This window comes from Salmonella sp. 32120201201600049SM, assembly GCF_017572835.1.
GTDB lineage: Bacteria > Pseudomonadota > Gammaproteobacteria > Enterobacterales > Enterobacteriaceae > Salmonella > Salmonella enterica.
In genome coordinates this window covers 1-56,467 of record NZ_JAGESA010000005.1, presented here as the reverse complement: position 1 = coordinate 56,467, position 56,467 = coordinate 1, and the positions used below count along the sequence as shown (strand labels likewise).

Here is a 56,467-nt window from a genome sequence, read left to right as displayed (position 1 = left end):
TCGTAGCGATACCCAACGCGAGCTGGAAGAGACTATCAAACCGTACAACATGGGGATTACCCTGCTGGACGTGAACTTCCAGGCTGCGCGTCCGCCGGAAGAGGTGAAAGCCGCCTTTGACGACGCGATTGCCGCACGTGAAAACGAGCAGCAGTACATTCGTGAAGCGGAAGCGTATACCAACGAAGTTCAGCCGCGCGCCAACGGTCAGGCGCAGCGTATTCTGGAAGAGGCACGCGCCTATAAAACCCAGACTATCCTGGAAGCGCAGGGTGAAGTCGCCCGGTTTGCGAAGATTTTGCCGGAATATAAAGCCGCGCCGCAGATTACACGCGAGCGTCTGTATATTGAAACGATGGAAAAAGTGCTGAGCCATACCCGTAAAGTACTGGTTAACGACAAGAGCGGTAATTTAATGGTGCTGCCGTTAGATCAGATGCTGAAAGGCGGGAATGCGCCGGCGGCAAAGAGCGACAATAGCGCCAGCAATCTGCTGCGCCTGCCGCCGTCCACAAAGTCTAACGCCAGCGGAGCAAGCAACACGTCGTCCTCAAATCAGGGCGATATTATGGACCAACGCCGCGCGAATGCGCAGCGTAACGACTACCAGCGTCAGGGGGAATAACGATGCGTAAGTCAGTTATTGCGATTATCATCATCGTGCTGGTAGTGCTCTACATGTCCGTCTTTGTGGTCAAAGAGGGCGAGCGCGGCATTACGCTGCGTTTTGGTAAAGTTCTGCGTGACGATGAGAACAAACCGCTGGTTTACGCGCCGGGTCTGCACTTTAAGATCCCGTTTATTGAATCAGTGAAAATGCTTGATGCGCGTATCCAGACGATGGATAACCAGGCCGATCGCTTTGTGACTAAAGAGAAGAAAGACCTGATTGTCGACTCCTACATCAAATGGCGTATCAGCGACTTTAGCCGTTACTATCTGGCGACCGGCGGCGGCGATATTTCGCAAGCCGAAGTGCTGTTAAAACGTAAATTCTCGGACCGTTTGCGTTCTGAGATTGGTCGCCTGGACGTAAAAGACATCGTGACCGATTCTCGTGGTCGTCTGACTCTGGAGGTGCGCGACGCGCTGAACTCCGGTTCAGCCGGTACCGATGATGAAGTGGCGACCCCGGCGGCGGATGACGCGATTGCCGAAGCGGCGGAACGCGTCACGGCGGAAACCAAAGGTAAAGTACCGGTCATCAACCCGAACAGTATGGCGGCGTTGGGTATCGAAGTGGTCGATGTGCGTATTAAGCAGATCAACCTGCCGACCGAGGTTTCTGAGGCGATTTACAACCGTATGCGCGCCGAGCGTGAAGCGGTCGCGCGTCGTCATCGCTCACAAGGTCAGGAAGAAGCGGAAAAACTGCGTGCGGCTGCTGACTATGAGGTGACGAAAACTCTGGCGGAAGCCGAGCGTCAGGGGCGTATCATGCGTGGTGAAGGTGATGCTGAAGCCGCGAAGCTGTTTGCCGACGCGTTCAGCCAGGACCCTGATTTCTACGCGTTCATTCGTAGTCTGCGCGCTTACGAGAAGAGCTTCGAAGGTAATCAGGACGTGATGGTACTGAGCCCGGACAGCGATTTCTTCCGCTACATGAAGACACCGAGTTCGACGACACGCTAAAATAGCGTCAGCGGTTTTAGACCAGCAAAACCACCGCATCCAAAGGATGCCGGTGGTTTTCTTTTATAAGGGCGATAAATGAATTCAACAATCTGGTTGGCGCTTGCTCTGGTATTAGTCCTCGAAGGGCTGGGACCGATGCTGTATCCCGGCGCATGGAAAAAAATGGTTTCGGCACTGGCGCAACTGCCGGAAAATGTTTTACGTCGTTTTGGCGGCGGACTTGTGGTCGCGGGAGTTGTGGTCTACTACATGTTGAGGAAAACGATTGGCTGAACAAAAAGTGGTCGGATTTGCCGCAGATTGAGTGCAAAAAGTGCTGTATATCTGAAAAAGCGATGGTAGAATCCATTTTTAAGCAAACGGTGATTTTGAAAAATGGGTAACAACGTCGTCGTACTGGGCACCCAATGGGGTGACGAAGGTAAAGGAAAGATCGTCGATCTTCTGACTGAACGGGCTAAATATGTTGTACGCTACCAGGGCGGTCACAACGCAGGCCATACTCTCGTAATCAACGGTGAAAAAACCGTTCTCCATCTTATTCCATCAGGTATTCTTCGCGAGAATGTAACCAGCATCATCGGTAACGGTGTTGTGCTGTCTCCGAGCGCGCTGATGAAAGAGATGAAAGAACTGGAAGACCGTGGCATCCCCGTTCGTGAGCGTCTGCTGCTGTCTGAAGCCTGTCCGCTGATCCTTGATTATCACGTTGCGCTGGATAACGCGCGTGAGAAAGCGCGTGGCGCGAAAGCGATCGGCACCACCGGTCGTGGAATCGGGCCTGCTTATGAAGATAAAGTGGCACGTCGCGGTCTGCGTGTTGGTGACCTTTTCGACAAAGAAACCTTCGCTGAAAAACTGAAAGAAGTGATGGAATATCACAACTTCCAGTTGGTTAACTACTACAAAGCTGAAGCGGTTGATTACCAGAAAGTTCTGGATGATACGATGGCTGTTGCCGACATCCTGACTTCTATGGTTGTTGACGTTTCGGACCTGCTCGACCAGGCGCGTCAGCGTGGCGATTTCGTCATGTTTGAAGGTGCGCAGGGTACCCTGCTGGATATCGACCACGGTACTTATCCGTACGTAACTTCTTCTAACACCACTGCAGGTGGCGTGGCGACCGGTTCCGGCCTGGGCCCGCGTTATGTTGATTACGTTCTGGGTATCCTCAAAGCTTACTCCACTCGCGTAGGTGCGGGTCCGTTCCCGACCGAACTGTTTGATGAAACCGGCGAGTTCCTCTGCAAGCAGGGTAACGAATACGGCGCTACTACCGGCCGTCGTCGTCGTACCGGCTGGCTGGACACCGTTGCCGTTCGTCGTGCGGTACAGCTGAACTCCCTGTCTGGCTTCTGCCTGACCAAACTGGACGTGCTGGATGGCCTGAAAGAGGTGAAACTCTGCGTGGCTTACCGTATGCCGGATGGTCGCGAAGTGACTACCACTCCGCTGGCAGCTGACGACTGGAAAGGTGTAGAGCCGATTTACGAAACCATGCCGGGCTGGTCTGAATCCACCTTCGGCGTGAAAGATCGTAGCGGCCTGCCGCAGGCGGCGCTGAACTACATCAAGCGTATTGAAGAACTGACCGGCGTGCCGATTGATATTATTTCTACCGGCCCCGATCGTACTGAGACGATGATTCTGCGCGATCCGTTCGACGCGTAATTGATGGATGATGCCCGGTAACGCTACGCTTACCGGGTCTATGATGAGTACGCATTTGTTGGCCGGATAAGATGTTTTGCATCACCCTTCGGCTCAAATGCGTCATTGTTCCCCGCTTTTTTCCTTCCTGAACCGAAATAAATTAGCAGCCTGACAGGTGGCTGGTTTATCATCAATACAGATAAGTTATATCCCGTTTTCCCTTTTCCTGAGGTTGATGTGCAGTTAACGAGTTTCACCGATTACGGCTTACGTGCGCTAATCTATATGGCGTCGTTACCAGATGGACGAATGACCAGCATTTCTGAGGTGACAGAAGTCTACGGCGTGTCCCGTAATCATATGGTCAAAATTATCAATCAGCTTAGCCGGGCGGGCTTTGTCACCGCCGTTCGGGGAAAAAATGGCGGTATCCGCCTGGGTAAACCGGCTAATACTATTTGTATTGGCGATGTGGTGCGTGAGCTGGAACCCTTATCACTGGTCAACTGTAGCAGCGAATTTTGCCACATCACCCCTGCCTGTCGTCTGAAACAGGCGCTTTCTAAGGCCGTGCAGAGTTTTCTCAAGGAGCTGGATAACTACACGCTTGCCGATTTGGTTGAAGAGAATCAACCGCTTTATAAATTATTACTGGTGGAGTGAAGTAAACTTCATTAGAGATGACAATGGAGGAACCTCAATGTCACAAGATCCTTTCCAGGAACGCGAAGCAGAAAAATACGCGAATCCTATCCCGAGCCGGGAATTTATCCTCGAACATTTAACGAAACGTGAAAAACCGGCCAGTCGCGAAGAACTGGCCGTAGAACTGAATATTGAAGGCGAAGAGCAGCTTGAAGCCTTGCGTCGCCGCCTGCGCGCGATGGAGCGCGACGGACAACTGGTCTTTACCCGCCGCCAGTGCTATGCGCTGCCGGAACGCCTCGACCTGCTGAAAGGCACCGTGATCGGTCATCGTGATGGTTACGGTTTCTTACGTGTCGAAGGCCGCAAAGACGATCTGTATCTTTCCAGCGAGCAGATGAAAACATGTATTCATGGCGATCAGGTGCTGGCGCAGCCGCTGGGCGCCGATCGTAAAGGTCGCCGCGAAGCGCGTATCGTCCGTGTACTGGTACCGAAAACCAGTCAGATAGTCGGGCGTTATTTCACCGATGCGGGCGTCGGCTTTGTGGTGCCGGACGACAGCCGTCTCAGCTTCGACATTCTTATCCCGCCAGAAGACGTCATGGGCGCGCGGATGGGGTTCGTGGTCGTGGTTGAACTGACCCAACGTCCAACTCGCCGTACTAAAGCGGTAGGGAAAATCGTCGAAGTGCTGGGCGACAATATGGGCACCGGTATGGCGGTTGATATGGCGCTGCGTACCCATGAAATACCCTACATCTGGCCGCAGGCGGTAGAGCAGCAGGTCGCCGGGCTGAAAGAAGAGGTGCCGGAAGAGGCGAAAGTCGGTCGTGTCGATCTGCGCGATTTGCCGCTGGTCACTATTGATGGCGAAGATGCCCGTGACTTTGACGACGCGGTTTACTGTGAGAAAAAACGCGGCGGCGGCTGGCGTTTGTGGGTCGCTATTGCTGACGTGAGCTATTATGTACGGCCGCCAACGCCGTTGGATCGCGAGGCGCGCAATCGCGGCACGTCGGTTTACTTCCCGTCACAGGTTGTCCCAATGTTGCCGGAGGTGCTCTCCAACGGTCTGTGTTCGCTAAACCCGCAGGTTGACAGGCTGTGTATGGTCTGTGAAATGACCATCTCGGCGAAAGGTCGGCTGACCGGCTACAAATTCTATGAAGCGGTGATGAGCTCCCATGCGCGTCTGACCTATACCAAAGTCTGGCATATGCTGCAGGGCGATCAGGATCTGCGTGAACAATATGCGCCGCTGGTGAAGCATATTGAAGAGCTGCACAACCTCTACAAAGTGCTGGATAAAGCGCGTGAAGAGCGCGGGGGGATCTCGTTTGAGAGCGAAGAGGCGAAGTTTATCTTTAACGCCGAACGTCGCATTGAGCGTATCGAACAGACCCAGCGTAATGACGCGCATAAGCTTATCGAAGAGTGCATGATCATGGCGAATATCTCGGCGGCGCGCTTTGTCGAAAAAGCTAAAGAGCCGGCGCTATTCCGTATTCATGATAAGCCCACCACCGAAGCGATCACCTCATTCCGTTCCGTACTGGCGGAGCTGGGATTGGAGCTGCCGGGCGGAAATAAACCGGAACCGCGCGATTATGCCGAACTGCTTGAATCGATTGCCGACCGGCCGGACGCCGAAATGCTGCAAACTATGCTGCTGCGTTCAATGAAGCAGGCGATTTACGATCCGGAAAACCGCGGGCACTTTGGCCTGGCGTTGCAGTCTTATGCACACTTTACCTCGCCGATTCGCCGCTATCCGGATCTTTCTTTGCACCGTGCCATTAAGTACCTGCTGGCTAAAGAGCAAGGGAACAAGGGCAACACCACAGAAACGGGCGGTTATCACTACTCGATGGAAGAGATGTTGCAGCTCGGTCAGCACTGTTCGATGGCGGAACGCCGCGCTGATGAAGCGACGCGTGATGTCTCCGACTGGCTGAAATGTGACTTTATGCTGGATCAGGTAGGCAACGTCTTTAAGGGCGTGATTGCCAGCGTCACCGGTTTCGGCTTCTTTGTCCGTCTTGATGAACTGTTTATCGATGGGCTGGTACACGTTTCCTCACTGGATAACGATTACTATCGCTTCGATCAGGTAGGGCAACGTCTGATTGGCGAGTCCGGTGGGCAGACATATCGCCTGGGCGACCGGGTCGAGGTACGCGTCGAAGCGGTGAATATGGACGAACGGAAAATTGACTTTAGCCTGATCTCCAGCGAGCGCGCACCGCGTAACGTCGGCAAAACGGCGCGTGAAAAAGCGAAAAAAGGTGAAAGTAAAAACGCCGGTAAACGTCGTCAGGTAGGTAAAAAAGTTAACTTCGAGCCTGATAGCGCCTTCCGCGGCGAGAAAAAAGCGAAGCCGAAAGCAGCGAAAAAAGACGCGAGAAAAGCAAAAAAGCCATCGGCTAAAACGCAGAAAATAGCCGCAGCGACCAAAGCGAAGCGTGCGGCTAAGAAAAAAGCGGCAGAGTGAGCAATACCCTCTTCAAACAGAAGAGGGTGAATTATCTGTAGGCCGGGCAAGCGTAGCGCCCCCGGCAAAACGTAAACAATGAGTACATTAATGAGCGAAATGATTTACGGCATCCACGCAGTGCAGGCCCTGCTGGAGCGCGCCCCTGAACGTTTTCAGGAAGTCTTTATTTTAAAAGGCCGTGAAGATAAACGTCTGTTGCCGCTGATTCACGCCCTTGAGTCCCAGGGCGTGGTTATCCAGCTGGCAAACCGCCAATATCTCGACGAGAAAAGCGACGGTGCCGTGCATCAGGGCATTATCGCTCGTGTGAAACCAGGCCGGCAGTATCAGGAAAACGATCTGCCGGATCTGATCGCATTACACGATCGCCCTTTTTTGTTGATCCTCGATGGCGTCACCGATCCGCATAATCTTGGCGCCTGTCTGCGCAGCGCCGATGCCGCTGGCGTACATGCGGTAATCGTGCCGAAAGACCGCTCCGCGCAACTTAACGCGACGGCGAAGAAAGTCGCCTGCGGCGCAGCAGAAAGCGTGCCGTTGATCCGCGTCACCAACCTGGCGCGCACGATGCGCATGTTGCAGGAAGAGAATATCTGGATTGTCGGAACGGCGGGCGAGGCTGACCATACGCTGTATCAGAGCAAAATGCCTGGCCGCATGGCGCTGGTCATGGGCGCAGAAGGTGAAGGTATGCGTCGTCTGACCCGTGAGCACTGCGATGAGCTGATCAGCATTCCTATGGCCGGTAGCGTGTCGTCGCTGAATGTCTCTGTTGCGACCGGGATTTGTCTGTTTGAAGCCGTTCGCCAGCGAACCTGACGCTAATAGTATTTTTTAAGAAAAAACCATCCATAATCGGATGGTTTTTTTTTATCTTTGGCTGGTAATATAAAAAGCAAAACCTACCCTGTAACTCCCTTTATTTATAAAAAAGAGATAGAGATAATAATATGGCATGGACTCCACGGACGCTGGCGGATGCGTTAAACAACATCGCCGAATTAGATATTGATATAGAAAATAATGAATCTTCATTAATAATAAAAATGAATGATTATGGCGATTTACCACTGGCGGTTTTATTTACCTCGCAACAAATAGTTATCGAGACTTATATCTGTCCGGTAAATACGATTAGAGATACCGCGGAATTTAATCTTTTCTTACTGAGAAATCAGAAGGTTTTACCTCTGTCTTCGGTCGGTATTACCCAGGTAAAACAGGAGGAATATTATGTCGCTTTTGGCGCGCTGTCGTTAAATTCGTCGCTTGCCGACGTGACGCTGGAAATCACCACGCTTGTAGAAAATGCGTTGGATATCGCTGAAATAACACAAGTCTATTCACAGGAATAATACAGGCGGCTTACATGGGAATTTTAAAAAGTTTGTTCACGTTAGGTAAATCATTCGTTGCTCAGGCAGAAGACGCCATTGATGAAGCACAGGGGGTACGTATGCTGGAGCAGCATATTCGCGACGCAAAAGCCGAGCTGGATAAAGCGGGTAAATCCAGAGTGGATTTATTGGCGCGGGTGAAGTTAAGCCATGACAAGCTGAATGATTTACGTGAGCGTAAAGCCAGCCTTGAAACACGGGCGTTGGCGGCAATGAGTAAGAATGTCGACGCCGCTTTACTCAACGAAGTGGCGGAAGAAATAGCCCGTCTGGAAAATGCCATTCTTGCCGAAGAACAGGTGCTGACTAATCTGGAAGCCTCTCGTGATGCGGTGGAGAAGGCCGTAACGGCGACAGGCCAGCGGATTGCGCAGTTTGAGCAGCAACTTGAAGTGGTTAAGGCGACAGAAGCCATGCAGCGCGCGCAGCAGGCGGTGACGACCTCGACCGTCGGAGCCGCGTCGAATGTGTCTACGGCGGCGGAGTCGCTTAAACGTTTACAAACGCGTCAGGCTGAACGCCAGGCCCGGCTGGATGCCGCCGCGCAGCTGGAAAAAGTCGCCGATGGACGCGACCTGGATGAAAAACTGGCGCAGGCCGGTATTGGCGCAACCAATAAAAGCAATGCTCAGGATGTGTTGGCGCGTTTACAGCGTCAACAAGGCGAATAATGCTCTTTACGTGGATTGTCAAAACCTGCCAGCGTCATTTGTCCAGACTGACCTGGCCCGCTTTGCTGGGCCTGTTTATCGGGCAGTATCTGCTTTGTTATCTGGTGCTGCGCCTGTTGCGCGAAAGCGCGTTGGTGAGCCAGTTAAGCGATTTTATCTATTACTGCTCGGTGGTGGGTTCCACATTAGGTTTTGGCGATCTTAGCCCGCAGACGGCGCCATGACGTCTGTTCACCGCGCTGTGGCAAATTCCGGTTAGCGTCGGGTTGTTCGGCGCGTTAATGGGAAAAGTGATTGCGCAGGTACAGGGAATGTTAGCGAAAGGAATAACGGGCATGGGCGATTATCGCCATTTACACCATCATATGCTGGTGATTGGCTGGCGGGGTCATCAAACCGAAAAGATGATCTCATTGCTGCTATATGACAAGCGGCGTGCCTTTGAACGGGTTCTGCTGTGCGAACTGGAAGATATTCAGCATCCGCTGCCGGGTAATAACTGGGTGGATTTTATCCGCATCAGCAACTTTAACGATCCGCAGGAACACCAGCGCATGGGGCTGGAGCAGTGCCAGAGCGTGATTATTTTCGCTCGTACCGATGAGCAGACCTTCACGGCGGCGCTCTCGCTGGCAGACTATGTACCCGCGCAGTGCCATATTGTGGTTTATCTGGAAGACGAGCGTTATGCCGGATTACTGGAAACCCACTGCCCGCGCATGGAGATAGTCCGTAACCTTTCCGCTGAACAACTTTCCCGTTCCATTCAGGACCCAGGATCATCGCAATCTGTCGCTTCCATTATGAATCCGATGCTGGGCGATACCGGATTCGCGCTGTCTGTCCCGGCTTCTGTCGCGCCTATGCGATACGGCGCGCTAATGCGTTATATGAAGCTTCATCATGACGCGACGGTGCTGGGGATCAGTCACTGCAAGAATGGTCGTGGTATGGAATTGAATCCGGTGATTTCAACTGAAGTCAGAGGCGGTATGTGGCTACATCTGGTCGGTAATAATCGCATTCTGGCTGAAGAGGTCGCATGGCAAGAGATAGAGGTTCCCCTATGATGCAATTTTTTCAGCGTTTGCTCGGTAAAACAAGCGCGCCAGCGCCGATTCGCGGACCATTAGGATTACATCTTAACGCCGGTTTCACGCTGGATACGCTGGCATTTCGGCTACTGGAGTCGTCGTTGCTGGTGGCGCTACCGGGTGAAAAATACACTGTCGCGGCAGCGAGTCGCATAGATTTAGGCGGCGGCAGTCAGATTTTTCGCTACTACACCTCTGGCGATGAGTTTCTACAAATTAACACCACTGGCGGCACGGATGTTGACGACATTGATGACATCAAACTTTTTGTATATGAGGAAAGTTTCGGTATTAACGAGGAACGTCACTGGCGTTCAGCCATTGCGCCAGCGGCAATAGGGCCGATGACGCTCAACTGGCAAGAACGGCGCTGGCAGCGCTTTTTTAACCATGAAGAGCCGGGCAATATTGAACCTGTCTACATGCTGGAAAAGGTTGAAAATCAGCAGGCAGAGAAATGGGACGTTCACAATTTTACGATGGGCTTCCAGCGCCAGGTGACGGATGACGCCTGGGAGTATCTTCTATTGAACGGGGAAGAATCATTTAATGAGCGCGGTGAGCCTGAATGGGTGTTTTCACGCGCCCTCGGCGTGGATATCCCGCTCACTTCACTGACGGTTATTGGTTAAGCACATACAGGGAAATTATGCATATACTGGACGCATTACTGGCTTTCTGCGCCTATTTTTTTATTGGCGCGGCAATGGTCATTGTATTTCTTTTTATTTACTCAAAGATAACGCCGCATAATGAATGGCAGCTGATAAAAAATAACAATACTGCGGCATCGCTGGCCTTTAGTGGTACGTTGCTGGGCTATGTCATCCCCTTATCCAGCGCGGCGATAAACTCGGTCAGTATCCCGGACTATTTTGCCTGGGGCGGCATTGCGCTGGTGATTCAACTGCTGATTTATGGTTGCGTAAGGTTATACATGCCTACGCTGAGCGAAAAAATTATTCATCACAACGTGGCGGCGGGGCTATTTATGGGAACCGCAGCGCTGGCTGGCGGTATTTTTAACGCTGCCTGTATGACATGGTAACGGAAGATCATGGCAAAAAAACGAAAATCCAGAAGCACATCCGGCGTAGGCCATTCGGCAATAAGACGAATAGCCGAACCGGTTAATCCCTTTGAGCGGCAACGAAATCGCTACACGCCAAAATGCCTGACGCTGGCGATTATGGGTGGAGCGGCCTTTTTTCTCCTGAAAGGGTGCGGTGATGGCGGCAATACTGACAACGACGGCGATGGGACGTTTTACGCCACGGTGAACGACTGTATTGACGATGGCAATAGCGCCAGCGTTTGCGCTGACGGCTGGAATAATGCGAAAACAGAATTTTACGCTAATGTGCCTAAGCAATTGACGCAGGAGCGCTGTCAGACGCAGTTTGGCGATTGCTACTTTGATATTACCGAGCGGAGCTGGGTTCCGGTATTAAGCGGCTTTTTACTCAGCCGCGCGATTCGTCAGAACCGTGATGAACAATACATCTATAGCAGCGGCGGTTCATCTTATGTCTCCCGTCCCGTCTGGCGCACCACATCCGGCGACTATGCGTGGCGCAGCGGCACAGGGAAAAGCGATACCGCGACCAGCCCTGGTTATATCACACGGAAAGCGTCCACCGTCTCCCGCGGCGGCTATGGCCGTTCTTCCAGCGCCCGCGGGCACTGGGGAGGCTAACCATGCTACGACACAACGTACCGATACGCCGGGATCTGGATAAGATCGCCTGCGATCACGGTTTTGACTTTCATGTTATCGATAACGAAATTTACTGGGATGAAAGCCGGGCCTACCGTTTTACATTACGGCAAATTGAAGAACAGATCGAAAAACCGACCGCAGAGCTTCATCAGATGTGTCTGGAGATTGTCGAGCGGGCCGTCCGGGATGAGCAGATCATGCAGCAGCTGGCGATCCCGCCATTGTACTGGGATGTCATCGCCGAAAGTTGGCGCAGCCGCGATCCTTCGCTTTACGGGCGGATGGATTTCGTCTGGTGCGGCAAAGATCCGGTTAAATTGCTGGAATACAACGCGGATACGCCGACGTCGCTCTATGAGTCCTCCTACTTTCAATGGCTATGGCTGGAGGATGCTCGTCGTAGCGGCGCCATCCCGCGTGATGCCGATCAATACAACGCGATACAGGAGCGGCTGATCGCCCGCTTCAGCGAGCTGTACAGTCGGGAACCGCTCTACTTTTGCTGTTGTGAAGATACCGACGAAGATCGCACGACGGTGCTGTACCTTCAGGATTGCGCGCAGCAGGCGGGCCAGGAAACGCGATTTATCTATATTGAAGAACTGGGGCTTGGCGTAGGCGGTGTGCTGACCGATCTGGACGATAACGTGATTCGCCGCGCCTTTAAGCTCTACCCGCTGGAATGGATGATGCGCGATGACAACGGCCCGCTGTTGCGAAAACGTCGTGAGCAATGGATTGAGCCATTGTGGAAAAGTATTCTGAGTAACAAAGGGCTGTTGCCGTTATTGTGGCGCTTTTTCCCTGGCCATCCGAATCTTCTGCCGGCCTGGTTTGAGGGCGAAAAATCGCTCGCAGCGCCAGGCGAAAGCAGCGTACGGAAGCCGATTTATTCACGTGAAGGCGGCAACGTCACGATTTTCGACGAGCGGCAAAATGTTATCGATCATGCCGACGGCGACTACGCTGACGAGCCGATGATTTACCAGGCGTTTCAGCCTTTGCCGCGCTTTGGCGATAGCTATACGCTGATTGGCAGTTGGATCATTGACGATGAAGCCTCCGGGATGGGGATTCGCGAGGACAATACGCTGATTACCAAAGACACTTCCCGTTTCGTCCCACATTATATTGCCGGTTAATCATACTTTTGTGATCTTGCTCCGGCGTCAATGGCGCAGTCATGACCATACTTGACTTCAGCGCCATTGAAGGAGGGAGACACCATGTCCTGGCAAACACATACCGTCTTTAATCAACCTGCTCCGCTCAATAACAGTAACTTATTCCTGTCTGATGGCGCGCTGTGTGAAGCGGTTTCCCGGGAAGGCGCGGGATGGGATAGCGATCTTCTCGCCAGCATTGGCCAACAACTGGGAACGGCGGAATCACTGGAGCTGGGTCGTCTGGCGAACGCGCATCCTCCTGAGTTGCTACGTTACGATCCCCAGGGACAGCGTCTGGATGACGTTCGCTTTCATCCCGCCTGGCACCTGTTGATGCAGGGGCTTTGCGCTAATCGGGTACATAACCTGGCCTGGGAGGAAGAGGCAAGGGCGGGAAGTTTTGTCGCCCGGGCGGCGCGTTTTGTATTACATGCTCAGGTAGAAGCGGGAACACTCTGTCCTGTCACGATGACCTTTGCCGCGACACCGTTGCTATTGCAGATGCTTCCCACCACTTTCCATGACTGGCTGGCGCCGCTGCGCAGCGATCGCTACGATTCGCATTTGCTGCCGGGCGGGCAAAAACGGGGCCTGCTCATCGGCATGGGAATGACGGAAAAGCAGGGCGGATCTGACGTACTCAGTAATACGACCCACGCGGAGCGGCTGGCGGATGATTCATATCGGCTGGTGGGACATAAATGGTTTTTCTCTGTGCCGCAAAGTGATGCGCACCTCGTGTTGGCGCAGGCAAAAGGAGGACTATCCTGTTTCTTTGTGCCGCGTTTCCTGCCAGACGGGCAACGGAACTCTGTTCGTCTTGAACGCCTGAAAGATAAACTCGGTAATCGATCTAATGCCAGCGCCGAAGTCGAGTTTCAGGATGCCGTCGGCTGGCGGCTGGGAGAAGAGGGCGAAGGGATTCGGCATATCTTAAAGATGGGCGGTATGACGCGTCTTGACTGCGCGCTCGGGAGTCATGGCTTAATGCGGCGCGCATTTTCAGTCGCCATTTACCATGCTCATCAGCGTCAGGCTTTTGGTAAGCCGCTGATCGAACAACCGTTGATGCGACAAACCTTAAGTCGTATGGCGCTATGCCTGGAAGGGCAGACAGCGCTTTTGTTTCGGCTGGCGCGCGCCTGGGAGCAACGTCGCGAGGCGAAAGAGGCATTATGGGCGCGATTATTCACGCCAGCGGCGAAATTCGCCATCTGTAAGCAGGGAATCCCTTTTGTGGCTGAGGCGATGGAGGTTCTCGGCGGGATGGGGTATTGCGAAGAGAGCGAACTCCCGCGCCTGTACCGTGAAATGCCGGTGAACAGTATCTGGGAAGGTTCCGGCAATATCATGTGTCTGGATGTACTGCGGGTGCTGACAAAACAACACGGCGTCTATGACGTATTGAGTGAAGCTTTTGCGGAAGTCAAAGGTCAGGATCGCCATTACGACCGCGCGGTACGTCAGCGACAGCAACGTTTACGCAAACCGGACGAAGCAATGGGCAGAGAGATTACGCAGCAGCTTTTCTTGCTGGGGTGCGGAGCGGAAATGCTGCGTCATGCCTCGCCGCCGCTGGCGCAAGCGTGGTGTCAGATGATGCTGGATACACGCGGCGAAATGCCGCTGCCTGCCCAGGTGCAAAATGATTTACTGTTAAGGGCGACCGGGGGACTGCGGTAACGTTTGGCCTGTAGTACATGCCATCCGGCGCGAGCCACGCGGCATCAGGCATAGAGTATCGCCTGTACGCGCCAGTTATCTGACTGTTGTTCTTCATACATTTGAATAATTCTGTACCAGGACGCACCCTGTTCATCGGCTTTCAGGGCGATAATCCGCTCTACATCCTGTGGGTTTCCTGCAACATTACTGACCGAGATCAGGCCGATTTCATTCAGACCCGTTACGCAGTCAGCACTGGCGAATTCGGCAGACTGTGCCGTCGTACTCACCAGTCCGGCAGAAAGCAGCAGTGAGGATAAGGCAAGTTCTTGTTTCATCGTCAGCTCCTTATTACATACCCCGCATTTAACAGGACGCTCCATCACGGTAAACCTGTTTGTTTATTGTGCACAGGTAAACGCATAGGGGCGCAAAGCAATGTAAAACTGACTAAAAATCAATCTACTGTTATTGACGATACAAAATGGCTTGTGAATACCACTGGCCGGTTACAACCGTTTCATCAACCATTAAGATAACGTAATAATCGGCTTTCGCAGCGACGGCTTTCGCTCTGATTTCATCTATTGCATCATCCGGGGAGCCCCGAACCAGCGCGCTTACGGTCCCCATCCGCTGTAGTCCTTGCGTTTGATCGCGACGGATTTCCTGCGGGTGATCGGCGACAGGCGGCGCAGGTTGCGGCGTACCCTGCAGCACGCTACACGCGCTTAATAACAGCACTGCTATCAATGAAGCAAACCGACGCATAACTCTATCTCGTTTCCTGATAATCATAGTGTAATGCCTTATTGATTTCCCTTTAGGGGGAATGTTCCCGAAGTGTTACCTGTCACGCGATTTTCGAATGAAAACGTTGCGAAAGCGTAACCCAGTTCTCAAACATTATGAATTATTGCGCTATCCATAAACTTGCGTTAAGTATTTCTCCGTGGCATACCGGATAAAAAGGAGAGAATAATGATAGCGATTGAAACACGACAATTAGCCGGAGGCGTCGTACTACATGCCTTCCCGGAAGGGAGACGCGCCGTGCCGCTTCCCTGTGTGGTGTTCTATCATGGCTTCACCTCCTCCAGCCTGGTTTATAGTTATTTTGCCGTTGCCCTGGCACAGGCAGGATTCCGGGTAGTCATGCCGGATGCGCCGGAGCATGGCGCTCGCTTCGGCGGCGACTCACAGGGACGAATACACCGATTCTGGCAGATTCTGCACCAAAACATGCAGGAATTTACGACGTTACGTGCGGCGATTCAGGCGGAAAACTGGCTACTTGACGGGCGGTTGGCGGTGGGCGGCGCATCCATGGGCGGTATGACGGCGCTGGGCATTATGACGCGTCACCGTGAGGTAAAATGCGGGGCCAGTTTAATGGGGTCGGGCTATTTTACCGGGCTCGCCCGGACGCTTTTCCCGCCGTTATCCCCGCAGAACCCAGTACAGCAGGCGGAATTCGACAATATCATCGCGCCGCTACGTGAATGGGAAGTCACACACCAGTTAGAGCGACTGGCCGACAGGCCGCTTCTGTTGTGGCATGGTCAGGAGGATGACGTGGTGCCTGCTATCGAAACCTTCCGGCTCCAGCAGGCACTCGCCGCGGCGAAGCTGGATAAGCATGTGACCTGTTTATGGGCCGCAGGCGTGCGGCATCGCATTACGCCAGAAGCGTTGTCGGCGACGGTAGCGTTTTTCCGACAGCATCTTTAAACGCGGAGTATGCTTACACCCTGGGCTTCAAGCTGTTGCAAAACCTGCGGATTGGCATTTTTGCCGGTAATCAGCATAGCGATCTGATCGGCGCGGCTGAACAGCATTCCCGCGCGCTCGCCAATTTTACTGCTATCGACCAGCGCGACCAGTTTCCCGACGACGCTGAGCATTTTTTGTTCCGCCATGGCGGTTAGCATATCGGTCTTGTACAGGCCATCCGCGGTTAAGCCCTTTCCGCTGGTAAACATCCAGTGGCCAGCATAGAGACTGTTTTCACTTCCCTGCGGGCTCAGGGTAATCGACTGGCTTTTATTATACTGACCACCCATGATAATCACGCTGTCATGCTCTTGATCGATCAGATAATTCGCCAGCGGCAGATAGTTGGTAATGATCTGTACCGGCTTCCCGCACATTTCGCGCCCCAGCAGGAAAGCGGTGGAGCCGCAGTTAATCACTACGCTTTCACCCGGGTTTACCAGCTGCGACGCCGCTTTCGCGATGCGTACTTTTTCATCGTGGTTTTGCGCCTGGTGCAGATTCATCGGCGTCCAGCGGGGCCGCTGTTGGGTAATGGCCTCTGCGCCGTTGCGCACTTTTTTAAGTTTCCCGCTTTCGTCGAGCTTGTTGATGTCGCGGCGCGCTGTCGCCGGGGAGATCCCCAGACGCTCAATCACGTTTTCGACGGTAACAAAGCCCAACTGTGCCAGCATATCCAGCAGTATTTGATGTCTTTGTGCTTCAGTCATGAGCTATTCCGATACAAATTGATTTGAAAAGATGATATTTGAAATAGCCTGGAAATACTAAAGTAAATGGAAAAAATGCCGGGTAATCCCGGCATGATATCGGCTCACAGGAAGGATTTGAACGGTAGATCGGGTTCAATGGTAAAGCAATCGTCAAACCCACGCGGATAGTGGTATTCGAAATTGTCTTTATCCAGCGGCCAGGTAAACTTGCCGCCAACCTGCCAGATAAACGGTTTAAAACCATACTTCAGGCGATCTTTCTTCATTTCCCATAACACGCGGATCTCTTGCGGATCGGCCTGGAAGTTCGACCAGATATCGTGATGGAACGGGATCACCACTTTGGTATTCAGCGATTCCGCCATGCGTAAAATATCCGCGCTGGTCATTTTGTCCGTAATACCGCGCGGGTTTTCACCGTAAGAACCGAGCGCGACATCAATTTGATGTTCGTTGCCGTGTTTCGCGTAGTAGTTGGAATAGTGAGAATCGCCGCTGTGATAGAGATTGCCGCCCGGCGTTTTAAACAGATAGTTAACCGCGCGTACATCCATGCCGTCCGGCAGTACGCCAGCGGCTTTCTGATCGGCGGGCAGGGTGATTAATGCGGTGCGGTCAAAGGCATCAAGCGCATGAATTTCAATATCTTTCACTTTCACGACATCGCCCGGTTTTACCACGATGCAGCGTTCTTTCGGCACGCCCCAGCCAACCCATAAATCCACGCAGGTCTGCGGGCCGATAAACGGAACATCATCGGCGCAATTCTGCATTACGGCAGCCGCGACATTGACGTCAATGTGATCGTTATGGTCATGGGTCGCCAGTACGGCGTCAATTTGACGGATAGCGAAAGGATCGAGAACAAACGGCGTGGTGCGCAGGTTAGGCTGTAATTTTTTGACGCCAGCCATACGCTGCATCTGATGGCCGGTTTTCATCAACGGGTTACCGTGGCTCTGTTTACCGGTACCGCACCAGAAATCGACGCATACGTTAGTGCCGCCTTCAGATTTTAGCCAGATACCGGTACAGCCCAGCCACCACATAGCGAACGTACCCGGCGCGACCTGCTCTTGCTCAATCTCTTCGTTCAGCCAGCTTCCCCACTCCGGAAACGTGCTCAGAATCCATGATTCACGCGTGATGCTTTGTACTTTACTCATCGCATTTACCTTCATGTTTGTTCAAAATAGTTCAAAACGTGATTTGTTTTGATTAATCCTGACACTATTTTCTCAAGAAGGCAATGGGCTATTTTTTGACTTTTGGGTAGAGGAGAACGCAGCCAGAAGAAAACTTAATCTTTTCTGGCGTCATGGGGATGTATTCATCTTTATGATTTTACTTATTTTAATGAAGAAATGAGTTATTTATAAGTAAACCATGTATTAAGTGTGCTAATTATTTGCGCGCTACGTCACATTTAATCAAATTCAATCTTGTTGTGATTACTTTTGAAAATTACAGTGGAGGGACATTATTCTGAGCGCCTGTGACTCAGCAACCTTGTCTACCGGAGATCGTTATGGAGATCCTCTACAACATCTTTACCATTTTTTTTAATCAGGTAATGACCAATGCCCCGCTATTACTGGGTATTGTGACCTGCCTGGGCTATATCCTGCTGCGTAAAAGCGTCAGCGTGATCATCAAAGGGACGATCAAAACCATCATTGGTTTCATGCTGCTACAGGCCGGGTCCGGCATTCTGACCAGCACCTTTAAACCGGTGGTGGCGAAAATGTCTGAGGTCTACGGCATCAACGGCGCGATTTCCGATACCTATGCTTCGATGATGGCAACGATCGAACGGATGGGTGATGCGTATAGTTGGGTAGGCTACGCGGTGTTGCTCGCGCTGGCGCTGAATATTTGTTACGTCTTGTTGCGACGCATTACCGGTATTCGCACCATCATGTTGACCGGGCACATCATGTTCCAGCAGGCGGGGCTGATTGCGGTCTCTTTCTATATCTTCGGCTATTCCATGTGGACCACCATTATCTGCACGGCGATACTGGTTTCCCTGTACTGGGGTATTACCTCCAACATGATGTACAAGCCGACTCAGGAAGTGACGGACGGCTGCGGTTTCTCCATCGGTCACCAGCAGCAGTTTGCTTCCTGGATTGCCTATAAAGTCGCGCCGTTCCTGGGCAAAAAAGAGGAAAGCGTTGAAGACCTCAAACTGCCGGGCTGGCTGAACATTTTCCATGACAACATCGTCTCCACGGCGATTGTAATGACCATCTTCTTTGGTGCCATTCTGCTCTCCTTCGGTATCGACACCGTGCAGGCGATGGCGGGCAAAGTGCACTGGACGGTCTACATCCTGCAAACCGGTTTCTCCTTTGCGGTGGCGATTTTCATTATTACTCAGGGCGTGCGTATGTTTGTCGCCGAGCTCTCTGAAGCGTTTAACGGTATCTCCCAGCGTCTGATTCCGGGCGCAGTACTGGCGATTGACTGCGCCGCTATTTATAGCTTCGCGCCGAACGCGGTGGTCTGGGGCTTTATGTGGGGCACCATCGGTCAGCTGATTGCGGTTGGCATCCTGGTTGCCTGCGGCTCCTCGATCCTGATTATTCCTGGCTTTATCCCGATGTTCTTCTCTAACGCCACTATCGGCGTGTTCGCTAACCACTTCGGCGGCTGGCGTGCGGCGCTGAAGATTTGTCTGGTGATGGGGATGATCGAAATCTTTGGTTGCGTCTGGGCGGTGAAACTCACGGGGATGAGCGCCTGGATGGGTATGGCGGACTGGTCGATTCTGGCACCGCCGATGATGCAGGGCTTCTTCTCCCTCGGTATCGCCTTTATGGCCGTCATCATTGTAATTGCACTGGCTTATATGTTCTTCGCTGGCCGCGCACTGCGCGCAGAAGAAGATGCAGAAAAACAACTGGCAGAACAGTCTGCTTAATAAGGAGTTTTGATTATGACCGTACGTATTCTGGCTGTGTGTGGCAACGGACAGGGCAGTTCCATGATCATGAAAATGAAAGTGGACCAGTTTTTAACCCAATCAAACATTGACCACACGGTAAACAGCTGCGCGGTTGGCGAGTACAAAAGCGAGTTGAGCGGCGCGGATATCATCATCGCTTCTACCCATATTGCGGGCGAAATCACCGTGACCGGCAACAAATATGTGGTTGGCGTGCGTAACATGCTCTCTCCTGCTGACTTCGGCCCGAAACTGCTGGAAGTGATCAAAGAACATTTCCCGCAAGACGTGAAGTAAGGATGCAACATGAAATTACGTGATTCACTGGCGGAGAATAATTCTATCCGCCTGCAGGCTGAAGCGAATACCTGGCAGGAAGCCGTCAAGATCGGCGTCGATTTACTGGTGGCTGCCGACGTGGTGGAGCCGCGCTATTACCAGGCCATTCTCGATGGCGTTGAGCAGTTTGGCCCCTATTTTGTGATTGCCCCCGGCCTGGCGATGCCGCATGGCCGCCCGGAAGAAGGGGTGAAGAAAACCGGTTTTTCGCTGGTGACGCTGAAAAAGCCGCTGGAGTTCAACCACGAAGATAACGACCCGGTCGATATTCTGATCACCATGGCGGCGGTTGATGCCAACACTCACCAGGAAGTGGGCATCATGCAGATCGTCAACCTGTTTGAAGACGAAGCTAATTTTGACCGTTTACGCGCCTGCCGCACCGCGCAGGAAGTCCTGGATCTCATTGACCGCACCAACGCGGCAGCTTAAGAAGGAATTGAAAATGTCATTACCAATGTTGCAGGTCGCGCTGGACAACCAGACTATGGATAGCGCCTATGAAACCACTCGCCTGATTGCCGAAGAAGTCGACATTATCGAAGTGGGCACCATTCTGTGCGTGGGCGAAGGCGTGCGTGCGGTTCGCGATCTGAAAGCGCTTTACCCGCACAAAATCGTGCTGGCGGACGCCAAAATTGCCGATGCCGGTAAAATCCTCTCCCGTATGTGTTTCGAAGCCAACGCGGACTGGGTGACGGTGATTTGCTGTGCGGATATCAACACCGCAAAAGGCGCGCTGGATGTGGCAAAAGAGTTCAACGGCGACGTGCAGATCGAACTGACCGGTTACTGGACCTGGGAACAGGCGCAGCAGTGGCGTGATGCGGGTATTCAGCAGGTGGTTTATCACCGCAGCCGTGACGCGCAGGCCGCAGGCGTGGCGTGGGGTGAAGCGGATATTACCGCGATTAAACGGCTGTCCGATATGGGCTTTAAAGTGACCGTGACCGGCGGACTGGCGCTGGAAGACCTGCCTCTGTTCAAAGGCATTCCGATCCATGTCTTTATCGCGGGGCGCAGCATTCGCGATGCCGAATCGCCGGTAGAAGCCGCACGGCAGTTCAAACGCTCCATTGCCCAACTGTGGGGCTAAGGAGCGGCTATGCTGTCGAAACAAATTCCGCTCGGCATCTATGAAAAAGCGCTCCCTGCCGGGGAGTGCTGGCTGGAGCGCCTGCGGCTGGCGAAAACGCTGGGTTTTGACTTCGTTGAAATGTCGGTGGACGAGACCGACGCCCGACTGGCGCGGCTCGACTGGAGTCGCGAGCAGCGCCTGGCGCTGGTGAGCGCGGTTGCTGAAACCGGCGTGCGTGTGCCGTCCATGTGTCTGAGCGCGCATCGTCGTTTTCCGCTCGGTAGCGAAGATGACGCGGTACGGGCGCAGGGGCTGGAGATTATGCGTAAAGCGATTCAGTTTGCGCAGGACGTCGGGATTCGCGTCATTCAACTGGCGGGGTACGACGTTTACTATCAGCAGGCCAACGACGAAACGCGTTGCCGCTTCCGCGATGGGTTAAAAGAGAGCGTTGATATGGCCAGCCGCGCCCAGGTGACGCTGGCGATGGAGATCATGGACTACCCGCTGATGAATTCCATCAGTAAAGCGCTGGGCTATGCTCACTACCTCAATAACCCGTGGTTCCAGCTCTATCCGGATATCGGCAATCTGTCTGCCTGGGATAACGACGTACAGATGGAGCTACAGGCGGGAATCGGGCATATCGTCGCGGTACACGTCAAAGATACTAAACCCGGCGTGTTCAAAAATGTGCCGTTTGGCGAAGGCGTGGTGGATTTCGAGAGTTGTTTTGCAACGCTCAAACAGAGTGGCTATTGCGGGCCCTATCTGATTGAGATGTGGAGCGAAACAGCAGAGAACCCGGCGGCAGAGGTAGCGAAAGCGCGTGACTGGGTGAAAGCGCGCATGGCCAGCGCCGGTCTGGTGGAGGCGGCATAATGCAAAAGCTCAAGCAGCAGGTATTTGACGCTAACATGGATTTGCCCCGTTATGGGCTGGTGACCTTTACCTGGGGCAACGTCAGCGCTATCGATCGCGAACGCGGGCTGGTGGTGATTAAGCCAAGCGGTGTCGCCTATGAAACCATGAAGGTAGATGACATGGTGGTGGTGGATATGGATGGCAAAGTGGTGGAGGGACGTTATCGTCCTTCTTCCGATACCGCTACCCATCTGGCGCTGTATCAACGCTATCCGTCGCTTGGCGGCGTCGTTCATACCCACTCCACCCACGCCACGGCATGGGCGCAGGCGGGGATGGCTATTCCAGCGCTCGGCACCACGCACGCGGACTATTTCTTTGGCGATATTCCTTGTACCAGAGCGTTAAGCGAAGAAGAAGTGCAGGGCGAGTACGAGCTGAACACCGGCAAGGTGATCATCGAAACGCTGGGCGAGGTGGAACCGCTGCATACGCCAGGCATTGTCGTGTATCAACACGGGCCGTTCGCCTGGGGGAAAGATGCGCACGATGCGGTACATAACGCGGTGGTCATGGAGGAAGTGGCGCGAATGGCGTGGATTGCGCGCGGTATTAACCCGGCGCTGAATCCCATCGACGATTATCTGATGAATAAACACTTCATGCGTAAGCATGGCCCGAATGCGTATTACGGGCAGAAGTGAAGTATGAGCTCCGGAATGTGAATATTATCGGGATGTCACAGGTCTAATTCCGGAGCCATCTTTCCGCGAAAAAAGCCCCCTGCTCAGGGGGCAAATCAACTATGGCTTTTTCGTTGGTTTTCCTGATGCTAGCGATAAATATTCGCGCTGGCGTGTATATTGCCGTTGCTACCCGGTTCCCGGATAAGTATGACGTGATAATACATTGCGTTTCGCACGTCGGCCTCTTCATTCAGCGCCAGATTGGCTTCACTTTCCGTGGCGAAGTTGTGGTTGATGTAGATCACGCCTAAGCTGCGCACATCATCCATATTTCTGGCCTGATGATTATTTAACTCGATGGCTGCCGTTGCCGTTATGCCAGGCAAAAGCGCAGCCAGAAATAACATTATCCGGGCTCGCATAGAGTACCTCCTCAGCAGCGCGGTCTGGTTGGCGATATCCCCCTTTAGTGAATCGCTTCTGGTTTAATTTTAACCATAACCCGCCGCAGAGATGGCGACCTTTTCTGATGCTGTTGTTCAAAAAATTATCGCATTGTCGCTTTTTACCTGATTAACAACCCATTGATGTATGCCGCCATGTTTAAGAAATCCTGTGTGGCAAAAAAGTGCGCTGACCACAGTGTCAATTTCTCTGCCGCAACAGGCTGTTTATAGTGGCATGCGATATGAAGTTAATATCTCAGCAGCAAAATGCGACGGGACAGGCGTTACGTTCGGCACGATAAATAATTGTACAATCACCTTGAGTTTGCCCGCAGGCGCCAGTATTATAACGCGTCATTTTTCAGCCGACCTTTAACACGTTCCTTGCCTCCATGGGCTGCGGCTGACCCAGACAGGAGGCTGAATAATCCGTAAGGAGCAATTCGATGCGTCATTACGAAATCGTTTTTATGGTCCATCCTGACCAGAGCGAACAGGTTCCGGGCATGATCGAGCGTTACTCTGCTGCCATCACTGGCGCAGAAGGCAAGATCCACCGTCTGGAAGACTGGGGCCGCCGTCAGCTGGCTTACCCGATCAACAAGCTGCACAAAGCGCACTACGTTCTGATGAACGTTGAAGCGCCGCAGGAAGTGATCGATGAGCTGGAAACTACCTTCCGCTTCAACGATGCCGTTATCCGCAGCATGGTTATGCGTACTAAGCACGCTGTTACCGAAGCCTCTCCGATGGTTAAAGCGAAAGACGAGCGCCGTGAGCGTCGCGATGATTTCGCTAACGAAACCGCAGATGATGCTGAAGCTGGGGATTCTGAAGAGTAATTTCTGATGACCAACCGTCTGGCGTTGTCCGGCACCGTGTGCAGGGCCCCCCTTCGAAAGGTCAGTCCATCAGGAATTCCGCATTGCCAGTTCGTGCTTGAGCATCGTTCTGTGCAAGAGGAAGCCGGCTTTCACCGGCAGGCGTGGTGCCAAATGCCCGTTATTGTTAGCGGACACGAAAACCAGGCCATTACTCACAGTATAACGGTCGGCAGCCGCATAACCGTTCAGGGGTTTATTTCTTGCCACAAGGCAAAGAACGGTCTGAGCAAAATGGTTCTGCATGCCGAGCAGATTGAATTGATAGATTCTGGAGACTAGCCATATGGCACGTTATTTCCGTCGTCGCAAGTTCTGCCGTTTCACCGCGGAAGGCGTTCAAGAGATCGACTATAAAGATATCGCTACGCTGAAAAACTACATCACCGAAAGCGGTAAGATTGTCCCAAGCCGTATCACCGGTACCCGTGCAAAATACCAGCGTCAGCTGGCTCGCGCTATCAAACGCGCTCGCTACCTGTCTCTGCTGCCGTACACTGATCGCCATCAGTAATCGGTCACGGTCCATTAATACGACTTTGAGAGGATAAGGTAATGCAAGTTATTCTGCTTGATAAAGTAGCAAACCTGGGTAGCCTGGGTGATCAGGTTAACGTTAAAGCGGGCTATGCTCGTAACTTCCTGGTACCAAAGGGTAAAGCTGTTCCGGCTACCAAGAAAAACGTTGAATACTTCGAAGCACGTCGCGCTGAACTGGAAGCTAAACTGGCTGACGTTCTGGCTGCTGCAAATGCACGCGCAGAGAAAATCAACGCCCTGGAAACCGTTACTATCGCGTCTAAAGCAGGCGACGAAGGTAAACTGTTCGGTTCCATCGGTACTCGCGACATCGCTGACGCTGTGACTGCGGCTGGCGTTGACGTGGCTAAGAGCGAAGTTCGTCTGCCGAACGGCGTTCTGCGTACCACTGGCGAACACGAAGTGAACTTCCAGGTTCACAGCGAAGTATTCGCAAAAGTTATCATCAACGTGGTTGCTGAGTAATCAGGCATTCTCGTTTTTGCTAGCAACGAAACGTCGGCCCAGCGCCGACGTTTTGCTTTTTTAACCCCATCGCTTTTCGACTGGCTATCTCCCCCTCTTTTCGCGATAATCAAAAATAAAACATTATTTTAATTTCTTGGTGAAAGAATGGATACCCAACGCCAGGCCTCCCCGTTTGCCCGCAAAAACGTCGTTTATGTGTGTGCCGCATTTTGTTGCCTGCTATGGGGCAGCGCTTATCCAGCCATCAAAAGCGGTTATGACCTCTTTCAGATAGCCACCGACGATATCCCTTCTAAAATTGTTTTTGCTGGTTATCGTTTTTTGTTTGCGGGTGGGTTGCTGCTACTGTTCGCGCTGCTTCAGCGTAAACCGATTGGTCGGTTTCGTCCGCGCCAGTTTGCTCAGTTAACGTTACTGGGGCTGACTCAGACGTCGCTGCAATATCTCTTTTTCTATATCGGCCTTGCGTTCACCTCCGGCGTGAAAGGCTCAATCATGAACGCGACAGGCACATTCTTCAGCGTATTGCTGGCGCACTTTATTTATCAGAACGACCGATTGAGCTACAACAAAACGCTCGGCTGTATTCTGGGCTTTGCGGGCGTCATGGCGGTGAACGTCAGCAACGGCCTGGATTTCAGCTTTAATCTGCCGGGAGAAGGCTCCGTGGTGCTGGCGGCGTTTATTCTTTCTGCGGCCACATTGTATGGCAAACGTCTCTCGCAGACGGTCGATCCGATGGTCATGACTGGCTATCAATTGGGGATTGGCGGTCTGGTACTGGTCATTGGCGGTTACGCTTTTGGCGGTACGCTGACGATACATGGCTTCTCGTCGGTGGCGATTTTAGTCTACCTGACGTTACTCTCGTCGGTCGCTTTTGCGCTATGGAGCATTTTACTCAAATATAACCGCGTGGGGATGATTGCGCCGTTTAACTTTCTGATCCCGGTTTCCGGCGCGGCCCTTTCGGCTATTTTTCTCGGCGAGAATATTCTGGAGTGGAAATACATGATTGCGCTGGTGCTGGTATGTTCGGGGATTTGGTGGGTGAATAAGGTGAAGCGGTAATGCTTCACCTGAACGAATAGGGTACAGGCGGGGTAAGGCGCAGCCGACGTTACTGTGCGCGAATAAAACTGCCGTCAGGCTGACGCGTAAACAGCACCTGTTGACCGTTATCGCCATCTATCGTTAAACCTGTCACCACCCCGCTGGCATTCTGGCGAATTTTAATCATTTGACCATTTTTGAGGTTACTCAGCGGTTTGCCAGCGCCTTCTACCTGCGCCATTGCATAAACGTCTGTCGGGGGCAGCCCGTGGTCACGGAACAGTTGCGCCAGAGTTTTACCAGACTCTACCCGGTACGAGCGCCACTGTTGACCGATGCCGCTATCCTGCTGGAAAGGCTGCGTTTGCGGCTGGTTTTGTTCTTCCGGCTGGCCTTCCTGGATAGGTTCCGGCGCAACGGGCGCCACCTGATCCGGATCGTTTTGCGGCGCGACCAGCTGCGCCTGAAGCTGGGCCTCCGTCGGCGGCTGTGATTGCGATTGCAGATCCAATTGCGCTTCCCGCGTGACGACAGGTGAGTCGCTGGTCTCGCTGGCGGGCAGCAGGAAACCGATCACCAGCACGATAGCGGCAATGATAATGCCACGACGATGCATAGGCGGCAGCGGCTCCATGATGCGAAAATTATCCGGCGCGTGCCAGATTTTCGCCAGGGTTGGTTTTAATTCAAAGCGCCCGGGCATGGTTTACCTCCTGCTCCGCATCTCGTTCCTTAATCATAGAGTATAGATGGCTAACGCTATGATACTGGTAGTGCTATCCGCTTTCGTGACATCAATACGGATAATCTATTGTTTCTTTTTCCCTGCGATTTGTCATCCTCCCTGAGACAAAGTTTTACCAGAAGAAGCGTGGCTGTTATGCTGCCCGCTACTTTTTTGATATCCAATGAAGGAAAAATAATGGCCACCCCGACTTTTGACACTATTGAAGCGCAAGCGAGCTACGGCATTGGTTTGCAGGTAGGGCAGCAGCTCAGCGAATCCGGTCTTGAAGGGCTGTTGCCTGAAGCGCTGGTTGCAGGCATTGCTGATGCGCTGGAAGGTAAACACCCGGCGGTTCCTGTTGATGTGGTGCATCGTGCGCTGCGTGAAATTCATGAGCGTGCGGACGCGGTGCGTCGTGAGCGTTTCAAAGCGATGGCGGCCGAAGGCGTGAAATACCTGGAAGAAAACCGCGAAAAAGACGGTGTGAACAGTACTGAATCTGGTTTACAGTTCCGCGTTCTGACGCATGGTGAAGGCGCGATTCCGGCGCGTACCGACCGCGTACGCGTGCATTACACCGGTAAGCTTATTGATGGCACCGTATTTGACAGCTCCGTCGCGCGCGGCGAACCGGCTGAATTCCCGGTAAATGGCGTGATCGCCGGCTGGATTGAAGCGCTGACTCTGATGCCGGTAGGTTCCAAATGGGAACTGACTATCCCACAGGAGCTGGCCTATGGCGAGCGTGGGGCCGGGGCATCTATTCCGCCATTCAGCACCCTGGTGTTTGAGGTGGAACTGCTGGAAATTCTGTAAGCGCCCCGGGTTTGCCGGATGATGGCGTAAACGCCTTATCCGGCAACCCTGACTTCAGCAGATGCCAATATTTTATTTTGCAAATGGCGTCGTTACGTGTATTTTTGTGAGCTAATTCGCATTATCAAAGTGATATAACACTCATTTTAAACATAAAATTAACATTGTATTTGAATCTGAGTATTCATCCCGCCGATTCTTACCTAATATCGATGAGTCCTGATAACAGGATCGTCGTATCATAGACCAAAGGCCGTAGAGCCCGCACAACACAGACAGGTACAGGAAGAAAAACATGGTAGATCAGGTAAAAGTCGCAGCCGACGAACAGGCTCCGGCTGAACAGTCGCTACGGCGCAATCTTACAAACCGTCATATACAGCTTATCGCTATTGGCGGCGCTATTGGTACCGGTCTGTTTATGGGATCGGGTAAAACGATCAGTCTCGCCGGACCGTCGATCATTTTTGTATATATGATCATCGGTTTTATGCTTTTTTTCGTGATGCGCGCCATGGGGGAATTGCTGCTCTCGAATCTGGAATATAAATCGTTTAGCGATTTTGCGTCCGACCTGCTTGGCCCCTGGGCGGGATATTTCACCGGCTGGACGTACTGGTTTTGCTGGGTGGTGACCGGTATGGCTGACGTGGTGGCGATTACCGCCTACGCGCAGTTCTGGTTTCCCGGCCTTTCCGATTGGGTCGCCTCGCTGGCGGTAGTGATCCTGCTGCTAAGCCTCAACCTCGCCACCGTTAAAATGTTTGGTGAAATGGAATTTTGGTTTGCTATGGTCAAAATCGTCGCCATCGTGGCGTTGATTGTGGTCGGGCTGGTGATGATTGCGATGCACTTTAAATCGCCGACCGGCGTTGAAGCCTCTTTCGCGCATCTGTGGAATGACGGCGGCTGGTTCCCGAAAGGTATTAGCGGGTTCTTTGCTGGTTTCCAGATTGCGGTGTTCGCCTTCGTGGGCATTGAGCTGGTCGGTACTACCGCCGCTGAAACTAAAGATCCGGAAAAATCGCTGCCGCGCGCGATTAACTCAATACCGATCCGTATCATCATGTTCTACGTCTTTGCGCTGATTGTCATTATGTCGGTGACGCCGTGGAGTTCCGTGGTGCCGGATAAGAGCCCGTTTGTTGAGCTGTTTGTACTGGTGGGTCTGCCTGCCGCCGCGAGCGTGATCAACTTTGTCGTGCTGACCTCGGCGGCGTCTTCCGCCAACAGCGGCGTCTTCTCGACCAGCCGTATGCTGTTTGGCCTGGCGCAAGAAGGCGTGGCGCCAAAAGCGTTCGCTAAGCTATCGAAACGCGCGGTACCGGCGAAAGGCCTGACCTTCTCCTGTATCTGCCTGCTGGGCGGCGTGGTTATGCTGATGGTCAACCCGAGCGTGATTGGCGCATTCACCATGATCACTACGGTTTCGGCTATCCTGTTTATGTTTGTCTGGACCATCATTCTGTGTTCATACCTGGTGTACCGCAAAAAGCGTCCCCACCTGCATGAAAAATCCATCTATAAGATGCCACTCGGTAAGCTGATGTGCTGGGTCTGTATGGCGTTCTTTGCGTTCGTGCTGGTATTACTGACGCTGGAAGACGATACGCGCCAGGCGCTGATCGTGACGCCGCTGTGGTTTATCGCGTTGGGTCTGGGCTGGCTGTTGATAGGTAAGAAACGGATGGCGGGAATGCGTTAATTGTTTTGCCCGGTGGCGCTGGCGCTTACCGGGCTTACAGCGTAGCGTTGATTTGTAGGCCGGATAAGGCGCAGTTTACAGCCGCCATCCGGCAAAATGCCCGGCTGGTGATTATTCCCCGGCCAGCGCGCGTGGGAACAGCACGTTATTCTCCAGGCTGATGTGCTCCATCAGATCATCAATCATCTCATTAATGCCGTTATACATCGCTTTCCAGGTGGTACAGGCTTCTGGCGGCGGCGTTACATTTTGGGTGACGTGTTTGATGACGTCTACCAGCTCTCCCGCCTCGTCATGCTCGCTTTCCATTACGCTTATCGGGCCCGTTGCCTGGCGACCCATACCCTGTTTGATCATTGGGAACAGGATCTGTTCTTCTTTCATCATATGGCTGGAAAGCTCTTCATGCAGCGCAGTGAGATATTTTGTCAGGCCGCGTGGGACGTTTGGCTTATCCGCGTGGACGCGTTCCACTTTGGTTGCCTGCAGGATAAGCTCCGGCAGTTGTTCGCGGTGTCGGTCATGATAGCGCACCACGATATGGTCAATAATGTCCGCCAGCGGAACGGCGCGCCAGTCTTTTTCGATGGGCTGTTCAGCCAACTGCGCGAGTTGCGCTTCAATAATGTCAATATCGACGTCGTGACGCGCGGCGGCGCGCGCCAGCGTCTGTTTTCCGCCGCAGCAGTAATCCATATCGTACTGGCGAAACAGCGCCGATGCGCGGGGAATAGAGAGCGCCAGTTCGCCTAAAGGTTGATCGCGATAAGCCATAGCCGTTACCTCATTTGCAATAATATAAGTTGTATTTTAAATGCATCTTTAAGGCGAGGCTATAACTCTTTCGGGGTGCGTATAATTTAAGCGAGTATGAAATTAGCGTTCCGTGACCGGAACGACGGTCGCTTTTTCCGGTTTCGCTCTCACGGCAATGACCACGCCCGCTACCAGGAGCGCAATGCCGCTTAACGTCAGGAATGGCGGGATTTCCTGGCGCAGAATGAAGGTATAGAGCAGTCCCGCCAGCGTCTCAAAAACAATCAGCGGCCCTAAAATAACGGTTGGCAATTTTTGGCTGGCGATATTCCAGCACAGCGCGCCCACCCAGGAACACAGCACCGCGATGGCGATCATCAGACCGATAAACAGCGCGGGATGCGGGCCAAAGGGCAGGGTAAACAGCGGTTTCTGGATACTCAGCCACAGACAGACCGCCGCATAGCCGATTAACGAGACCGGCAGCGTAACCAGCGCCTGCGCCGTTGCCCACATCATGGGATGTTTGTCGGGATTTTCCCGCAGCCAGCGGGCGTTGCGCAGCGCATACCATGCCCAGCACGCTACGGAAATCAGCGCCAGCACAATGCCTGAACCATAGCGCCAGCCGCTAACATCGGACAATCCCTGGCTAAGTTCAGCAATATTGACGCACAGCAGGCCAAAACCGATAAGCGCCAGCGCGGGCGCTAAACGCCGCCAGGATAATCTGCCGTCTCGTTGGCTATAGAGAATGTTAGCGAAAAGCGGAATGACGACCGGCAATGTCCCGATGATCATCGTCGACACCGGCGCGCCGGTTCGCTGAATGGCGCTGGCGAGGCAGGCGTAATAGATTACATTGCCCATCAGAGTCAGCGACAGGGCGGTGAACCAGTCTTTGCGCGTCAACTGGCGTAACCGCGTGCGGCCTAACCAGGCAATCGGCAGGGCAATCAGCCCCAGCGCCAGATAGCGCCCCATTGACTGTAAGAGGGCCGGGTAATCCGGCACGATTAACGGGCCGACGAAAATCAATCCCCACATTAGCCCTGCCAGCAGGGCGTATAGCACGCCGCTAATCATCAGATTCTCCTCATAAACCGTTCTGCCATTATCAGAGAAGGTCTATGAGGATGCTACATAAATTAACTAAATTTTAACACTTACAGTACGGAGCGAAGGCTTTCTGTGAGCCTCGTCGTCGGGCGACCGATGAGTTTACGCAGCGTATGGCTGTCATCAAACAGGCCGCCTTTCGCCGCGCCAGCGTCAGAATTGGCCAACATATCCGCCAGTCCGTCAGGCAGGCCTGCGCCTTTCAGCGCGGCGGCAAAATCGACTTCGCTCAGGTTCTGGTAGACGATTTTTTTTCCGCTCTGATGAGTAAGTTCATCCGCCAACTGGCGTAATGTCCAGGCGCCATCACCCGCCAGCTCGTAGACATTCCCGGCGTGACCCTCTTCACGGATGACGCGCGCGGCGGCGGCGGCATAGTCAGCGCGCATTGCGGAGGCGATTTTCCCTTCTCCCGCCGCGCCAATAAAGACGCCATGTTTCAGCGCGGCAGGGACGCTCGCCAGGTAGTTTTCCGTATACCAGCCGTTACGTAATAGCGTGTGAGGAATACCTGACTCAGCCAGCATCTTTTCCGTTTCAATATGTTCATCGGTGAGCGCCAGCGGCGATTTATCCGCATGTAGCAGGCTGGTATAGGCGATGAATTTCACCTTCGCGGCAATGGCGGCCTGAATAACGTTGCGGTGCTGCGCGGTGCGTTGTCCCACTTCGCTGGATGATATAAGCAGCAGTTTATCAACGCCCTGTAAGGCGGTGGTCAGCGCGGCTTCGTTAGCGTAATCCGCCTGGCGAACGGCAATCCCGCGCTGACTGAGCGGGGCGGCTTTTTTCGGGTTACGGACGATCGCGATGAGGTGACTGGCGGGCGTCGTTTTTAGCAGGTTTTCAATAACGTGTTGGCCCAGTTGGCCTGTTGCGCCAGTGATAGCAATCATGGTGAACTCCTCAGTGTTGGTCTTGTGTTTTATTACGCTACCACCTAAACTTACTTTTAGTAAGTACGTACAAAAAGGTAAGTATCAATGCGCGCTCATACTCTTTCCCGGCAGTTGCGTGAAGGCAATCTCTTTGCTGAACAGTGCCCGTCCCGTGAGGTGTTAAAACATGTCACCAGTCGCTGGGGCGTACTGATTCTGGTCGCGTTACGCGACGGTACACACCGTTTTAGCGACCTGCGCCGCAAGATGGGAGGCGTGAGTGAAAAGATGCTGGCGCAGTCGTTACAGGCGCTTGAACAGGACGGATTTCTCAACCGGGTGTCATATCCAGTTGTTCCGCCGCATGTGGAGTACAGCCTGACGCCGCTTGGCGAGCAGGTGAGTGATAAAGTCGCCGCGCTGGCGGACTGGATAGAACTGAATTTGCCCCAGGTATTGGCGCAGCGGGACCGTTTATCAGATGGCGGCTAGCGCTTTATTCGGCCTGCCAGTCAGGCCGAATAAACGCAGCGCCATACGGGACACACGTTACTTGCTTAAATCCACCTGATAAATGGCAAAACCGATATCATCGACGGCAACCTTCTTCATCGGATACTGCCCTTTCGCTTTAATGAAGGCAGCGGCTTTATCGCCTGGCGATGTTTCAAAGCGGATATCCAGCGCCGTATCGCTGTGGATTGGCGCCAGACGCCAGTTATTATCCGCCGCCGGATGGATTTCGCCCGCGCGTTTTGACTCTGCGCCAATCCATGCCGCCAGCACGGCGCGATTTTCATCCGGAGACGCAAAGGCGATATGGCTGTCGCCCGTGCCGGCAAACTTGCCGCCGTAAGCGCGATAGTTATTCGTGGCGACCAGGAACGTAGCGTTCGGGTCGACAGGCTTACCCTTAAAGGTCAGGTTTTTAATACGTTCTGCCTGCGGATTCACCATCTGACATTCGCCATCATAGCGGGCGGGCTGTGACACATCGATTTGATAATTCACGCCGTCAATGACATCGAAATTATAGGTGCGAAAGCCATCCCAATTGATCAACGATTGCGGTTTGTTGCTGTGAATATCAATTTGATTAAACTGTCCGGCAGAACATTCCAGCCACTCTTTTACCTCCTTGCCGCTGGCTTTCACCACCACCAGCGTATTCGGATAGAGATAAAGATCGGCGGCGTTACGGAAGGTCAACTGGCCTTTTTCCACCTCGACAAAACTGGCAGGATCGTTCTTACGCCCGCCAACTTTAAACGGCGCGGCGGCGGACAGCACCGGCAGTTTCGCCAGATCCGGATCGCCCTGAATAAAGTGTTCCACATACGCTTTTTGCGCGTTATTCACCACCTGTACGGTAGGATCGTCCTGCACCAGAGCAAGATAACTGTACATGTTATCGGCGGATTTACCGATGGGCTTGCTGACAAACTCGCGGGTGGCATCGTGATCGGCTTTCAGAATACCGACCAGCTTACTGTCTTCCGCTGCCAGCGACTTTTTAGCGGCGGCGTCGTAAATAGGCCGCGCTTCCGCTTTCGCCTGCGTAACCTGCCATTTGCCGCTGTCGTTATTGAGCGCCAGATCGACCACTCCCAGATGGTCGCCCCACATGCCAGGCATTACCGCAGGAATGCCGTTAAGCGTACCTTTGGCGATATCCGCGCCTTTGATGTCGGCAAAATCTTTACCGGGGAAGACGGCGTGAGCGTGGCCAAACATAATCGCGTCGACGCCGGGAACTTCGCTGAGGTAATAAACCGAGTTTTCCGCCATGCTGTGGTACGGATCGGCAGAAAGGCCTGAATGAGCAATGACTACCACGATATCTGCGCCTTTCTCGCGCATTTCGGGCACATATTTCCGGGCGGTTTCCGTAATGTCATTGACGGTAACTTTGCCGCTCAGGTTCGCTTTATCCCAAATCATGATTTGCGGCGGGACAAAGCCGATATAGCCGATTTTAAGAGTTTGCGGGTTGCCGTCTTTATCAATAACGTTCGTCTCTTTAATCAGATAAGGCGTAAAGAGCGGCTTTTGGGTTTTAACGTCGATAATATTGGCGTTAACATAAGGGAATTTCGCGCCAGCCAGCGCGTTATGCAGATAGTCCAGACCATAATTAAACTCATGGTTGCCGAGGTTTCCAACCGCGTAATCCAGAGTGTTGAGCGCTTTATAGACCGGGTGAATATCACCGTTTTTGAGCCCTTTTGCCGCCATATAATCGCCCAGAGGGCTCCCCTGAATCAGGTCGCCGTTATCCACCAGCACGCTGTTTTTGACTTCATTTCGGGCGGCATGAATCAAACTTGCGGTACGTACCAATCCGAATTTTTCGGTTGCGGTATCCTTGTAATAATCGAAATCCATCATGTTGCTATGTAAATCAGTAGTTTCCATGATACGGAGATCGACGGTGGCCGCATTCACGCTGGCGGCGATCAGCGTAGCCAGAAGCGTTGCACTAAACTTAATCATCAGAGGCACCTTTTAAGAACGCAATAGAAAAGCCGGATAGTGAAAAATAGCGATGATAAACAGTGAAACCCGATATCGTTCCGACCGTCGCCAGAAGAAGGCGAAACCGCTCCATCCGGCCGATTTTTTGCGAGTGTTCACAGAAGGGTGAATCATGCCATGAAAGGTATTATCAAAACCGCTGACGGTATCACAGTTGGCGGAACCCTTAACGATCGGGTATAAGTAAAACAACGAGTTAACGCCCCTGTCATAAAGAGGTGGAGAATGTTAGAACAAGTATGCCAGCTTGCACGGAACGCGGGCGATGCCATTATGCAGGTTTATGATGGAGCCAAACCGATGGAGTACGCCCGCAAGCAGGACGATTCTCCAGTCACTGCGGCGGATATCGCCGCACATACCGTGATTCTCGAAGGGTTACGCACGCTCACGCCGGATATTCCGGTGCTTTCAGAAGAAGATCCGCCTGCCTGGGAAGTGCGCCAGCACTGGCAGCGTTACTGGCTGGTCGATCCGCTCGACGGCACCAAGGAGTTCATCAAGCGCAATGGCGAATTCACGGTCAATATCGCGCTGATTGAGCAGGGCAAGCCGGTGTTGGGCGTGGTCTATGCGCCGGTGCTGAAAGTGATGTACTACGCGGCGGAAGGTAAGGCCTGGAAAGAGGAGTGCGGGGTGCGTAAGCAGATTCAGGTCCGGGATGCCCGCCCGCCGCTGGTGGTGATTAGCCGTTCGCATACGGATGATGAACTCACCGAATATCTCCAACAGCTTGGCGAACATCAGACAACCTCTATTGGTTCCTCGCTGAAATTCTGCCTTGTGGCGGAAGGCCAGGCACAGCTTTACCCCAGATTTGGGCCGACCAGCGTCTGGGATACGGCCGCAGGTCATGCCATTGCTGTTGCAGCCGGGGCGCACGTTCACGACTGGCAGGGAAAAACGCTGGACTATACCCCTCGTGAATCGTTCCTTAACCCCGGCTTCCGGGTGACTATTTACTGAGGAGCTTATGCAGCAGGTCGACCACCTGCTGTACCTCTTGCTGGGTTAACGCGCCATCTTTCACCCATTGAACCCGACCGTCTTTGTCAAGCACGATGACGGCGGACCCCTCTTCTTTTAATTGCCAGGCGTTACGCGCCACGCCATTGCTGTCGACAATAAATTGCGACCACGGGTAGAGCTTTTTATTACTTTCTATACTGCTACGCACGAACATACCGGAGCCTGGGATCGCATCATCGGTGTTCACAATTGTGGTCGTCTGGTATCTGTCATGCGGAAGCCCGGCGGATTTAATCGCTTCAATCAGCGTGGCGTTTTTTTCCTTCGCTGACGTTCGACCCGCAATGTGCAGCAGGACGCGCACTTTTCCCGCCAGCTGCGCGCTATTCCAGTTTTTATAACTAAACTCATCTTTATTCAACGTCAGTTCGCCACGGTCGGCAATGCCTACCGGCGGCACCCGTTGGTTAACTTCAAGGTTATGCGCACAAGCCATTATGGGGAGTAGCAGACACGACATCGCCAGAATTTTACGTAGGGTCATGGTCATTCCTTCTTTATTTTTTTGCAGGTGATCCGACCACTTTGGGCCGATAGTTAATCATATGTGCGATTGATGCTTTTTCCCGCAAAGGGGATGCCAGTTTGCGGGCGGGCGCACACTTCCTGTGAAAAATGAAGGCATATACTGAGAAAAATGAGCTGATGTTTAGATAATTCTGAATAACTGTAATCAAAAGGTAAATATACTTATGCACACTGGAAACGACGTAGATATGGTCTATAGTCATATGGCATTAAAATTTGCGCCTTAAAACTGTTGGGCCGATTGTGGCACCGCAAGGGCGTAATACTCTGCAGGAGACAACAATGAAAATTTTCCAACGCTACAACCCGCTACAGGTGGCGAAGTACGTGAAGATCCTGTTCCGTGGACGGTTATATATCAAGGATGTTGGCGCTTTTGAGTTCGATAAGGGTAAGATTCTTATCCCAAAAGTGAGAGACAAGCAGCACTTGTCTGTGATGTCTGAAGTTAACCGTCAGGTTATGCGTCTGCAAACTGAGATGGCGTAACCAAAAGTGCTATGCAGTAGGTTAAAAAAGTAAAAAAAACGGCTCCTGAATCAGGAGCCGTTGATGTTTCTGGCAAACGGATTTCAGGCCGCGCTGTCTTCTTTGTCTTTTGCATCGGGCAGTTTCGGTGCCGGTACGTTGCTTTTATTGTCGAGACGCGTCACCAGCAACTGATCGATACGGTAGTTGTCGATATCCACCACTTCAAATTTGTAGCCGGAAAACTTCACCGAATCAGTACGTTTTGGGATCTTGCGCAGCATAAACATCATAAAGCCGCCAATGGTTTCATAGTTGCCGGATTGCGGAAACTCATCGATATCCAGTACGCGCATGACGTCGTCAATCGGCGTGCCGCCGTCAACCAGCCAGGAATTTTCATCGCGCGCCACAATTTGCTCTTCCAGTCCCTGGCCGACCAGGTCACCCATTAGCGTGGTCATCACATCGTTCAGCGTAATGATACCGACGACCAGCGCGTATTCATTCATAATGACCGCGAAATCCTCACCCGCCGTTTTGAAACTTTCCAGCGCCTCAGAAAGGGTCAGCGTATCCGGCACAATCAAGGTATTGCGAATTTGCACGCCGCTATTCAGCGCCATACTTTGGTTCGCCAGCACGCGATTCAGCAGATCTTTGGAGTCTACATAGCCAATGATGTGGTCGATATCTTCATTACACACCAAAAATTTTGAGTGCGGATGTTCGGCGACCTTTTTCTTCAGGCTTTGTTCGTCTTCGTGCAGATCAAACCAGATGATACTTTCGCGCGATGTCATAGAAGACGGTACGGTGCGGGATTCAAGTTCAAACACATTTTCAATTAGTTCGTGCTCTTGCTTGCGCAAGACGCCCGCCAGCGCGCCGGCTTCCACCACTGCGTAAATATCATCAGAAGTAATGTCGTCTTTCCGCACCATTGGAATTTTGAACAGGCGGAAGATGTTGTTTGCCATGCCGTTAAACAGCCACACCAGCGGGCGAAAAACGAACAGGCAGAAGCGCATCGGGTTGATGATACGCAAAGCCACAGCTTCTGGCGCAATCATACCGATGCGTTTCGGGGTTAAATCCGCGAACAGGATAAACAGCCCCGTCACCAGCGAGAAGGAGAGAATAAAGCTCAGCTGCTCGGAGAGTTCTGGCGACATATAGTGCGAGAAAAGGGCGGAAAAGGCGGGCGAAAATGCCGCATCGCCGACGATACCGCCAAGAATAGCGACGGCGTTCAGGCCAATTTGCACAACGGTGAAAAACATGCCGGGATTTTCCTGCATTTTCAATACGCGTTGTGCGTTGATACTGCCTTCATCAGCTAATAACTTAAGTTTAATCTTACGTGATGCGGCAAGCGAGATCTCGGAGATGGAGAAGAACGCACTTACAGCGATCAGGCAGAATATAATGAATATACTGTTTAACATATCTTATCCGGCGAAACGCCAGATCCTCGGAAGGGAAGTTTATAAATCCGTGTGGTAACGTTTAATGAAAACCGGCTCGTAGCAGTGAGCCGATAAGTTCAGGGCTAGTATAGCGTAAGCTACTGTAAAGTCGCCAGAGGGTTCATTTTCAACTCCGACAAGTTCCCCCTACGCCTGCGTCGTCACGCGTCAGGCGGCAGGCAAACGCCGATCCCGCCAATCCCGCAGTAACCGTATGGATTTTTGTGCAGATACTGTTGGTGTTCATCCTCGGCGTAGTAAAACGGCGTCGCATGGGCGATTTCCGTGGTAATAGGGCGATGGTCTCCGGCGGCGGTCATTGCCGACTGAAAGCGCTCGCGACTGGCGTGAGCGGCGGCATTCTGTTCCGGCGTTAAGGGATAAATCGCAGAACGGTATTGCGTACCGTGATCGTTACCCTGTTGCATCCCCTGCGTCGGATCGTGATTTTCCCAGAAGGTCTGTAAAAGCTGCTCATAACGGATAACGGCAGGATCGTACACTATCCGTACTGCTTCGGCATGGCCGGTCTGCCCGGAGCAGACTTCCCGGTAGGTTGGATTAGGCGTGTAACCGCCTGCATACCCTGCCGCGGTGCTATATACGCCGGGCAATTGCCAGAATAAACGTTCTACGCCCCAGAAACAGCCCATAGCGAAGTAGGCGATCTCCATCCCGGCAGGGACATTGGTCATAGAGTGTTCATTTACCGCATGCAGAGTGGCGATCGGCATCGGGGTGTTGCGTCCTGGTAACGCATCTGCTTGAGTAACCAGATGTTTTTTATCAAATAAACTCATGAGCTATTCTCCCGAAAGCGTTAATTGGCGTTAAGGTTGTAACGAGACGCATCTTTGCACACAATAACAACATTAATGTATCTGGATTTAACCATAAGAAATATTTGGGCAGTCGTCTGCTTTTCAATCGAAATTGTTGATTTTATGTTAAGCCGCGGAGCGGTAGTGTGATTTTTTCCAGGGGTGGGAATAGGGGATATTCAGGAGAAAATGTGCCACATATCCGTCAGTTATGTTGGGTTAGCTTACTGTGCCTGAGCAGTTCTGCGGTAGCCGCAAATGTTCGTCTGAAAGTCGAAGGGCTATCCGGAGAGCTGGAAAAAAACGTTCGCGCACAGCTCTCTACGATTCAGAGCGATGAGGTGACGCCGGATCGGCGCTTTCGCGCCCGAGTTGATGATGCGATTCGCGAAGGGCTTAAAGCGTTAGGCTATTACGAACCCACTATCAAATTCGACCTGCTTCCACCGCCTGCGAAAGGACGGCAGGTATTAATCGCCAGGGTTACGCCTGGCCAGCCAGTGTTGATTGGCGGTACAGAAGTCATTTTACGCGGCGGCGCGCGTACGGACAAAGATTATCTGGCCTTACTGAAAACGCGTCCGGCAATCGGCACGGTGCTGAACCAGGGAGACTATGACAATTTTAAGAAGTCGTTAACCAGCGTGTCGCTACGTAAAGGCTATTTCGACAGCGAATTCGTTAAAAGTCAGTTGGGAATTGCTCTGGGCCGTCATCAGGCGTTTTGGGATATTGATTATGATAGCGGTGAGCGCTATCGCTTCGGACCTGTCACCTTCGAAGGTTCGCAGATTCGTGATGAATATTTACAAAATCTGTTGCCGTTTAAAGAGGGCGATGAGTACGAGTCGAAAGATTTGGCGGAACTAAACCGCCGACTTTCCGCTACCGGATGGTTTAATTCTGTCGTGGTGGCGCCGGAATTTGAGAAATCGCGTAAAACAAAAATTCTGCCGTTAAAAGGCGTGGTATCGCCGCGAACCGAAAATACGATTGAAACCGGGGTGGGGTACTCCACCGACGTCGGGCCGCGCGTGAAAGCGTCGTGGAAAAAACCGTGGATGAACTCTTACGGTCATAGCCTGACCACCAGCACCAGTATATCTGCGCCGGAACAGGTGCTGGATTTTAGTTATAAAATGCCGCTGCTGAAAAACCCGCTGGAGCAATACTATCTGGTACAGGGCGGTTTTAAACGTACCGATTTGAATGATACGGAGCAGGACTCGACCACGCTTGCCGTGTCGCGTTACTGGGACCTTTCCAGCGGTTGGCAGCGGGCGATTAACCTGCGCTGGAGTTTCGACCACTTTACCCAGGGGAACGTCACCAATACCACCATGCTGTTCTACCCGGGCGTGATGATCAGCCGAACCCGCTCGCGAGGGGGACTGATGCCAACCTGGGGCGATTCGCAGCGCTATTCAGTAGACTATTCGAATACGGCCTGGGGCTCCGACGTGGATTTCTCCGTGCTGCAGGCGCAAAACGTCTGGATTCGGACTTTGTACGATCGCCACCGTTTTGTGATGCGCGCCAATTTGGGCTGGATAGAAACCGGTGATTTCGACAAAGTTCCGCCGGATTTACGTTTCTTCGCCGGGGGCGACCGCAGTATTCGCGGCTATAAATACAAATCTATTTCGCCTAAAGACAGCGACGGCAATCTTAAAGGCGCCTCAAAACTGGCAACCGGATCGCTGGAGTACCAGTATAACGTCACCGGCAAATGGTGGGGGGCGGTGTTTGTCGATAGCGGCGAGGCGGTGAGTGATATTCGCCGTAGCGATTTCAAAACCGGGACCGGGGTCGGCGTGCGCTGGGCGTCGCCGGTTGGGCCTGTCAAACTCGATTTTGCCGTACCGGTCGGCGACAAAGACGAACACGGTTTACAGTTTTATATCGGTCTGGGGCCTGAATTATGAGTTTATGGAAGAAAATAAGCCTCGGCGTGTTGATTTTCATTGTGGTGTTACTGGCGAGCGTTGCGTTTCTGGTCGGGACGACGACGGGGCTGCATCTGGTATTCAGTGCGGCGAACCGCTGGGTGCCGGGGCTGGAGATTGGGCAGGTCACCGGCGGCTGGCGGGACTTATCGTTAAAAAATATCCGCTATGAGCAGCCGGGCGTTGCGGTAAATGCGGGCGAAATTCATCTGGCCGTCGGGCTTGATTGCCTGTGGCGCAGTAGCCTGTGCGTCAATGATCTGGCGCTAAAAGACATTAATGTCGCTATCGACAGCAAAAAAATGCCGCCTTCCGAACCGGCGCAAGAAGAGGAAGAAAGCGGACCGCTGAACCTCTCCACGCCCTGGCCCATCACGCTGTCGCGCGTGGCGTTGAATAACATCAATATCAAGATTGATGACACTACCGTTTCGGTGCTGGATTTTACCTCCGGGCTGGCATGGCAGGAGAAAAACCTGACCCTGAAACCGACGCGGCTTCAGGGATTGCTGATCGCGCTGCCGAAGGTCGCTGACGTGGCGCAGGAAGAGGTGGTTGAACCCAAAATCGAGAAACCTCAACCGGATGAAAAGCCGCTTGGCGAAACGCTAAAAGATCTGTTTGCAAAACCAGTAATGCCGGAGATGACCGATGTTCACCTGCCGCTCAATCTGAATATCGAGTCATTTCGCGGCGAGCAGCTACGCATCACCGGCGATACCGATCTGACGGTGCGCACGATGCTGCTTAAAGTCAGCAGTATCGACGGTAATATGAAGCTGGATACTCTGGATATCGACGCCAACCAGGGCACGGTGAAAGCCTCCGGTACGGCGCAGCTCGCCAATAACTGGCCGGTTGATATTACGCTCAACAGTACGCTGAATATCGATCCGCTAAAGGGTGAAAAGATAAAACTCAAGGTCGGCGGCGCGTTACGCGAACAACTGGAGGTCGGGGTGAACCTTTCCGGGCCGATGGATGTCGCGCTTCGCGCCCAGACGCGGCTGGCGGAGGCCGGTTTACCGCTCAATCTTGAAGTCGTCAGCCAACGCATTGCCTGGCCATTGACGGGTGATACCCAGTTTCAGGCTGACGATCTGAAGCTCAAACTGAGCGGTAAGATGACCGACTATACGTTGTCGATGCGAACCGCCGTGAAAGGACAAGATATTCCGCCGGCGACCATCACGCTGGATGCTAAAGGGAATGAGCGGCAGATTAATCTCGATAAACTCACCATCGCCGCTCTGGAGGGAAAAACCGAACTGAAAGCGCTGGTGGACTGGCAGCAGGCGATTAGCTGGCGTGGCGAACTGACGCTGAATGGCATCAATACCGCTAAAGAGATCCCGGACTGGCCCGCGAAGCTTAACGGCGTCATGAAAACCAAAGGCAGCCTCTACGGCGGTACCTGGCAGATGGATGTTCCGGAGCTCAAGCTGACCGGCAATGTGAAGCAGAACAGCGTTAACGTCAACGGGACGCTAAAGGGCAACAGCTACATGCAGTGGACGATCCCGGGGCTGCACCTTGCGCTGGGCCCAAACAGCGCCGATATAAAAGGCGAGCTTGGCGTTAAGGAGCTGAATCTTGACGCCGCCATCGATGCGCCAGGGCTGGATAATGCGCTGCCAGGACTGGGCGGCATGGCAAAAGGAATCGTTAAAGTCCGCGGTACGGTAGAAGCGCCGCAGCTGTTGGTGGATATTACCGCCCGCGGCTTGCGCTGGCAGGAGCTATCTGTCGCCCAGGCGCGCATTGAGGGCGATATTAAATCCACCGATCAAATAGCGGGCCATCTCAACGTTCGCGTAGAGCGGATTTCGCAACCCGACGTTAACATCAATCTGGTGACGCTTGACGCCAAAGGCAGCGAGAAGCAGCATCAGCTACAGCTCCGTGTTCAGGGAGAACCGGTATCCGGTCAACTCTCCCTGACAGGCAGTTTTGATCGCGAGGCGGCGCGCTGGAAAGGGACGTTAAGCGACACCCGTTTCCAGACGCCAGTGGGGCCATGGTCGTTGACCCGCGCGATTGCGCTGGACTACCGTAATAAAGAACAGAAAATCAGTATCGGGCCACATTGTTGGCTGAACCCGAACGCCGAGCTGTGCATCCCGCAAACCATTGATGCGGGCGCCGCAGGACGGGCGGTGGTCAATCTCAACCGCTTTGATCTGGCGATGCTGAAGCCATTTATGCCTGATACCACTCAGGCCAGTGGGATCTTTAGCGGGAAAGCGGATGTGTCGTGGGACACCACCCAGGAGGGATTGCCGCAGGGGAGGGTCACGCTTTCCGGTCGTAATGTGAAGGTCACGCAGACCGTCAATGACGCGCCGTTACCGGTCGCGTTTGAGACGCTGAACCTCAGCGCCGATCTGCACAATAATCGCGCCGAGCTGGGATGGCTGATTCGCCTGACGAACAATGGTCAATTCGATGGCCAGGTGCAGGTAACCGATCCTCAGGGGCGGCGCAATCTCGGCGGTAACGTCAACATGCGCAATCTCAATCTGGCGATGGTCAACCCTGTCTTTTCGCGCGGCGAAAAAGCGGCGGGAATGTTAAACGCCAGGCTACGTCTGGGCGGCGATGTGCAAAGCCCGCAGTTGTTTGGTCAGTTGCAGCTTAGCGCGCTGGATATTGACGGTAACTTTATGCCGTTTGAGATGCAGCCGAGCCAGCTCACCATGAACTTTAGCGGTACGCGTTCGACGCTCGCCGGTATCGTGCGAACACAACAAGGGCAAATTAACCTGAACGGCAACGCCGACTGGAGTCAGATTGACAACTGGCGCGCGCGGGTGACGGCGAAAGGCAGCCGGGTGCGGATTACCGTTCCGCCGATGGTGCGCCTGGATGTTTCGCCGGATGTAGTCTTCGACGCGACGCCTTCGCTGTTCACGTTGGATGGACGTGTGGACGTTCCGTGGGCGCGAATTGTGGTGCACGACCTGCCGGAGAGCGCGGTCGGCGTCTCCAGCGATGTGGTTATGCTCAATAATGACCTGCAACCGGAAACGCCGCAGACAGCGTCTATTCCCATCAACAGTAATCTGACGGTCCACGTCGGCAACAACGTGCGTATCGACGCCTTCGGGCTTAAAGCGCGTTTGACCGGCGATTTGAAAGTCGCGCAGGATAAGCAGGGACTAGGGCTGAATGGTCAAATCAATATTCCTGACGGCCGATTCCGCGCCTACGGCCAGGACCTGCTTGTCCGTAAAGGCGAGCTGCTGTTCTCCGGCCCGCCGGATCAGCCGCTGCTCAATATCGAAGCGATCCGTAACCCTGACGCCACCGAAGACGATGTCATTGCGGGCGTGCGCGTCACAGGCACTGCTGATGAACCCAAAGCGGAAATCTTCTCCGATCCGGCGATGCCGCAGGCTGAAGCGCTTTCTTATCTGCTGCGTGGGCAGGGGTTGGACAGCAATCAGAGTGATAGCGCAGCAATGACTTCCATGCTTATTGGCCTGGGGGTTGCGCAAAGTGGTCAGGTTGTGGGTAAAATCGGAGAGACATTCGGTGTAAGTAATCTGGCGCTGGACACGCAAGGGGTGGGCGATTCGTCCCAGGTTGTGGTCAGCGGCTATGTACTGCCGGGTCTACAGGTGAAGTATGGTGTAGGGATATTTGACTCTCTGGCGACGCTCACGTTACGTTATCGCCTGATGCCTAAGCTATATCTGGAAGCAGTGTCTGGCGTAGATCAGGCACTTGATTTGCTCTATCAGTTTGAGTTTTAGCAATGCGAATATTTGTCTATGGCAGTTTACGACAGAAACAAGGCAACAGTCACTGGATGACCAATGCCCAATTGCTTGGCGATTACCGTATCGATAACTACCAGTTGTATAGTCTGGGCCACTATCCAGGCGCAGTTCCGGGAAACGGAGCGGTATACGGTGAAGTTTATCGAATTGATAACGCCACGCTGGCCGAACTTGATGCTTTGCGCACCAGGGGCGGTGAATACGCACGCCAGTTAATCCAGACGCCTTACGGCAGCGCATGGATGTATGTATATCAACGTCCTGTTGATGGGTTAACTCTGATTGAAAGCGGTGACTGGTTAGACAGAAACCAGCCCTGAACTGAACACGCCACCCTCGGGTGGCGTTGTTTTTTTACATTCTGGCTGATGGCGCTAGCGCCGGGCACGATGAGCTCTTATTCTGCCGTAGATCAATAATGACGCGCCGCCCAGGATAACAATGCATCCGAGAACCATAAATCCCTGCATATAGCTGCCGGTTGTCCGGTAAAAATAGCCGACCATAAGGCCTGCCAGCGTACCGCCGCCGCCGGCGCCGATGCCATTAATAATACCGGAGGCTGGGCCAATCGCATGGGGTTTAACGTTCGACTGGATAATCGACCAGATATTGGGGGTAAAGCTGGCGGCATAATAACCCATCGCCAGGGTAATGAGCGTGATTTTAAAGCCCGGCGCATCGACAAATGGCAGGAGAAATAACATCACGCCGGGGATTAGTAGGCCCAGTGAAGCAATAAGTACACGCTTTTGTGTCTTATCACTGATCCATGAGATAGGGATTGCCAGTATAACCGCAGTCAGATAAGGCAGAGAACTGACCAATGCTTTACTGAATCCGGTATAGCCGAGAGAATTGACAACCATGGGGATCCATAACGTAATTCCCCAGAACAACATCCCTTGAGTGATGTAGGTAAAAATAAGGAGTAGGAAGGGGGTTCCGCCCAGCGATTCCAGGGTAAGTTTAGTTTTCTCTGTTGGCGCCGGTGCACGATAATAAGGCGCTTCTTCCTGTTTTTTCAGCATTGTTATATAAAGTGGAACCACAACAACAATGCCGATCACACCAGTGATAATAAAAACATTTCGCCAACCGAAGGCAGCATCCAGCGGGGACAAAATCATAAATCCCAGGCCTAATGCCAGGAACTGTCCATAATACTGGATAATGCTGTTCGCCTGCGTCCGTTCTTTGTCTGAAAACCAGTCGCTGGCGAAGCGGGACTGCTGCGGCCAATAAATGCCTTCGGTAATGCCAAGCACCAGCCGACAAATCAAAATAACGTACACTGACGAGGTAAATCCGACAAAAACGGTCGCAATCGACCAGATTAGCACCATCAGAATGACTATTTTTTTCGGATCGTATCGCTGGGTAAATACGCCACCAAAAATATTTGAAAAGGCATAGCCAATAAGAAATATGGTTAATACAATGCTGGCCGTTGCGCCATCAATATTCAGGTCGTGTGTAATCGTAGGTAACGTAACGGAAAGATTAGAACGGTCAAGATAAGCAACAAAAAGGCCGAACATTAATGTCGCGCCGATCCGTAGCCATTTTTGCATTGAGGTCATTTTTCAACTCCGTTTGGCCGCGCGCCAAAATCAATTTGACGAAATAATATCTCACCGGATTTTATGGTCATTTGTGGTACCAGCACATGCGTCCCCGTGAGCGTTTCACCATGAATATCGGCAAATTCAACATGCCTGTTTTTTAATTTAAAGATGGCGATATCGGCAAATGCCCCAGGGGCCAGCGTACCAATTTCTGCTGCCATGCCCAATAAAACTGCTGGGGTATGGGTACAGGCGTTAATGACATCGGTAAGCGCGACGCCGAGTGCTAAATATTTCGATAAAATCCATGGTAAGGCGTAAACAGGCCAGGCGAGTTTAGTGATGGTTGAGAGATCGCTACTGATGATATCCGGAAGAAAGCCATTGGCGATGGCCCGGCGTGCCGTGTTCATTGAAAAATGGCTGCGACCATTGGCGGCATCAAATATAACGCCTCTTTCCCTTGCCTGACGGACTTCGGCTAAGACAGCGCCTTCATCAGTAAGAATGGTGCTACCTTTGCCGTGAAACGCATGAGCGATAATATCGCCGCGGCGTAGCAAGGAGACAAGTTCTTTCATGGGAACGACGGGATGAGTCGAGTGTATTGCCACGGGGCACCTTAAATCGTTGGCAATACGAAGGGATTCAGTCAGCGGTTTTAAGCCATATTCAGCAATGTCCTCAGTCTGAACCTTGAGTTTTAATCCCTGAAGAACGTTGCGATACTGGCGAAACAGCGCGTGGATCTTATTTTCATCAATATTGTCAGGATCATAATTTTCTTGTGACCAGGTTTGGCCCGGCGGCGACACGGTCAGAAACGCTTTGATTCGAACTTTGCTGGCGCAAATCACCGTTCGGTAGAAGGCATCAAAGTTTGCCGTACCGGCAGAACCTGCATCCACGACGGTGGTGACGCCATTCGGCGGCATGTACATATCAGGCCTGACGCCGCCTTCCGTCGCGTCATAAAAAACATGCGCGTGATAATCGATAAGACCGGGAGTGACGATCATGCCGTCGGCATGGATAATCCGGGTCTCCGAAGTTACAGGATATTTATCGGCATCAACGATAATATCGTTAATGATGCGTAAATTGTTAATCTCATTAATATTACGAGCGGGATCGATGATATGTCCACCGGTAATTAATATATCATTTTTCATCATAATCTCTTAAAGTAGTAAATAATTATGGCAGCCCTTAAAAATATATTAAAAAGTGTGTTTTGAGCGGATGTTATGTTGGATTAAAAATACGGTTATTGGTAGGGAGAGCTTAGGATACCTTATTAAAAAGGTAATCGGGCTTATGCACTAAATAAGAATTTGGCGCTTGCTAATATTTAGGGCGTAAGTCCATGGGAGTCTGCGGGAATTCACAAAAAAATTATTATCTTAAGCTTTTTAGAGAAAGCGTGAGTGTATTCAACCCTTTTTAATAAAAAATCAGGTAAAGTCTTATTCATTCCGTGAATGTTAAACTAATAATGATAAAAATTGTGCTCTATTCATTAGCCAATAAAAAGGCCCTCATTACTATGAGAGCCTTTATCTTGACGCTTATGTAAAAGCGAACTTATTTCTTCGCTGCGCGCTCGAAGGAGGCAACGATTTCCGCTTTAGCCGCTTCGGCGTTGTCCCAACCGTCAACTTTCACCCATTTGCCTTTTTCGAGATCTTTATAATGCTCGAAGAAATGAGTGATCTGCGCTTTCAGCAGTTCCGGCAGATCGTTCACATCTTTAATGTGATCGTACTCTTTGCTCAGTTTGGTGTGCGGTACGGCAACCAGTTTCGCATCTTCACCGGATTCGTCGGTCATTTTCAGTACGCCAACCGGACGGCAACGGATGACGGCGCCTGGCTGCAGCGGGTACGGCGTCGGGACCAGAACGTCTACCGGGTCGCCGTCCAGAGACAGGGTATGGTTGATGTAACCGTAGTTGCACGGATAGAACATCGCGGTGGACATGAAGCGGTCAACGAACAGCGCGCCGCTCTCTTTGTCAACTTCGTATTTGATCGGATCTGCGTTAGCCGGGATCTCGATAACGACGTAGATATCTTCCGGCAGTTCTTTACCCGCCGGGACGTTGAGTAAGCTCATGTCTGTTTCCTTTGAATTTATGACAAACAAGTGGCGAGTATTATAGCCAACTCACGCCGAAAGTCTTCGCTTGTTTTCGTTTCCGCCTCATCTGGCGCGTCGTTGCGGAGCATGAACGCCAAAGGTTAAGAACCGAAAAAATCACGGGCCTGATAAGGCAACGCCGCCATCGGACATGTTATTGCCCAATGGCGGCTTCATGCGTTATTCCGCATGGTGGTAAAGATTACGCGTCCGGGTATTCGCGGATAAAGCGTTCCACATCGTCAACCATATGGCGGTTGCCGACGAAGAACGAGCGGCGCTGGTGCAGGCTTTCCGGAATGATATCCAGAATACGTTCTTTACCATCGCTTGCTTTGCCGCCGGCCTGTTCCGCGAGAAACGCCATCGGGTTGCATTCATACAGCAGACGCAGTTTCCCCTGCGGATGGCTGGCGGTGCTGGGGTAGAGATAGATGCCGCCTTTCAGCAGGTTGCGGTGGAAATCGGCCACCAGAGAGCCAATGTAACGTGAGGTATAAGGGCGACTTGTTGAACTATCCTCTTCCTGGCAGAATTTGATGTACTTCTTCACGCCATTCGGGAATTTAATGTAGTTGCCTTCGTTAATGGAGTAGGTTTTACCCTTTTCCGGGAAACGCATACGTTCCTGGCACAGACAGAACACGCCCAACGACGGATCGTAGGTGAAAGCGTGTACGCCGCAGCCGGTGGTGTAAACCAGCATGGTGGACGAGCCATACACGACATATCCCGCAGCGACCTGTTTGTTGCCGGGTTGCAGGAAATCTTCTTCGGTGACCGGCGTGCCGACGGGCGTCACGCGGCGATAAATCGAGAAAATCGTACCGACAGAGACGTTAACGTCGATGTTAGAAGAGCCATCCAGAGGGTCCATCAGCACCACATATTTCGCGTGTTCACAGCCTTCAAAGACGACGATTTCGTCCTCTTCTTCCGATGCGATGCCCGCTACAATATCGCGCGCTTTTAGTGCAGCTTTCAGTTTCTCGTTCGCGAACAGATCGAGTTTCTGCTGAACCTCGCCCTGTACGTTCTCAGCACCGCTGGCACCCAGGATATCGACCAGACCGGCCTTGTTGATATCGCGGTGGATGATCTTGGCGCCCAATTTTATTGCCGACAGCAAAGCAGTGAGCTCACCGGTAGCCTGAGAGAACTCGTGCTGCTTTTCGACAATAAATTCACCTAACGTTTTCATAACACTTTCCCTGCAATTGATTGGAGTAAAGCGACCGTAACAATCTTAACAAACATTTCAGATGATGCGCTCAGGTGAATCGCGCCAGCAAAGTACAGATTTACCTGAAATGCGTTTCTCACTTGCCAGACATGTGCGTAAAATGGCTCGCAGATAAAAAAAGGATAGTGACGTATGCGCATTCATATTTTGGGAATTTGTGGCACTTTCATGGGGGGGCTGGCGATGCTGGCTCGCTCGCTTGGTCATGAAGTAACGGGTTCGGACGCCAATGTGTATCCGCCGATGAGTACCTTACTTGAGAAGCAAGGCATTGATCTGATCCAGGGTTATGACGCCAGCCAGCTCGATCCGCAGCCGGATCTGGTGATTATCGGCAATGCGATGACGCGCGGGAATCCGTGCGTGGAAGCGGTGCTGGAAAAAAACATTCCCTTTATGTCTGGTCCACAGTGGCTGCACGACTTTGTGTTGCGCGACCGCTGGGTACTGGCGGTCGCCGGTACCCACGGCAAAACCACGACCGCAGGCATGGCGACCTGGATACTGGAAGCGTGCGGGTACAAACCGGGCTTCGTGATCGGCGGCGTACCGGGCAACTTTGAGGTTTCCGCGCGCCTGGGCGAGAGCCCGTTCTTTGTTATCGAAGCGGATGAGTACGACTGCGCGTTCTTTGATAAACGTTCTAAATTTGTGCATTACTGCCCGCGGACGCTGATCCTCAACAACCTTGAGTTTGATCATGCCGACATCTTCGACGATCTGAAAGCGATCCAGAAGCAGTTCCACCATCTGGTGCGCATCGTGCCGGGGCAGGGGCGCATCATCTGGCCGGAAAACGACATCAACCTGAAACAGACCATGGCGCTGGGCTGCTGGAGCGAGCAAGAGCTGGTGGGCGAGCAGGGACACTGGCAGGCGAAGAAGCTGACTACGGATGCTTCCGAGTGGGAAGTGTGGCTGGACGGCGAAAAAGTCGGCGATGTGAAATGGGGCCTGGTCGGCGAACATAACATGCACAACGGTCTGATGGCGATTGCCGCCGCGCGCCACGTGGGCGTCGCGCCCGCAGAAGCGGCCAGCGCGCTGGGGTCATTTATTAACGCCCGCCGCCGTCTGGAACTGCGCGGTGAAGCGAACGGCGTGACGGTGTATGACGATTTTGCTCACCATCCGACGGCAATTCTGGCCACGCTGGCGGCGTTGCGCGGTAAAGTGGGCGGCACCGCGCGCATTATCGCAGTGCTGGAGCCGCGTTCTAACACGATGAAGATGGGGTTATGCAAGGATGACCTGGCACCGTCGTTAGGGCGTGCGGATGAAGTGTTCCTGCTGCAGCCGCCGCATATTCCGTGGCAAGTGGCGGAAGTCGCCGAAGCCTGCGTACAGCCTGCTCACTGGAGTGGCGATGTCGATACGCTGGCGGATATGGTGGTGAAAACCGCACAGCCTGGCGATCACATCCTGGTGATGAGCAACGGCGGTTTCGGCGGCATCCATCAGAAATTGCTGGATGGGCTGGCGAAAAAAGCTCAGAACGTAACAGCGTATTAAATGACTATGCGGTCAGCCAGCTTTGTGGCTGGCTGTTTTATATGGGGGCATCTTGCCATCGAAAGCGCATTCCGCTCGCCGGGAGACGTTAAAGCAATACTGAAAAAATCATTTGCCGCTCAGTATTGAAAAAGAGTAGACGCATATCCTTAAAGTAATCAGTGTAATACACTAAGAGTGTTCCGCCGGTTGCCGTATGCGGGACGAAAAGAGCCAGTTCGCAATAACAGATGAAGGTTTCGTGATTTATAAACGTCATCTTCTGCCTTTCAACGTTTGCGATGCCGCCTGGCTGCGGGCATCGTCCAGTCATAACAATGCTGATCCTGTCGCATTTATGCGGTCAGATTCAGATTGCTCAGAACCCAGCCCGCCAGCAAATTCTGTACTGAAGGTAACCACAGCGCAATTTGAATGTTGTTAACTGTATGTTCAGTTCATTTGTGCTAATATGGTTATTTACGAAATTTTCGTTCTATTAGAGTATCATGCATGTCTAAACATCAAACTCAACTTTCTTTACTGCAGGATGATATCCGCAGTCGCTATGACAGCCTTAGCAAACGTCTTAAACAAGTTGCTCAGTATATTCTGGATAACAGTAATAGCGTTGCTTTTGACACGGTCGCTTCCATCGCGCAACATGCCGATGTTCCCCCTTCGACACTGATTCGTTTTGCTAATGCGTTTGGTTTTAGCGGATTTAATGAAATGAAACAGGTATTTCGCCAGCACCTGATGGAGGAAACAGTAAGCTATACCGAGCGGGCGCGTCTGTTCAGACAGAAAAATGCGGATGAAGGGGAACCTACCCCGGAAAAGCCGGGTGAAATTCTGAAGCTATTTTCAATGGTGAATGCACAGGTATTACAACAATTACCGGTGCAGATTAAAAATGAGCAGTTGGATGCGGCGGTAAATCTGTTAGCGAAAGCCGACAATATTTATGTGATTGGATTACGTCGTTCGTTTAGCGTGGCCAGTTATTTAACCTACGCATTGCGTCATCTGGAGAGACGGGCATTTTTAATTGACGGTATTGGCGGAATGTTCTCTGAACAGCTAAGTATGGTCAGCCCCGACGATGTTGTTATTGCCATCAGCTACTCGCCTTACGCGCAGGAAGTGGTGGAATTAGTCGAGCTTGGCGCGAAACGCGGTGCGCACCATATTGCGATAACCGATAGCCAGGTTAGCCCGCTGGCAGCGTTCAGTGAAGTCTGTTTTGTGGTACGTGAAGCGCAGGTCGATGGTTTCCGTTCTCAGGTCGCGTCCATGTGTCTGGCGCAAACGTTAGCGGTTTCACTGGCGCTGGCGACGGAGTAAAAAAACAAGCCGATGATCGTATTTAGCGATCATCGGCATTGTGGTGAAACTTAATCAGAATAACGTTCGGTTTGAATTGGCTGCAGTTTTTTCCTGCGTTTTGCTAACACTACGCTCTCCATTTTCTCCAGCGAAATGCCTTTTGTTTCCGGCAGGTAACGGCAGATAAAGAAGTAACTGAAGATGCAGCAGATGGCGAATATCCACATTGGAAATGCGCCGTGGAAATGCGAAAGTAAATACGGGTTTTCATTAATCATCGGGAAGAATTGCGAAACTAAAAAGTTTGCCATCCACATAAATCCGACCGAAATACTCATTCCCTGCGACCTCATCCGGTTAGGGAATATTTCAGAAATAAGCACCCATGCGCCCACGCCCCAGGAAAGCGCGTAGAAAATCATAAAGAACAGCATACCAAATAGCGCGAAATAACCGGTTGCCTGGCTGTACAGCGCCCATGAAGTGAGCAACAAGCCGATGATGCTGCCAATAGTGCCTTTACGCATCAGCGACAAACGCCCCATCTTATCCATAATCATTGCGCCAATAATGGAACCGATAAGCTGAATCACGCCGATCCAGATTGTCTGGAACAGGGCCTCCTGGGCGCTACCGGTCACATCCTTAAGGACGATTGGCGCGTAATACATCATGACGTTAACCCCTGTTACCTGTTGCAGCATAGCGATCATGCAGCCCAGAATCAGGATGAAACGCACGTTCCCGTCGCGGTAATTGAGTTTTTGATGGGCGTTTAGTTGGTCATTTTGCAGTGAGGTTTTTATATCGGCAAGAAGATGTCTGGCATGTTCTTCGTTGGATATTTTGGTCAGTATTTTTAGCGTCTCCTCCTCGCGACCAATCATCATCATCCAGCGGGGAGATTCCGGGATTAAAAAGACTAAAATACAGAACAAAATGCAGGGAATAATACCCGCAGCAAACATATAGCGCCAGCCAAGTTCAATGAGCCAGGTATCCGCTGCAATCGATGCTATTTTGTAGTTAACGTAGAAGATCAGAATCTGACCGAAAACGATAGCGAACTGCTGCATACTTAATGCTCTGCCGCGCATGTTTTTCGGTGAGACTTCAGACATATACATCGGTGATACTGTTGCCGCCAGGCCGACTGCCAGTCCACCGATAATGCGATAAATCACAAAATGGGTGAACGTGTAGGAGAGGGAGGTGCCCACTGCGGAAATAGTGAATAACAGCGCTGAAACCATCAATGATTTCTTGCGTCCAAAACGTTTGGATAAATATCCGGCGCTAAACGAACCAATAACGCACCCCACCACAACGCAGGAAACCGCCCAGCCGGTCTCAGCAGGAGATAGATGAAAGTAGCTGGTCAGTGAACCAATCGCACCTGAAATAACAGCAGTATCGTAGCCAAATAATATTCCGCCCAGTGCGGCAATCGCGCAGATGCGTAATATGTAACCCGTATTATAACAACTATCTGATGTGGACATAGGTAGATTATCTCCAGAATAAACTTCATCTATCTGTTTGAATTTAGTGAACAAATAGACAAATTCATCTTATGTCGGTCATTGCCGTAGCTCTGCCGACGATCTTATAGCTATTGAGAACTCTCGTTTCACAACCTATGTTTTAATTTCAAAACGATCAATAATGAAACTTATGTTTTGTTATGGGTATCACATTTCGAATTTCATAATCCTGGCGTTTTTTATCGTTAAGATGCTGCGTTTTGCGCAGTGCCATCCTCTATCTTGGTGAATTTACTTGATTTTATTGCTTTCGTGACAGTGCCTGAATTCAATTTGTCAGGGGCCGTACTTTTTGTTCTTTCCTGGAACATCTCTATTTCGTGATCTTTTGCATGGAATTTTTCTTCTAATGAATGCAAAAATAAAATGAAAAATTTCATTGGTGTGTTGTTTCCTCAACAGGCAAGGGAGGGATTATGTCTCAGAGAAGTAAGTACAATTCGGCCTATGTGTACGTCCTGTGTTGTATTGCGGCGCTGGCTGGATTGATGTTTGGTTATTCAACGGCGGTGATTACCGGGGTGGTATTGCCTTTACAGCAGTATTACCAACTGACGCCAACCGAGACCGGATGGGCCGTTTCCAGTATCGTGATTGGTTGTATCATCGGCGCGCTGGTCGGTGGAAAAATTGCCGATAAACTGGGGCGTAAACCTGCGCTTCTGATCATTGCGATCATTTTTATCGCTTCTTCCTTAGGGGCGGCGATGAGTGAATCGTTCATGATCTTCTCCCTTTCCCGCATTGTGTGTGGTTTTGCGGTTGGGATGGCCGGAACGGCATCCACCATGTATATGTCTGAACTGGCGCCTGCTGAAATTCGCGGCAAAGCGCTGGGCATTTACAATATCTCCGTGGTATCTGGCCAGGTTATCGTGTTTATAGTCAACTATCTGATAGCAAAAGGAATGCCTGCTGATGTGTTGGTTTCCCAGGGCTGGAAGTCTATGCTTTTTGCCCAAGTGGTACCCTCCATTGCGATGTTAGCGATTACGCTTTTCCTACCCGAATCACCGGCATGGTGCGCCCGTAACAACCGCAGCGAAGCTCGTTCGATAAAGGTGCTTACCCGGATCTACAGTGGATTAACGGCCACAGATGTGGCCGCTATTTTTGACAGCATGAAAGAAACCGTACGTCCACAGGACAACGTCGCCGGGGGAGAACGCACCAACCTGAAAAGCTCGCCGGTGCTCCGCTATATTCTGTTGGTTGGATGCTGTATCGCCGTTTTGCAACAGTTCACAGGCGTTAACGTAATGAACTATTATGCGCCGCTGGTGTTGCAGAACAGCAGTACCGAAGTGGTTATGTTCCAGACCATTTTTATCGCGGTATGTAATGTGGTGGGCAGTTTTATCGGCATGATCCTGTTCGACCGCTATGGCCGTATACCGATTATGAAAATTGGTACCATCGGCTCAATTGTCGGCCTGTTGATCGCGTCATACGGTTTGTACACCCACGATACAGGCTACATTACCATCTTTGGCATCCTGTTTTTTATGCTGCTGTTTGCCGTCAGCTGGAGCGTTGGCGCATGGGTACTGATTTCTGAGGTTTTCCCTGAAAAGATAAAAGGTTTTGGGATGGGGCTGGCGGTGAGCCTGATGTGGATAGCCAACTTCCTCATCTCACTGTTGTTCCCGGTCATAAATGATAACGCCTGGCTGCAGGAGACCTTCGGCGGCGCTTTTTCGATGTGGATTTTTGTCGTCTTTAATTTGGTCTGCTATGTCTTTATTTCTCGTTATGTGCCGGAAACAAAAGGGGTGCCGCTAACAGAAATTGAACGGCTGGCCGAGAACAAGCTGCGTGAAATTCAGGGGAAACGTCGCGATGTAATAGCCTGATACCTCTCCAATATTAGCGGAGAATATCCAGAGATATTCTCCGCTGGTTACACAACCTTTACTCCCTCCAGCGAGTGCGCACAGGATATACCCTGTTGAAGCCTCCCCAGTGTTTACCACCTCTACGTAACTAATTGATCCATAATAATATCGGCAAATAGGGTAAGTCTTCTTCTGCATCATTATTTTATTGCGTATTCCTGGTGGGGGCCGTGCCGTAAATACGCTATATACAAAACAGGGAAATAATTTAAGAGAAGGTGGATAGCGATCTTATGAGCGTGTGTGGTGCAGAGTTGAATAAATAAATATCCTCCGGCATAGCCGGAGGTTTTTCAGATGCGCCTGTAAGGCTCTCTTACCAGCCGCGCCCTAACAGGCGCATACGATCTGACATTTGCATCAAACTTCGTTACTTACGGCCCGTAAACGGGCTGCCCGGATAAGGGATCGATAGTTGCTCACCCATTTTATCCTCTTCAAGCTGGTGCTTTATGTAGTCCTGTATCTTCGCCGTGATCTTACCCACCGTATCGACATAGTACCCTCTGCACCAGAACTCCCTGTTCCTGTATTTGAATTTTAGATCCCCAAACTGCTCGTAAAGCATCAGACTACTTTTACCCTTCAGATATCCCATGAAGCTCGACACACTCATCTTCGGCGGGATCTCCAGAAGCATGTGAATATGATCTGCACAACATTCCGCTTCCAGAATTCGTACGTTTTTCCATTCACACAATTTTCTTAATATGCTGCCTACTGCCCTACGCTTCTCTCCATA

The 56,467-nt window shown here is 52.1% G+C and carries 58 protein-coding genes and 1 pseudogene (1 of these 59 cut by a window edge); 39 read left to right on the top strand and 20 right to left on the bottom strand.

The window, feature by feature from the left end; all coding sequences use genetic code 11:
- From hflK to J4650_RS12915, 15 genes and pseudogenes are all read left to right on the top strand, one after another.
- On the top strand, window positions 1-625 hold the end of the coding sequence (gene hflK / locus J4650_RS12985; RefSeq protein WP_000312505.1) for an FtsH protease activity modulator HflK. It extends 635 nt beyond the left edge of the window; 625 of the gene's 1,260 nt are visible here — the last part of the coding sequence; its start codon lies off the left edge, out of view; the stop codon is at window positions 623-625.
- Window positions 626-627: 2 nt separating this feature from the next.
- On the top strand, window positions 628-1,632 hold the full coding sequence (gene hflC, locus J4650_RS12980) for a protease modulator HflC (protein ID WP_001232417.1): 1,005 nt from the start codon (window positions 628-630) through the stop codon (window positions 1,630-1,632).
- A 78-nt stretch (window positions 1,633-1,710) separates the two neighbouring features.
- The gene (locus J4650_RS12975; protein WP_001089290.1) at window positions 1,711-1,908 is read left to right on the top strand and encodes a DUF2065 family protein; all 198 of its coding nucleotides are present in this window, start codon (window positions 1,711-1,713) and stop codon (window positions 1,906-1,908) included.
- 102 nt (window positions 1,909-2,010) lie between these two features.
- Window positions 2,011-3,309 (top strand): adenylosuccinate synthase, encoded by a 1,299-nt coding sequence (gene purA / locus J4650_RS12970; protein ID WP_000527972.1) that lies wholly within the window; start codon window positions 2,011-2,013, stop codon window positions 3,307-3,309.
- A gap of 219 nt (window positions 3,310-3,528) precedes the next feature.
- On the top strand, window positions 3,529-3,954 hold the full coding sequence (nsrR, locus tag J4650_RS12965) for a nitric oxide-sensing transcriptional repressor NsrR (RefSeq protein ID WP_001177632.1): 426 nt from the start codon (window positions 3,529-3,531) through the stop codon (window positions 3,952-3,954).
- A 37-nt stretch (window positions 3,955-3,991) separates the two neighbouring features.
- Window positions 3,992-6,430 (top strand): ribonuclease R, encoded by a 2,439-nt coding sequence (rnr, locus tag J4650_RS12960; RefSeq protein ID WP_000076357.1) that lies wholly within the window; start codon window positions 3,992-3,994, stop codon window positions 6,428-6,430.
- A gap of 90 nt (window positions 6,431-6,520) precedes the next feature.
- Complete coding sequence (gene rlmB, locus J4650_RS12955) at window positions 6,521-7,252, top strand: 23S rRNA (guanosine(2251)-2'-O)-methyltransferase RlmB (protein WP_001293274.1); 732 nt, start codon at window positions 6,521-6,523, stop codon at window positions 7,250-7,252.
- Between the two features lie 131 nt (window positions 7,253-7,383).
- Window positions 7,384-7,788, top strand: a complete 405-nt coding sequence (locus J4650_RS12950; protein WP_000312605.1) for a DUF2170 family protein — start codon at window positions 7,384-7,386, stop codon at window positions 7,786-7,788.
- Window positions 7,789-7,802: 14 nt separating this feature from the next.
- Window positions 7,803-8,501, top strand: a complete 699-nt coding sequence (locus J4650_RS12945; RefSeq protein WP_000511974.1) for a PspA/IM30 family protein — start codon at window positions 7,803-7,805, stop codon at window positions 8,499-8,501.
- Window positions 8,501-9,571 (top strand): annotated as a pseudogene (locus J4650_RS12940) (ion channel). Before J4650_RS12945 ends, J4650_RS12940 begins: the two are co-directional and overlap by 1 nt.
- Window positions 9,544-10,227 carry a YjfK family protein gene (locus tag J4650_RS12935; RefSeq protein ID WP_000090290.1) on the top strand — a complete coding sequence of 228 codons (684 nt, stop codon included), beginning with the start codon at window positions 9,544-9,546 and terminating at the stop codon, window positions 10,225-10,227. The pseudogene J4650_RS12940 and the gene J4650_RS12935 overlap by 28 nt, the downstream one beginning before the upstream one ends.
- Before the next feature lie 17 nt (window positions 10,228-10,244).
- A complete protein-coding gene (locus tag J4650_RS12930) occupies window positions 10,245-10,643 on the top strand; it encodes a DUF350 domain-containing protein (protein ID WP_000547737.1) in 399 nt (132 codons plus the stop codon).
- A gap of 9 nt (window positions 10,644-10,652) precedes the next feature.
- Window positions 10,653-11,291, top strand: a complete 639-nt coding sequence (locus J4650_RS12925) for a DUF1190 domain-containing protein (protein ID WP_020839669.1) — start codon at window positions 10,653-10,655, stop codon at window positions 11,289-11,291.
- A 2-nt stretch (window positions 11,292-11,293) separates the two neighbouring features.
- A complete protein-coding gene (locus J4650_RS12920) occupies window positions 11,294-12,457 on the top strand; it encodes a glutathionylspermidine synthase family protein (protein WP_000943930.1) in 1,164 nt (387 codons plus the stop codon).
- A gap of 84 nt (window positions 12,458-12,541) precedes the next feature.
- Complete coding sequence (locus J4650_RS12915; protein ID WP_023993522.1) at window positions 12,542-14,164, top strand: isovaleryl-CoA dehydrogenase; 1,623 nt, start codon at window positions 12,542-12,544, stop codon at window positions 14,162-14,164.
- A 44-nt stretch (window positions 14,165-14,208) separates the two neighbouring features.
- Here the strand turns inward: J4650_RS12915 and yjfN are convergent, their stop codons facing one another.
- Both yjfN and bsmA read right to left on the bottom strand, forming a co-directional pair.
- Window positions 14,209-14,484 carry a DUF1471 family protease activator YjfN gene (gene yjfN / locus J4650_RS12910; protein ID WP_001518964.1) on the bottom strand — a complete coding sequence of 92 codons (276 nt, stop codon included), beginning with the start codon at window positions 14,482-14,484 and terminating at the stop codon, window positions 14,209-14,211.
- Between the two features lie 130 nt (window positions 14,485-14,614).
- Entirely contained in the window at window positions 14,615-14,944 is a 330-nt protein-coding gene (gene bsmA, locus J4650_RS12905) for a biofilm peroxide resistance protein BsmA (protein ID WP_023993521.1), read from the bottom strand.
- 183 nt (window positions 14,945-15,127) lie between these two features.
- Between bsmA and yjfP the strand changes: the two genes are divergently transcribed.
- The gene (gene yjfP / locus J4650_RS12900) at window positions 15,128-15,877 is read left to right on the top strand and encodes an esterase (RefSeq protein ID WP_000560313.1); all 750 of its coding nucleotides are present in this window, start codon (window positions 15,128-15,130) and stop codon (window positions 15,875-15,877) included.
- Here yjfP and ulaR read toward each other — a convergent pair.
- Together ulaR and ulaG are read right to left on the bottom strand one after the other, a co-directional pair.
- Window positions 15,874-16,629: an HTH-type transcriptional regulator UlaR gene (gene ulaR / locus J4650_RS12895; RefSeq protein ID WP_000133618.1), complete on the bottom strand. Its 756-nt coding sequence runs from the start codon at window positions 16,627-16,629 to the stop codon at window positions 15,874-15,876. The two genes, yjfP and ulaR, sit on opposite strands and share 4 nt — an antisense overlap.
- 104 nt (window positions 16,630-16,733) lie before the next feature.
- A complete protein-coding gene (gene ulaG, locus J4650_RS12890) occupies window positions 16,734-17,798 on the bottom strand; it encodes an L-ascorbate 6-phosphate lactonase (protein WP_000049161.1) in 1,065 nt (354 codons plus the stop codon).
- A gap of 362 nt (window positions 17,799-18,160) precedes the next feature.
- Between ulaG and ulaA the strand changes: the two genes are divergently transcribed.
- Genes ulaA through J4650_RS12860 form a run of 6 tightly spaced genes read left to right on the top strand, consistent with a single transcriptional unit; the run spans window position 18,161 to window position 22,567 of the window.
- Window positions 18,161-19,558: a PTS ascorbate transporter subunit IIC gene (gene ulaA, locus J4650_RS12885; RefSeq protein WP_000404876.1), complete on the top strand. Its 1,398-nt coding sequence runs from the start codon at window positions 18,161-18,163 to the stop codon at window positions 19,556-19,558.
- 15 nt (window positions 19,559-19,573) lie between these two features.
- Window positions 19,574-19,879, top strand: coding sequence for a PTS ascorbate transporter subunit IIB (ulaB, locus tag J4650_RS12880; RefSeq protein ID WP_000218362.1), 306 nt, complete (start codon window positions 19,574-19,576; stop codon window positions 19,877-19,879).
- 9 nt (window positions 19,880-19,888) lie between these two features.
- Window positions 19,889-20,353 (top strand): PTS ascorbate transporter subunit IIA, encoded by a 465-nt coding sequence (ulaC, locus tag J4650_RS12875; protein ID WP_000776531.1) that lies wholly within the window; start codon window positions 19,889-19,891, stop codon window positions 20,351-20,353.
- 13 nt (window positions 20,354-20,366) lie between these two features.
- Window positions 20,367-21,017: a 3-keto-L-gulonate-6-phosphate decarboxylase UlaD gene (gene ulaD / locus J4650_RS12870; protein ID WP_000056761.1), complete on the top strand. Its 651-nt coding sequence runs from the start codon at window positions 20,367-20,369 to the stop codon at window positions 21,015-21,017.
- Between the two features lie 9 nt (window positions 21,018-21,026).
- A complete protein-coding gene (gene ulaE, locus J4650_RS12865) occupies window positions 21,027-21,881 on the top strand; it encodes an L-ribulose-5-phosphate 3-epimerase UlaE (protein WP_000949531.1) in 855 nt (284 codons plus the stop codon).
- On the top strand, window positions 21,881-22,567 hold the full coding sequence (locus J4650_RS12860; RefSeq protein ID WP_001170771.1) for an L-ribulose-5-phosphate 4-epimerase: 687 nt from the start codon (window positions 21,881-21,883) through the stop codon (window positions 22,565-22,567). The genes ulaE and J4650_RS12860 overlap by 1 nt, the downstream gene beginning before the upstream one ends.
- 128 nt (window positions 22,568-22,695) lie before the next feature.
- Here the strand turns inward: J4650_RS12860 and yjfY are convergent, their stop codons facing one another.
- A complete protein-coding gene (yjfY, locus tag J4650_RS12855; RefSeq protein WP_001529484.1) occupies window positions 22,696-22,971 on the bottom strand; it encodes a DUF1471 family protein YjfY in 276 nt (91 codons plus the stop codon).
- A 193-nt stretch (window positions 22,972-23,164) separates the two neighbouring features.
- On the opposite strand from yjfY, the gene J4650_RS12850 reads away from it, so the two are divergent.
- From J4650_RS12850 to J4650_RS12825, 6 genes are all read left to right on the top strand, one after another.
- Complete coding sequence (locus tag J4650_RS12850; RefSeq protein ID WP_001541376.1) at window positions 23,165-23,371, top strand: hypothetical protein; 207 nt, start codon at window positions 23,165-23,167, stop codon at window positions 23,369-23,371.
- A gap of 70 nt (window positions 23,372-23,441) precedes the next feature.
- Window positions 23,442-23,837, top strand: a complete 396-nt coding sequence (gene rpsF / locus J4650_RS12845) for a 30S ribosomal protein S6 (protein WP_001216673.1) — start codon at window positions 23,442-23,444, stop codon at window positions 23,835-23,837.
- A gap of 6 nt (window positions 23,838-23,843) precedes the next feature.
- Window positions 23,844-24,158, top strand: coding sequence for a primosomal replication protein N (priB, locus tag J4650_RS12840; protein ID WP_001519453.1), 315 nt, complete (start codon window positions 23,844-23,846; stop codon window positions 24,156-24,158).
- Window positions 24,159-24,162: 4 nt separating this feature from the next.
- Window positions 24,163-24,390: a 30S ribosomal protein S18 gene (gene rpsR, locus J4650_RS12835; RefSeq protein ID WP_000135199.1), complete on the top strand. Its 228-nt coding sequence runs from the start codon at window positions 24,163-24,165 to the stop codon at window positions 24,388-24,390.
- A gap of 41 nt (window positions 24,391-24,431) precedes the next feature.
- A complete protein-coding gene (gene rplI / locus J4650_RS12830) occupies window positions 24,432-24,881 on the top strand; it encodes a 50S ribosomal protein L9 (protein WP_001196059.1) in 450 nt (149 codons plus the stop codon).
- 147 nt (window positions 24,882-25,028) lie between these two features.
- A complete protein-coding gene (locus J4650_RS12825) occupies window positions 25,029-25,955 on the top strand; it encodes a DMT family transporter (RefSeq protein WP_000381066.1) in 927 nt (308 codons plus the stop codon).
- Window positions 25,956-26,004: 49 nt separating this feature from the next.
- Here J4650_RS12825 and J4650_RS12820 read toward each other — a convergent pair whose 3' ends face one another.
- Window positions 26,005-26,640, bottom strand: coding sequence for an OapA family protein (locus tag J4650_RS12820; protein ID WP_001119448.1), 636 nt, complete (start codon window positions 26,638-26,640; stop codon window positions 26,005-26,007).
- 219 nt (window positions 26,641-26,859) lie between these two features.
- On the opposite strand from J4650_RS12820, the gene fklB reads away from it, so the two are divergent.
- Window positions 26,860-27,480 carry an FKBP-type peptidyl-prolyl cis-trans isomerase gene (gene fklB / locus J4650_RS12815; protein ID WP_023993520.1) on the top strand — a complete coding sequence of 207 codons (621 nt, stop codon included), beginning with the start codon at window positions 26,860-26,862 and terminating at the stop codon, window positions 27,478-27,480.
- 295 nt (window positions 27,481-27,775) lie between these two features.
- Window positions 27,776-29,185 carry a D-serine/D-alanine/glycine transporter gene (gene cycA, locus J4650_RS12810; RefSeq protein WP_000228322.1) on the top strand — a complete coding sequence of 470 codons (1,410 nt, stop codon included), beginning with the start codon at window positions 27,776-27,778 and terminating at the stop codon, window positions 29,183-29,185.
- A gap of 111 nt (window positions 29,186-29,296) precedes the next feature.
- On the opposite strand, the gene ytfE is transcribed toward cycA, so the two are convergent.
- The 3 genes from ytfE to J4650_RS12795 form a co-directional block, all read right to left on the bottom strand.
- The gene (gene ytfE / locus J4650_RS12805; RefSeq protein WP_000331471.1) at window positions 29,297-29,959 is read right to left on the bottom strand and encodes an iron-sulfur cluster repair protein YtfE; all 663 of its coding nucleotides are present in this window, start codon (window positions 29,957-29,959) and stop codon (window positions 29,297-29,299) included.
- A gap of 102 nt (window positions 29,960-30,061) precedes the next feature.
- A complete protein-coding gene (locus J4650_RS12800) occupies window positions 30,062-31,027 on the bottom strand; it encodes a DMT family transporter (RefSeq protein ID WP_000623273.1) in 966 nt (321 codons plus the stop codon).
- A gap of 80 nt (window positions 31,028-31,107) precedes the next feature.
- A complete protein-coding gene (locus tag J4650_RS12795; RefSeq protein ID WP_023993519.1) occupies window positions 31,108-31,956 on the bottom strand; it encodes an SDR family oxidoreductase in 849 nt (282 codons plus the stop codon).
- A gap of 87 nt (window positions 31,957-32,043) precedes the next feature.
- On the opposite strand from J4650_RS12795, the gene J4650_RS12790 reads away from it, so the two are divergent.
- Window positions 32,044-32,430 carry a helix-turn-helix domain-containing protein gene (locus J4650_RS12790; protein ID WP_001201295.1) on the top strand — a complete coding sequence of 129 codons (387 nt, stop codon included), beginning with the start codon at window positions 32,044-32,046 and terminating at the stop codon, window positions 32,428-32,430.
- Between the two features lie 57 nt (window positions 32,431-32,487).
- On the opposite strand, the gene J4650_RS12785 is transcribed toward J4650_RS12790, so the two are convergent.
- The gene (locus J4650_RS12785) at window positions 32,488-34,431 is read right to left on the bottom strand and encodes a bifunctional 2',3'-cyclic-nucleotide 2'-phosphodiesterase/3'-nucleotidase (protein ID WP_023993518.1); all 1,944 of its coding nucleotides are present in this window, start codon (window positions 34,429-34,431) and stop codon (window positions 32,488-32,490) included.
- A 267-nt stretch (window positions 34,432-34,698) separates the two neighbouring features.
- On the opposite strand from J4650_RS12785, the gene cysQ reads away from it, so the two are divergent.
- Complete coding sequence (gene cysQ / locus J4650_RS12780; RefSeq protein WP_000893398.1) at window positions 34,699-35,439, top strand: 3'(2'),5'-bisphosphate nucleotidase CysQ; 741 nt, start codon at window positions 34,699-34,701, stop codon at window positions 35,437-35,439.
- Here cysQ and J4650_RS12775 read toward each other — a convergent pair.
- The gene (locus tag J4650_RS12775; protein WP_000175302.1) at window positions 35,429-35,986 is read right to left on the bottom strand and encodes a YtfJ family protein; all 558 of its coding nucleotides are present in this window, start codon (window positions 35,984-35,986) and stop codon (window positions 35,429-35,431) included. The genes cysQ and J4650_RS12775 overlap by 11 nt on opposite strands.
- Before the next feature lie 326 nt (window positions 35,987-36,312).
- On the opposite strand from J4650_RS12775, the gene J4650_RS12770 reads away from it, so the two are divergent.
- Entirely contained in the window at window positions 36,313-36,519 is a 207-nt protein-coding gene (locus J4650_RS12770) for a DUF1107 domain-containing protein (RefSeq protein ID WP_000689229.1), read from the top strand.
- Between the two features lie 83 nt (window positions 36,520-36,602).
- Here the strand turns inward: J4650_RS12770 and J4650_RS12765 are convergent, their stop codons facing one another.
- Together J4650_RS12765 and msrA are read right to left on the bottom strand one after the other, a co-directional pair.
- Window positions 36,603-37,946, bottom strand: a complete 1,344-nt coding sequence (locus J4650_RS12765; protein ID WP_000934972.1) for a hemolysin family protein — start codon at window positions 37,944-37,946, stop codon at window positions 36,603-36,605.
- A 182-nt stretch (window positions 37,947-38,128) separates the two neighbouring features.
- The gene (gene msrA / locus J4650_RS12760; RefSeq protein ID WP_000051468.1) at window positions 38,129-38,767 is read right to left on the bottom strand and encodes a peptide-methionine (S)-S-oxide reductase MsrA; all 639 of its coding nucleotides are present in this window, start codon (window positions 38,765-38,767) and stop codon (window positions 38,129-38,131) included.
- Between the two features lie 212 nt (window positions 38,768-38,979).
- Here msrA and tamA point away from each other — a divergent pair, with 212 nt between their 5' ends.
- From tamA to J4650_RS12745, 3 genes are read left to right on the top strand one after another with little or no spacing between them, the layout of a single operon-like run.
- Window positions 38,980-40,713, top strand: coding sequence for an autotransporter assembly complex protein TamA (gene tamA / locus J4650_RS12755; protein WP_001120237.1), 1,734 nt, complete (start codon window positions 38,980-38,982; stop codon window positions 40,711-40,713).
- Window positions 40,710-44,489, top strand: a complete 3,780-nt coding sequence (tamB, locus tag J4650_RS12750) for an autotransporter assembly complex protein TamB (RefSeq protein WP_023993517.1) — start codon at window positions 40,710-40,712, stop codon at window positions 44,487-44,489. Before tamA ends, tamB begins: the two co-directional genes overlap by 4 nt.
- A 2-nt stretch (window positions 44,490-44,491) precedes the next feature.
- On the top strand, window positions 44,492-44,836 hold the full coding sequence (locus J4650_RS12745) for a gamma-glutamylcyclotransferase (RefSeq protein ID WP_001219167.1): 345 nt from the start codon (window positions 44,492-44,494) through the stop codon (window positions 44,834-44,836).
- Window positions 44,837-44,890: 54 nt separating this feature from the next.
- On the opposite strand, the gene J4650_RS12740 is transcribed toward J4650_RS12745, so the two are convergent.
- From J4650_RS12740 to fbp, 4 genes are all read right to left on the bottom strand, one after another.
- Complete coding sequence (locus J4650_RS12740) at window positions 44,891-46,099, bottom strand: MFS transporter (RefSeq protein WP_000203132.1); 1,209 nt, start codon at window positions 46,097-46,099, stop codon at window positions 44,891-44,893.
- Complete coding sequence (locus J4650_RS12735) at window positions 46,096-47,259, bottom strand: metallo-dependent hydrolase (protein WP_000977207.1); 1,164 nt, start codon at window positions 47,257-47,259, stop codon at window positions 46,096-46,098. Before J4650_RS12735 ends, J4650_RS12740 begins: the two co-directional genes overlap by 4 nt.
- 409 nt (window positions 47,260-47,668) lie before the next feature.
- Window positions 47,669-48,199: an inorganic diphosphatase gene (gene ppa, locus J4650_RS12730; protein WP_000055079.1), complete on the bottom strand. Its 531-nt coding sequence runs from the start codon at window positions 48,197-48,199 to the stop codon at window positions 47,669-47,671.
- Window positions 48,200-48,425: 226 nt separating this feature from the next.
- Entirely contained in the window at window positions 48,426-49,424 is a 999-nt protein-coding gene (fbp, locus tag J4650_RS12725; protein ID WP_000853764.1) for a class 1 fructose-bisphosphatase, read from the bottom strand.
- A gap of 174 nt (window positions 49,425-49,598) precedes the next feature.
- Between fbp and mpl the strand changes: the two genes are divergently transcribed.
- Window positions 49,599-50,978, top strand: a complete 1,380-nt coding sequence (gene mpl, locus J4650_RS12720; RefSeq protein WP_021001075.1) for a UDP-N-acetylmuramate:L-alanyl-gamma-D-glutamyl-meso-diaminopimelate ligase — start codon at window positions 49,599-49,601, stop codon at window positions 50,976-50,978.
- Window positions 50,979-51,470: 492 nt separating this feature from the next.
- Entirely contained in the window at window positions 51,471-52,304 is an 834-nt protein-coding gene (gene iolR, locus J4650_RS12715) for a myo-inositol utilization transcriptional regulator IolR (protein ID WP_000033840.1), read from the top strand.
- 50 nt (window positions 52,305-52,354) lie between these two features.
- Here iolR and iolT1 read toward each other — a convergent pair whose 3' ends face one another.
- Window positions 52,355-53,788 carry a myo-inositol import MFS transporter IolT1 gene (iolT1, locus tag J4650_RS12710; RefSeq protein ID WP_000107709.1) on the bottom strand — a complete coding sequence of 478 codons (1,434 nt, stop codon included), beginning with the start codon at window positions 53,786-53,788 and terminating at the stop codon, window positions 52,355-52,357.
- A gap of 227 nt (window positions 53,789-54,015) precedes the next feature.
- Complete coding sequence (locus tag J4650_RS12705; RefSeq protein WP_023994381.1) at window positions 54,016-54,210, bottom strand: hypothetical protein; 195 nt, start codon at window positions 54,208-54,210, stop codon at window positions 54,016-54,018.
- 36 nt (window positions 54,211-54,246) lie between these two features.
- Here J4650_RS12705 and iolT2 point away from each other — a divergent pair, with 36 nt between their 5' ends.
- On the top strand, window positions 54,247-55,683 hold the full coding sequence (gene iolT2 / locus J4650_RS12700; RefSeq protein ID WP_023993516.1) for a myo-inositol import MFS transporter IolT2: 1,437 nt from the start codon (window positions 54,247-54,249) through the stop codon (window positions 55,681-55,683).
- Between the two features lie 412 nt (window positions 55,684-56,095).
- Here the strand turns inward: iolT2 and tnpA are convergent.
- The coding region (tnpA, locus tag J4650_RS12695; RefSeq protein ID WP_149385309.1) for an IS200/IS605-like element IS200F family transposase at window positions 56,096-56,467 on the bottom strand (372 nt) is incomplete at its 5' end.

What these genes read in the sequence shown, in the direction of transcription:
- hflC (WP_001232417.1), top strand. Translation starts at nt 628, where the DNA reads ATGCGTAAGTCAGTTATTGCGATTATCATCATCGTGCTGGTAGTGCTC.
- J4650_RS12975 (WP_001089290.1), top strand. Translation starts at nt 1,711, where the DNA reads ATGAATTCAACAATCTGGTTGGCGCTTGCTCTGGTATTAGTCCTCGAA.
- purA (WP_000527972.1), top strand. Translation starts at nt 2,011, where the DNA reads ATGGGTAACAACGTCGTCGTACTGGGCACCCAATGGGGTGACGAAGGT.
- rnr (WP_000076357.1), top strand. Translation starts at nt 3,992, where the DNA reads ATGTCACAAGATCCTTTCCAGGAACGCGAAGCAGAAAAATACGCGAAT.
- rlmB (WP_001293274.1), top strand. Translation starts at nt 6,521, where the DNA reads ATGAGCGAAATGATTTACGGCATCCACGCAGTGCAGGCCCTGCTGGAG.
- J4650_RS12950 (WP_000312605.1), top strand. Translation starts at nt 7,384, where the DNA reads ATGGCATGGACTCCACGGACGCTGGCGGATGCGTTAAACAACATCGCC.
- J4650_RS12945 (WP_000511974.1), top strand. Translation starts at nt 7,803, where the DNA reads ATGGGAATTTTAAAAAGTTTGTTCACGTTAGGTAAATCATTCGTTGCT.
- J4650_RS12935 (WP_000090290.1), top strand. Translation starts at nt 9,544, where the DNA reads ATGGCAAGAGATAGAGGTTCCCCTATGATGCAATTTTTTCAGCGTTTG.
- J4650_RS12930 (WP_000547737.1), top strand. Translation starts at nt 10,245, where the DNA reads ATGCATATACTGGACGCATTACTGGCTTTCTGCGCCTATTTTTTTATT.
- J4650_RS12925 (WP_020839669.1), top strand. Translation starts at nt 10,653, where the DNA reads ATGGCAAAAAAACGAAAATCCAGAAGCACATCCGGCGTAGGCCATTCG.
- J4650_RS12920 (WP_000943930.1), top strand. Translation starts at nt 11,294, where the DNA reads ATGCTACGACACAACGTACCGATACGCCGGGATCTGGATAAGATCGCC.
- J4650_RS12915 (WP_023993522.1), top strand. Translation starts at nt 12,542, where the DNA reads ATGTCCTGGCAAACACATACCGTCTTTAATCAACCTGCTCCGCTCAAT.
- yjfN (WP_001518964.1), bottom strand. Translation starts at nt 14,484, where the DNA reads ATGAAACAAGAACTTGCCTTATCCTCACTGCTGCTTTCTGCCGGACTG.
- bsmA (WP_023993521.1), bottom strand. Translation starts at nt 14,944, where the DNA reads ATGATTATCAGGAAACGAGATAGAGTTATGCGTCGGTTTGCTTCATTG.
- yjfP (WP_000560313.1), top strand. Translation starts at nt 15,128, where the DNA reads ATGATAGCGATTGAAACACGACAATTAGCCGGAGGCGTCGTACTACAT.
- ulaR (WP_000133618.1), bottom strand. Translation starts at nt 16,629, where the DNA reads ATGACTGAAGCACAAAGACATCAAATACTGCTGGATATGCTGGCACAG.
- ulaG (WP_000049161.1), bottom strand. Translation starts at nt 17,798, where the DNA reads ATGAGTAAAGTACAAAGCATCACGCGTGAATCATGGATTCTGAGCACG.
- ulaA (WP_000404876.1), top strand. Translation starts at nt 18,161, where the DNA reads ATGGAGATCCTCTACAACATCTTTACCATTTTTTTTAATCAGGTAATG.
- ulaB (WP_000218362.1), top strand. Translation starts at nt 19,574, where the DNA reads ATGACCGTACGTATTCTGGCTGTGTGTGGCAACGGACAGGGCAGTTCC.
- ulaC (WP_000776531.1), top strand. Translation starts at nt 19,889, where the DNA reads ATGAAATTACGTGATTCACTGGCGGAGAATAATTCTATCCGCCTGCAG.
- ulaD (WP_000056761.1), top strand. Translation starts at nt 20,367, where the DNA reads ATGTCATTACCAATGTTGCAGGTCGCGCTGGACAACCAGACTATGGAT.
- ulaE (WP_000949531.1), top strand. Translation starts at nt 21,027, where the DNA reads ATGCTGTCGAAACAAATTCCGCTCGGCATCTATGAAAAAGCGCTCCCT.
- J4650_RS12860 (WP_001170771.1), top strand. Translation starts at nt 21,881, where the DNA reads ATGCAAAAGCTCAAGCAGCAGGTATTTGACGCTAACATGGATTTGCCC.
- yjfY (WP_001529484.1), bottom strand. Translation starts at nt 22,971, where the DNA reads ATGCGAGCCCGGATAATGTTATTTCTGGCTGCGCTTTTGCCTGGCATA.
- rpsF (WP_001216673.1), top strand. Translation starts at nt 23,442, where the DNA reads ATGCGTCATTACGAAATCGTTTTTATGGTCCATCCTGACCAGAGCGAA.
- priB (WP_001519453.1), top strand. Translation starts at nt 23,844, where the DNA reads ATGACCAACCGTCTGGCGTTGTCCGGCACCGTGTGCAGGGCCCCCCTT.
- rpsR (WP_000135199.1), top strand. Translation starts at nt 24,163, where the DNA reads ATGGCACGTTATTTCCGTCGTCGCAAGTTCTGCCGTTTCACCGCGGAA.
- rplI (WP_001196059.1), top strand. Translation starts at nt 24,432, where the DNA reads ATGCAAGTTATTCTGCTTGATAAAGTAGCAAACCTGGGTAGCCTGGGT.
- J4650_RS12825 (WP_000381066.1), top strand. Translation starts at nt 25,029, where the DNA reads ATGGATACCCAACGCCAGGCCTCCCCGTTTGCCCGCAAAAACGTCGTT.
- J4650_RS12820 (WP_001119448.1), bottom strand. Translation starts at nt 26,640, where the DNA reads ATGCCCGGGCGCTTTGAATTAAAACCAACCCTGGCGAAAATCTGGCAC.
- fklB (WP_023993520.1), top strand. Translation starts at nt 26,860, where the DNA reads ATGGCCACCCCGACTTTTGACACTATTGAAGCGCAAGCGAGCTACGGC.
- cycA (WP_000228322.1), top strand. Translation starts at nt 27,776, where the DNA reads ATGGTAGATCAGGTAAAAGTCGCAGCCGACGAACAGGCTCCGGCTGAA.
- ytfE (WP_000331471.1), bottom strand. Translation starts at nt 29,959, where the DNA reads ATGGCTTATCGCGATCAACCTTTAGGCGAACTGGCGCTCTCTATTCCC.
- J4650_RS12800 (WP_000623273.1), bottom strand. Translation starts at nt 31,027, where the DNA reads ATGATTAGCGGCGTGCTATACGCCCTGCTGGCAGGGCTAATGTGGGGA.
- J4650_RS12795 (WP_023993519.1), bottom strand. Translation starts at nt 31,956, where the DNA reads ATGATTGCTATCACTGGCGCAACAGGCCAACTGGGCCAACACGTTATT.
- J4650_RS12790 (WP_001201295.1), top strand. Translation starts at nt 32,044, where the DNA reads ATGCGCGCTCATACTCTTTCCCGGCAGTTGCGTGAAGGCAATCTCTTT.
- J4650_RS12785 (WP_023993518.1), bottom strand. Translation starts at nt 34,431, where the DNA reads ATGATTAAGTTTAGTGCAACGCTTCTGGCTACGCTGATCGCCGCCAGC.
- cysQ (WP_000893398.1), top strand. Translation starts at nt 34,699, where the DNA reads ATGTTAGAACAAGTATGCCAGCTTGCACGGAACGCGGGCGATGCCATT.
- J4650_RS12775 (WP_000175302.1), bottom strand. Translation starts at nt 35,986, where the DNA reads ATGACCCTACGTAAAATTCTGGCGATGTCGTGTCTGCTACTCCCCATA.
- J4650_RS12770 (WP_000689229.1), top strand. Translation starts at nt 36,313, where the DNA reads ATGAAAATTTTCCAACGCTACAACCCGCTACAGGTGGCGAAGTACGTG.
- J4650_RS12765 (WP_000934972.1), bottom strand. Translation starts at nt 37,946, where the DNA reads ATGTTAAACAGTATATTCATTATATTCTGCCTGATCGCTGTAAGTGCG.
- msrA (WP_000051468.1), bottom strand. Translation starts at nt 38,767, where the DNA reads ATGAGTTTATTTGATAAAAAACATCTGGTTACTCAAGCAGATGCGTTA.
- tamB (WP_023993517.1), top strand. Translation starts at nt 40,710, where the DNA reads ATGAGTTTATGGAAGAAAATAAGCCTCGGCGTGTTGATTTTCATTGTG.
- J4650_RS12745 (WP_001219167.1), top strand. Translation starts at nt 44,492, where the DNA reads ATGCGAATATTTGTCTATGGCAGTTTACGACAGAAACAAGGCAACAGT.
- J4650_RS12740 (WP_000203132.1), bottom strand. Translation starts at nt 46,099, where the DNA reads ATGACCTCAATGCAAAAATGGCTACGGATCGGCGCGACATTAATGTTC.
- J4650_RS12735 (WP_000977207.1), bottom strand. Translation starts at nt 47,259, where the DNA reads ATGATGAAAAATGATATATTAATTACCGGTGGACATATCATCGATCCC.
- ppa (WP_000055079.1), bottom strand. Translation starts at nt 48,199, where the DNA reads ATGAGCTTACTCAACGTCCCGGCGGGTAAAGAACTGCCGGAAGATATC.
- fbp (WP_000853764.1), bottom strand. Translation starts at nt 49,424, where the DNA reads ATGAAAACGTTAGGTGAATTTATTGTCGAAAAGCAGCACGAGTTCTCT.
- mpl (WP_021001075.1), top strand. Translation starts at nt 49,599, where the DNA reads ATGCGCATTCATATTTTGGGAATTTGTGGCACTTTCATGGGGGGGCTG.
- iolR (WP_000033840.1), top strand. Translation starts at nt 51,471, where the DNA reads ATGTCTAAACATCAAACTCAACTTTCTTTACTGCAGGATGATATCCGC.
- iolT1 (WP_000107709.1), bottom strand. Translation starts at nt 53,788, where the DNA reads ATGTCCACATCAGATAGTTGTTATAATACGGGTTACATATTACGCATC.
- J4650_RS12705 (WP_023994381.1), bottom strand. Translation starts at nt 54,210, where the DNA reads ATGAAATTTTTCATTTTATTTTTGCATTCATTAGAAGAAAAATTCCAT.
- iolT2 (WP_023993516.1), top strand. Translation starts at nt 54,247, where the DNA reads ATGTCTCAGAGAAGTAAGTACAATTCGGCCTATGTGTACGTCCTGTGT.